The organism is Nodularia sp. LEGE 04288, assembly GCF_963896525.1.
GTDB lineage: Bacteria > Cyanobacteriota > Cyanobacteriia > Cyanobacteriales > Nostocaceae > Nodularia.
On the sequence record NZ_CAWQOY010000114.1, the window covers coordinates 1 to 53,318 of the forward strand.

Annotated in this window: 46 protein-coding genes and 2 pseudogenes; 17 read left to right on the forward strand and 31 right to left on the reverse strand. The window is 41.8% G+C overall.

What is annotated here, in order from left to right; translation table 11 throughout:
* Nucleotides 1-60 precede the first annotated feature (60 nt).
* From AACX33_RS13485 to topA, 5 genes are all read right to left on the reverse strand, one after another.
* Complete coding sequence (locus AACX33_RS13485; protein ID WP_227789083.1) at nucleotides 61-2,664, reverse strand: HD family phosphohydrolase; 2,604 nt, start codon at nucleotides 2,662-2,664, stop codon at nucleotides 61-63.
* 216 nt (nucleotides 2,665-2,880) lie between these two features.
* Nucleotides 2,881-3,843, reverse strand: a complete 963-nt coding sequence (locus AACX33_RS13490) for an ADP-ribosylglycohydrolase family protein (protein WP_194002249.1) — start codon at nucleotides 3,841-3,843, stop codon at nucleotides 2,881-2,883.
* Between the two features lie 23 nt (nucleotides 3,844-3,866).
* Nucleotides 3,867-4,325: a type II 3-dehydroquinate dehydratase gene (gene aroQ, locus AACX33_RS13495; RefSeq protein ID WP_227789084.1), complete on the reverse strand. Its 459-nt coding sequence runs from the start codon at nucleotides 4,323-4,325 to the stop codon at nucleotides 3,867-3,869.
* A 14-nt stretch (nucleotides 4,326-4,339) separates the two neighbouring features.
* Entirely contained in the window at nucleotides 4,340-4,477 is a 138-nt protein-coding gene (locus tag AACX33_RS13500; RefSeq protein ID WP_194002251.1) for a hypothetical protein, read from the reverse strand.
* Nucleotides 4,478-4,763: 286 nt separating this feature from the next.
* On the reverse strand, nucleotides 4,764-7,415 hold the full coding sequence (gene topA / locus AACX33_RS13505; RefSeq protein WP_194002253.1) for a type I DNA topoisomerase: 2,652 nt from the start codon (nucleotides 7,413-7,415) through the stop codon (nucleotides 4,764-4,766).
* Between the two features lie 579 nt (nucleotides 7,416-7,994).
* Here topA and AACX33_RS13510 point away from each other — a divergent pair.
* Together AACX33_RS13510 and AACX33_RS13515 are read left to right on the forward strand one after the other, a co-directional pair.
* Nucleotides 7,995-8,282 (forward strand): RNA recognition motif domain-containing protein, encoded by a 288-nt coding sequence (locus AACX33_RS13510; protein WP_194002255.1) that lies wholly within the window; start codon nucleotides 7,995-7,997, stop codon nucleotides 8,280-8,282.
* A 349-nt stretch (nucleotides 8,283-8,631) separates the two neighbouring features.
* Entirely contained in the window at nucleotides 8,632-10,194 is a 1,563-nt protein-coding gene (locus AACX33_RS13515) for an NAD(P)H-quinone oxidoreductase subunit N (protein WP_194002257.1), read from the forward strand.
* 12 nt (nucleotides 10,195-10,206) lie between these two features.
* Here the strand turns inward: AACX33_RS13515 and AACX33_RS13520 are convergent, their stop codons facing one another.
* The 4 genes from AACX33_RS13520 to AACX33_RS13535 all read right to left on the reverse strand — a co-directional run bounded on the left by AACX33_RS13520 (nucleotide 10,207) and on the right by AACX33_RS13535 (nucleotide 14,830).
* Nucleotides 10,207-11,586, reverse strand: coding sequence for a PAS domain-containing sensor histidine kinase (locus AACX33_RS13520; protein WP_194002259.1), 1,380 nt, complete (start codon nucleotides 11,584-11,586; stop codon nucleotides 10,207-10,209).
* A gap of 86 nt (nucleotides 11,587-11,672) precedes the next feature.
* On the reverse strand, nucleotides 11,673-12,218 hold the full coding sequence (locus AACX33_RS13525) for a methanogen output domain 1-containing protein (RefSeq protein WP_194002261.1): 546 nt from the start codon (nucleotides 12,216-12,218) through the stop codon (nucleotides 11,673-11,675).
* An 83-nt stretch (nucleotides 12,219-12,301) separates the two neighbouring features.
* Nucleotides 12,302-13,624, reverse strand: coding sequence for a hybrid sensor histidine kinase/response regulator (locus tag AACX33_RS13530; RefSeq protein WP_194002263.1), 1,323 nt, complete (start codon nucleotides 13,622-13,624; stop codon nucleotides 12,302-12,304).
* 603 nt (nucleotides 13,625-14,227) lie between these two features.
* Nucleotides 14,228-14,830 carry a response regulator gene (locus AACX33_RS13535; RefSeq protein WP_194002265.1) on the reverse strand — a complete coding sequence of 201 codons (603 nt, stop codon included), beginning with the start codon at nucleotides 14,828-14,830 and terminating at the stop codon, nucleotides 14,228-14,230.
* A gap of 396 nt (nucleotides 14,831-15,226) precedes the next feature.
* On the opposite strand from AACX33_RS13535, the gene lipA reads away from it, so the two are divergent.
* Both lipA and AACX33_RS13545 read left to right on the forward strand, forming a co-directional pair.
* The gene (gene lipA, locus AACX33_RS13540) at nucleotides 15,227-16,126 is read left to right on the forward strand and encodes a lipoyl synthase (RefSeq protein ID WP_194002405.1); all 900 of its coding nucleotides are present in this window, start codon (nucleotides 15,227-15,229) and stop codon (nucleotides 16,124-16,126) included.
* Nucleotides 16,127-16,449: 323 nt separating this feature from the next.
* Nucleotides 16,450-16,584, forward strand: a complete 135-nt coding sequence (locus AACX33_RS13545) for a photosystem I protein PsaX (protein WP_194002267.1) — start codon at nucleotides 16,450-16,452, stop codon at nucleotides 16,582-16,584.
* A gap of 21 nt (nucleotides 16,585-16,605) precedes the next feature.
* Here AACX33_RS13545 and AACX33_RS13550 read toward each other — a convergent pair whose 3' ends face one another.
* A complete protein-coding gene (locus AACX33_RS13550) occupies nucleotides 16,606-17,472 on the reverse strand; it encodes a branched-chain amino acid ABC transporter permease (RefSeq protein WP_194002269.1) in 867 nt (288 codons plus the stop codon).
* 179 nt (nucleotides 17,473-17,651) lie between these two features.
* Between AACX33_RS13550 and hrmK the strand changes: the two genes are divergently transcribed.
* Nucleotides 17,652-19,493 carry a hybrid histidine kinase/response regulator HrmK gene (gene hrmK, locus AACX33_RS13555; RefSeq protein ID WP_194002271.1) on the forward strand — a complete coding sequence of 614 codons (1,842 nt, stop codon included), beginning with the start codon at nucleotides 17,652-17,654 and terminating at the stop codon, nucleotides 19,491-19,493.
* A 188-nt stretch (nucleotides 19,494-19,681) separates the two neighbouring features.
* Nucleotides 19,682-20,509 (forward strand): ATP-dependent sacrificial sulfur transferase LarE, encoded by an 828-nt coding sequence (larE, locus tag AACX33_RS13560; RefSeq protein ID WP_194002407.1) that lies wholly within the window; start codon nucleotides 19,682-19,684, stop codon nucleotides 20,507-20,509.
* Nucleotides 20,510-20,586: 77 nt separating this feature from the next.
* Here larE and AACX33_RS13565 read toward each other — a convergent pair whose 3' ends face one another.
* Nucleotides 20,587-21,549 carry an SGNH/GDSL hydrolase family protein gene (locus AACX33_RS13565; protein WP_194002409.1) on the reverse strand — a complete coding sequence of 321 codons (963 nt, stop codon included), beginning with the start codon at nucleotides 21,547-21,549 and terminating at the stop codon, nucleotides 20,587-20,589.
* A 236-nt stretch (nucleotides 21,550-21,785) separates the two neighbouring features.
* Here AACX33_RS13565 and AACX33_RS13570 point away from each other — a divergent pair, with 236 nt between their 5' ends.
* The gene (locus tag AACX33_RS13570) at nucleotides 21,786-21,998 is read left to right on the forward strand and encodes a hypothetical protein (protein ID WP_194002273.1); all 213 of its coding nucleotides are present in this window, start codon (nucleotides 21,786-21,788) and stop codon (nucleotides 21,996-21,998) included.
* A gap of 53 nt (nucleotides 21,999-22,051) precedes the next feature.
* On the opposite strand, the gene AACX33_RS13575 is transcribed toward AACX33_RS13570, so the two are convergent.
* From AACX33_RS13575 to AACX33_RS13585, 3 genes and pseudogenes are all read right to left on the reverse strand, one after another.
* Nucleotides 22,052-22,957, reverse strand: a complete 906-nt coding sequence (locus AACX33_RS13575; protein WP_194002275.1) for a DNA-methyltransferase — start codon at nucleotides 22,955-22,957, stop codon at nucleotides 22,052-22,054.
* 185 nt (nucleotides 22,958-23,142) lie between these two features.
* A pseudogene (gene cynS / locus AACX33_RS13580) lies at nucleotides 23,143-23,398 on the reverse strand (cyanase); the annotation flags it as partial.
* 181 nt (nucleotides 23,399-23,579) lie between these two features.
* Nucleotides 23,580-23,761: pseudogene (locus AACX33_RS13585) on the reverse strand (cyanase); the annotation flags it as partial.
* Nucleotides 23,762-24,078: 317 nt separating this feature from the next.
* Here AACX33_RS13585 and AACX33_RS13590 point away from each other — a divergent pair.
* Together AACX33_RS13590 and AACX33_RS13595 are read left to right on the forward strand one after the other, a co-directional pair.
* Nucleotides 24,079-24,627 carry a CAP domain-containing protein gene (locus AACX33_RS13590; protein ID WP_194002277.1) on the forward strand — a complete coding sequence of 183 codons (549 nt, stop codon included), beginning with the start codon at nucleotides 24,079-24,081 and terminating at the stop codon, nucleotides 24,625-24,627.
* Between the two features lie 89 nt (nucleotides 24,628-24,716).
* A complete protein-coding gene (locus AACX33_RS13595) occupies nucleotides 24,717-25,346 on the forward strand; it encodes a ribonuclease H-like domain-containing protein (RefSeq protein WP_194002279.1) in 630 nt (209 codons plus the stop codon).
* 40 nt (nucleotides 25,347-25,386) lie between these two features.
* Here the strand turns inward: AACX33_RS13595 and AACX33_RS13600 are convergent, their stop codons facing one another.
* The gene (locus AACX33_RS13600) at nucleotides 25,387-25,842 is read right to left on the reverse strand and encodes a rhodanese-like domain-containing protein (RefSeq protein WP_194002281.1); all 456 of its coding nucleotides are present in this window, start codon (nucleotides 25,840-25,842) and stop codon (nucleotides 25,387-25,389) included.
* A gap of 465 nt (nucleotides 25,843-26,307) precedes the next feature.
* Here AACX33_RS13600 and AACX33_RS13605 point away from each other — a divergent pair, with 465 nt between their 5' ends.
* Nucleotides 26,308-27,024, forward strand: coding sequence for a response regulator transcription factor (locus AACX33_RS13605; protein WP_194002283.1), 717 nt, complete (start codon nucleotides 26,308-26,310; stop codon nucleotides 27,022-27,024).
* 24 nt (nucleotides 27,025-27,048) lie between these two features.
* Here the strand turns inward: AACX33_RS13605 and AACX33_RS13610 are convergent, their stop codons facing one another.
* The 6 genes from AACX33_RS13610 to AACX33_RS13635 all read right to left on the reverse strand — a co-directional run bounded on the left by AACX33_RS13610 (nucleotide 27,049) and on the right by AACX33_RS13635 (nucleotide 33,132).
* A complete protein-coding gene (locus AACX33_RS13610) occupies nucleotides 27,049-28,170 on the reverse strand; it encodes a sensor histidine kinase KdpD (protein ID WP_194002285.1) in 1,122 nt (373 codons plus the stop codon).
* Nucleotides 28,167-28,736 carry a K(+)-transporting ATPase subunit C gene (gene kdpC / locus AACX33_RS13615; protein WP_194002287.1) on the reverse strand — a complete coding sequence of 190 codons (570 nt, stop codon included), beginning with the start codon at nucleotides 28,734-28,736 and terminating at the stop codon, nucleotides 28,167-28,169. The genes AACX33_RS13610 and kdpC overlap by 4 nt, the downstream gene beginning before the upstream one ends.
* Nucleotides 28,736-28,924 carry a potassium-transporting ATPase subunit F gene (locus tag AACX33_RS13620; RefSeq protein ID WP_194002289.1) on the reverse strand — a complete coding sequence of 63 codons (189 nt, stop codon included), beginning with the start codon at nucleotides 28,922-28,924 and terminating at the stop codon, nucleotides 28,736-28,738. Before AACX33_RS13620 ends, kdpC begins: the two co-directional genes overlap by 1 nt.
* Before the next feature lie 32 nt (nucleotides 28,925-28,956).
* Nucleotides 28,957-31,023: a potassium-transporting ATPase subunit KdpB gene (kdpB, locus tag AACX33_RS13625; RefSeq protein ID WP_194002291.1), complete on the reverse strand. Its 2,067-nt coding sequence runs from the start codon at nucleotides 31,021-31,023 to the stop codon at nucleotides 28,957-28,959.
* A gap of 90 nt (nucleotides 31,024-31,113) precedes the next feature.
* Nucleotides 31,114-32,799 (reverse strand): potassium-transporting ATPase subunit KdpA, encoded by a 1,686-nt coding sequence (gene kdpA, locus AACX33_RS13630; protein ID WP_194002293.1) that lies wholly within the window; start codon nucleotides 32,797-32,799, stop codon nucleotides 31,114-31,116.
* A 3-nt stretch (nucleotides 32,800-32,802) separates the two neighbouring features.
* Nucleotides 32,803-33,132, reverse strand: a complete 330-nt coding sequence (locus AACX33_RS13635; RefSeq protein WP_227789087.1) for a TrkA C-terminal domain-containing protein — start codon at nucleotides 33,130-33,132, stop codon at nucleotides 32,803-32,805.
* Between the two features lie 289 nt (nucleotides 33,133-33,421).
* Here AACX33_RS13635 and AACX33_RS13640 point away from each other — a divergent pair, with 289 nt between their 5' ends.
* Both AACX33_RS13640 and AACX33_RS13645 read left to right on the forward strand, forming a co-directional pair.
* Nucleotides 33,422-34,525 carry a sensor histidine kinase gene (locus tag AACX33_RS13640; RefSeq protein WP_194002295.1) on the forward strand — a complete coding sequence of 368 codons (1,104 nt, stop codon included), beginning with the start codon at nucleotides 33,422-33,424 and terminating at the stop codon, nucleotides 34,523-34,525.
* A gap of 1 nt (nucleotide 34,526) precedes the next feature.
* A complete protein-coding gene (locus AACX33_RS13645) occupies nucleotides 34,527-35,204 on the forward strand; it encodes a response regulator transcription factor (RefSeq protein WP_194002297.1) in 678 nt (225 codons plus the stop codon).
* Nucleotides 35,205-35,312: 108 nt separating this feature from the next.
* Here AACX33_RS13645 and AACX33_RS13650 read toward each other — a convergent pair whose 3' ends face one another.
* From AACX33_RS13650 to pdxA, 7 genes are all read right to left on the reverse strand, one after another.
* On the reverse strand, nucleotides 35,313-36,626 hold the full coding sequence (locus AACX33_RS13650; RefSeq protein WP_194002299.1) for a CO2 hydration protein: 1,314 nt from the start codon (nucleotides 36,624-36,626) through the stop codon (nucleotides 35,313-35,315).
* A gap of 118 nt (nucleotides 36,627-36,744) precedes the next feature.
* On the reverse strand, nucleotides 36,745-38,247 hold the full coding sequence (locus AACX33_RS13655; RefSeq protein WP_194002301.1) for an NADH-quinone oxidoreductase subunit M: 1,503 nt from the start codon (nucleotides 38,245-38,247) through the stop codon (nucleotides 36,745-36,747).
* Nucleotides 38,248-38,390: 143 nt separating this feature from the next.
* Nucleotides 38,391-40,250, reverse strand: coding sequence for an NAD(P)H-quinone oxidoreductase subunit F (locus AACX33_RS13660; RefSeq protein WP_194002303.1), 1,860 nt, complete (start codon nucleotides 40,248-40,250; stop codon nucleotides 38,391-38,393).
* A gap of 411 nt (nucleotides 40,251-40,661) precedes the next feature.
* Nucleotides 40,662-42,392 (reverse strand): diflavin flavoprotein, encoded by a 1,731-nt coding sequence (locus AACX33_RS13665; RefSeq protein ID WP_194002305.1) that lies wholly within the window; start codon nucleotides 42,390-42,392, stop codon nucleotides 40,662-40,664.
* Between the two features lie 252 nt (nucleotides 42,393-42,644).
* Nucleotides 42,645-43,154, reverse strand: a complete 510-nt coding sequence (locus AACX33_RS13670) for a phosphate-starvation-inducible PsiE family protein (RefSeq protein WP_194002307.1) — start codon at nucleotides 43,152-43,154, stop codon at nucleotides 42,645-42,647.
* Nucleotides 43,155-43,219: 65 nt separating this feature from the next.
* Nucleotides 43,220-44,947 (reverse strand): diflavin flavoprotein, encoded by a 1,728-nt coding sequence (locus AACX33_RS13675; RefSeq protein ID WP_194002309.1) that lies wholly within the window; start codon nucleotides 44,945-44,947, stop codon nucleotides 43,220-43,222.
* A 316-nt stretch (nucleotides 44,948-45,263) separates the two neighbouring features.
* On the reverse strand, nucleotides 45,264-46,346 hold the full coding sequence (gene pdxA, locus AACX33_RS13680; protein ID WP_194002311.1) for a 4-hydroxythreonine-4-phosphate dehydrogenase PdxA: 1,083 nt from the start codon (nucleotides 46,344-46,346) through the stop codon (nucleotides 45,264-45,266).
* Between the two features lie 363 nt (nucleotides 46,347-46,709).
* Between pdxA and petM the strand changes: the two genes are divergently transcribed.
* The 5 genes from petM (at nucleotide 46,710) to AACX33_RS13705 (ending at nucleotide 50,625) form a co-directional block, all read left to right on the forward strand.
* Complete coding sequence (gene petM / locus AACX33_RS13685; RefSeq protein WP_006199111.1) at nucleotides 46,710-46,814, forward strand: cytochrome b6-f complex subunit PetM; 105 nt, start codon at nucleotides 46,710-46,712, stop codon at nucleotides 46,812-46,814.
* 225 nt (nucleotides 46,815-47,039) lie between these two features.
* Nucleotides 47,040-48,044, forward strand: a complete 1,005-nt coding sequence (locus tag AACX33_RS13690) for an SDR family oxidoreductase (protein ID WP_194002313.1) — start codon at nucleotides 47,040-47,042, stop codon at nucleotides 48,042-48,044.
* A gap of 215 nt (nucleotides 48,045-48,259) precedes the next feature.
* On the forward strand, nucleotides 48,260-49,177 hold the full coding sequence (locus AACX33_RS13695) for an NAD(+) kinase (protein ID WP_194002315.1): 918 nt from the start codon (nucleotides 48,260-48,262) through the stop codon (nucleotides 49,175-49,177).
* A 356-nt stretch (nucleotides 49,178-49,533) separates the two neighbouring features.
* Nucleotides 49,534-50,220 (forward strand): response regulator transcription factor NblR, encoded by a 687-nt coding sequence (nblR, locus tag AACX33_RS13700; protein ID WP_194002413.1) that lies wholly within the window; start codon nucleotides 49,534-49,536, stop codon nucleotides 50,218-50,220.
* A gap of 39 nt (nucleotides 50,221-50,259) precedes the next feature.
* Complete coding sequence (locus AACX33_RS13705; protein ID WP_194002317.1) at nucleotides 50,260-50,625, forward strand: DUF2237 family protein; 366 nt, start codon at nucleotides 50,260-50,262, stop codon at nucleotides 50,623-50,625.
* Between the two features lie 17 nt (nucleotides 50,626-50,642).
* On the opposite strand, the gene AACX33_RS13710 is transcribed toward AACX33_RS13705, so the two are convergent.
* The 3 genes from AACX33_RS13710 to msrA form a co-directional block, all read right to left on the reverse strand.
* A complete protein-coding gene (locus tag AACX33_RS13710; RefSeq protein ID WP_194002319.1) occupies nucleotides 50,643-52,040 on the reverse strand; it encodes an aromatic ring-hydroxylating dioxygenase subunit alpha in 1,398 nt (465 codons plus the stop codon).
* A gap of 262 nt (nucleotides 52,041-52,302) precedes the next feature.
* Nucleotides 52,303-52,578, reverse strand: coding sequence for a hypothetical protein (locus AACX33_RS13715; protein ID WP_194002321.1), 276 nt, complete (start codon nucleotides 52,576-52,578; stop codon nucleotides 52,303-52,305).
* Between the two features lie 136 nt (nucleotides 52,579-52,714).
* Entirely contained in the window at nucleotides 52,715-53,173 is a 459-nt protein-coding gene (gene msrA, locus AACX33_RS13720) for a peptide-methionine (S)-S-oxide reductase MsrA (RefSeq protein WP_194002323.1), read from the reverse strand.
* Nucleotides 53,174-53,318 lie beyond the last annotated feature (145 nt).

Below are 53,318 nucleotides of genomic sequence, written 5' to 3' on the forward strand. Positions count from 1 at the left end.
TAAGAGACAGGTGCAGGGGGGATTATGAATTCCCAATGACCAATGACCAATGACTAATGACTAATGACCATTCTTAGCTGCCTTTAATTTGGGATAAGCAATGCGCTTGTGGTGAAATTGCAGCCAAACATCGACAAAGATTTGGCTGATTTCTGACATTTCTTGCCGTGTCAGTCCTGAATCTGCCATTTGATTATCTTGCCATTTGGCACGGAGAATATTATTCAGCATGGTTAAGGCTTGTTCTGGAGTGGCATCTTTGAGCGATCGCAGTGCCGCTTCGCAGGAGTCTGCTAACATGACTATGCCGGTTTCCCGTGATTGGGGAATGGGGCCGTCATAGCGAAAATCTGCGTCATCTAGGATTAAATTGGGATTTTCCTGAGACATTTGTTGTGCTTGGTGATAGAAATAGGCAATCAACATTGTTCCTTGATGCTCAGGAATAAAAGCTTGTATCGCTGTGGGTAAAAGGTGCTTTTGCGCCATCACCAAACCCTCAGTGACGTGCTTTTTGATAATTGCGGCACTCTTCCAAGGATCTTTAATCTCTGTTTCATGTTTATTCGGCCCCCCCATTTGATTTTCAATAAAGCCCAGAGGGTCGTGCATTTTACCGATATCATGATACAAAGTTCCAGCCCTGACCAGTTCTACATTACATCCCAATTCTTTGGCAGCAGCTTCAGCCAGAGTGGCGACTAACAAAGTATGCTGAAAAGTACCAGGTGTTTCAGTGGCTAGTCGTTTTAATAAGGGGCGATTCGGATTGGCTAGTTCAGCTAATCGAATGGGGGTAACTAAATCGAATACTTTTTCCAGGTAAGGACTTAAGCCCAAGGCGATAATACTCCAGGCTAAACCAGATAAAGCAAATAATGCTGATCCTTGAAGTACAGCATACCAAGCTCCGCCAAATGCTGCACCGATGAGCAGCTTCATGACTAGGTACATACCACCCTGAGTTAAGGCGATCGCTACACCTAATAATGCCAACTCTTCGCGCGATCGCAATTTTTGCGCCATACTACTGCCTAATATTCCCGCCGCCCCACCAGCCAAAAGGGTAATTATGCTGATTTCTACGGTCATGGGTAGAATTAGCAGCAGCAGTCCCACAACAGTCACACCCAAAACAGGTGCATAGAAGCTACCTAACAATAAACCAAGGGCGCTCCAAGTCGTATATGGTACGCCAAAGGCTAGCACTCCTGGGGTACTGAGGGTCAGCAGCAGTATTAACAGGTAATCACGCTGCCGCAATTTGCACGACCTTTGTCTTCCCACCAGAACAAAAATGCCAATTGCCACAGTCACAATACTGGCTAATTTTGTCAATTGTAGCCAGTTATTTTCCCGGCGAATTAATTGATAATGCTCCAAGACATCAAAGTGCCATTGAGTAATATCCTCTCCCTTGGTGACAATCAGCTCTCCTTGCTGCACCTCCACCATCACAGGTGATACATCATCTGATGCTTGCTGTATTTGTTGTTTCGTTTGTTCTTCATCATTCTTGAGATTTGGTTGCAGCACAGACAACAACAATTTGCTGACCAAGGGTTCAGCATTTTTTGGCACAAATTCCTGTACTTGTAAATTCACCGCATTCAGTAGAATACTTGAGGGTAATCCTGGGGGAATCCCTTGAGTCAGAATCCTTTCCGCACTCTGGCGAATTCCTGTTTGTGCTTGGAGCCATTCATTATCTGATAATTTCAGAAAGGCAGTTTCGCTGTAAAATTTCTTGAAATTGGCCTTCTCTGGCTGTAAAAGTTGGATTCTTGCTTGGGTGTATGCTTGGCGGACTTGCGAGGTTTGGACTATGAGTGAATCCAAGTTTTGCTCTGAAGTTGTGGCGCGATAAGCTTTGAGTTCCGCTACTGCTTGAGTAAAGTCAGTGTTTTGGGAAATATTAACGGGTTTTTCCTCTATTGGAGACAGAAACAGAGGTAGATTACCTGAATTGAGCAGATGAGACAAAGATTGGTGTTCTGAAATCGGTAAACCCGTAGATGATGGAAATAAAGGCAGATATTGGGACGTGGGAAATTTTTGTGCTATGCCACCTGGCTGTCTATTTCCGAGATTACTTCTGTTTCTGTCCAATAACAAGCCTGATTTGTCTTGGCTAGTATATTTTAAAGTGATCAGTAGCGTTTTCCATTCCGAGGCAGAACATGAGCGCAGATAATGCTGCGTAGGAACAGACAAAACTGTTGTATCAAAAAAAGGAAAAACTCCGGCAATAGTGCGAATTTTATTGCCTTCATCCAGAAGTTGCTGTAAATTTTTGTTGATTCTTTCAGTCCTTGGGACATCCACCATCAACACTGGAACGGAACTTCTACTAGCGGCTTGGCGTTGGGCTTCTGTTTCTTCTTGATCCTCAATGCTAGCAGTATAGGGTGCTTTCATCGTTTCGGGTGCAGGAGTACCAACTGCCAACTGGGGTTGATTGTATAGTTTATGCCCCATAACTCCTGTAAGAGATACTACAGCGATCGCCAAAACCACAGAGGAACGCTTTTCATGCACCCAGCCGAGACATACTGCATCAATCCCGCGGCGAATTCTGACCGTTTTTGCCATTGTTCTGAGTGCTATTTCTGGTTTTTGCTGTTCGCTGTTGTCAAAAGACTTAAAAAATCGCTGCTTTTTCATATTTCTGGCTGCTTACTTTGATCACTCAAAACAAGACAATCCTCAAAAAAGCCCAAGGGGTGATGGACACGATGAGAACATCGGTAATGGGATCTGGTTGAAGCCGATTGCACACAATAGCTACCTACAGACTAAGGTTATACTTGGAGAGTACAAAACTACTAATTTTTTGATTTATTCGTTGGTATTTTGCGCCTACAGATTGAACGGTGACCATTAAGATGAACGCGATTGGATAACGCGAGGGGATGCAAAGACACAAAGCTGAGACTGTTGTTGATATCTCACACATCCCTCCTCTGGGGACTCCTTCAGATGTAGGGCGGGATCATACACTCCTGACCATACAGCAACAAGTGCATCAGCTAATTCTAGCACCTGGGAAAAATTTGTTAGTTCCCAAGTGGCTAAATTGGTTGGACTGGATAAAACCCGCCATTTTACGGGAATACCCGCAGTACTGTTGTACGCTCCGGATAATGCACCAGTAATTACATTAATGGTTTGCGAATCTAAATTTCCGGTTTCTCTTCGCCAGGTATTATCTTTGTGAGTAGCCCGTAAAACCGCCAGACGCAGGTCTTCCAAGGTGCTGAGAAAGCAGTAAAATGCCATAGCAATAGCATTACTCGGCTCTTCTTCTCTACTGAATTCGGCTTGTGCGGTTTCTAGCCCAACTCCTTTATCTAACAAATCATTAAGTTTTAGGAGTTTTTGTGGTAAAAGTGTCGATGTTTCGCCGATAAAGGCGATGATTTCTGGTATGAGGGTGTGGGGATGAAGTTTTTCTGTGAAACATTGAGCGATCGCATATCCTACTGCTAGTGTGCCATCCCTGATAATTGGGTCATCTCCCCATATTTGCAACACATCCAGCAACTTTTGTCGCAGGTTAGCCGTATTCTCATGAAAAAAAAGTGTCACTGGTAACGTGACAATCATCGCTTTTGGTAAAACACCATCAGTTATATCTAAATGAAAATATTTTCGTTGATGACGCTCTAGCCAATTATCTATATCTAATTTGCCTAACTCGATTAAGCTTTGGGTACCCAGAACTGCTATTTGGCTGACATCAGAGCAAAAAGAATACTGCTGATGAGCATTTTTGGCTAAAACTTCACCCAGTAATGCCCCTAATAACGTACCTTTAAACCGATTAATCAGTGGATAGCGCATACTCAGAAAAAATAAATCTTAACTTATTTATTTCTTAAATGATGCACTAGAGCCTGTAAGCCCAATAAATAACTTTGCACACCAAAACCGCTGATTTGTCCGATGGCTACGGGCGCGATGAAAGAATGGTGGCGGAACTCTTCCCGGCGATAAATGTTGCTCAAATGTACTTCTACTGTAGGTAGGTTAACACCAGCGATCGCATCCCGCAAAGCCACACTCGTGTGGGTGTAAGCCCCGGCATTAATCAAAATTCCCTGATGTTTTCCTAATGCCTCATGAATAGTATCTACCAAAACCCCCTCATGATTTGACTGCACGGAAATTACTTTCGCCTGAAACTTCAAAGCTTCTTCTTCTAACAAGCGATTAATTTCAGCCAGCCCCAAGGAACCATAAATTCCTGGTTCTCGCTGTCCTAGTAAATTCAAATTTGGCCCGTGCAGCACTAAAATGCTGATCAGTGGTGAAGATGAGTTCAATTTCTTTTGGCTGCTTAACGACGACGCGATCGCTCATGTACAGGAATCGGAATTAATTCCGGTTCTGGCTCGCATTCTGGCCCTAATAAGCCTTCAATGAGCTTGCGTGCCAACGCCTTCAGCTTTTCTAGCACTTTATCTATATAGTCCATTGAACTGACCGCTCCTGAGATACTACCTCAATATTTTGACTAACAGTTACGCAGAACTCGCGTACTTTTGCACCTCTTGTTTGAGAACAGGCTGATACAAACTTCCTCATTCTGGAAGTGAGCTACTTCGAGAATTTGGAGTTGTGATTCCCCTTACTTTTTAGAGTATCACATTACAAACCTACAAAATGGCATCTCACTAATGATCGGTGTTCTTCCTCAAAAGCCAAAAGTCCATAGTTAGCAAGTTTTACTACAACTATGGACTGTTGATTCTTGACCTTAACTAACCTTCAGCATCATTTTTTTTAGCGCTGGTCTTCGATGATTTAGCAGTTGACTTGGCTCGAGAAGTTGTCGATTTACTCGTCTTGCGAGTAGTTTTTTTAGTGGATGCTTTGGTTGCTAATAATTCTAACGCTGTAGATAGTGTGACATCTTCTACCGATTCACCTTCTGGGATGCTGACATTAACTTTGCCGTGCTTAATATAAGGGCCATAGGGACCATCATAAATATTCACTGGCGTACCTTCTTCCGGGTGCATACCCAATTCGCGTAAAGCTGCCTTAGACTTGCTACTGCTGGAGCCACGTCCCTTTTTCGGTTCGGCTAATAACTCCAATGCCCGTTCCAGCGAAACTGTCAGCACATTATCAGCAGCTTTGAGAGAGCGATAGTCTTTGCCTTCTTTACCCTGGTCGTGAACGACATAAGGGCCAAAACGCCCCAAACTAGCTTGAATTTTCTTACCTGTGTCCGGATGTACTCCCAATGTCCGGGGTAGAGCCAAAAGACCCACAGCCATCTCTAAGGTGACATTTTCTGGCGTGACACCTTTAGGTAAAGAAGTTTGTTTGGGTTTGGGATTTTCTTCGGTTTTGTCACCCAACTGCACATAGGGGCCGTAAGTACCAATTTTGAGATAAATTGGTTCACCAGTTTCAGGATGCCGACCTACTTGGTCAGGCCCCACTGTTTTTTGCCGCAGCAGGACTTCTACTTGTTTCGGGTCGAGGTCAGATGGTGTGAGGTCTTTGGGAATTGAGGCAGTAATCACAGTGCCATCATTGTCAACTTCGATGTAGGGGCCATATTTGCCAATGCGGACTTTGGCATCTAAATTTTCCAGTAATACCGTTCTGGCTTGACTGGCATCGATTTGACTTTCCTGTTCTTTGACTAAAGTTTCTAAACCTTTGTCTCCCAGATAAAATTCCTGTAAATAGGGTAACCACTTAGCTTCACCTGTGGCAATGTCATCCAGGGTTTGTTCCATCTTGGAAGTGAAACTGGGGTCTACAACATCCGGGAAATGCTTTTCTAAGAGGTTGGTGACGGCGAAAGCAGTGAAGGTAGGAATCAGGGCATTACTCACCAATTGGGCGTAACCCTTATCAATGATTGTGCCGATGATGCTGGCGTAGGTACTAGGGCGACCAATGCCTTCACTTTCTAGAGTTTTCACTAGAGTAGCTTCGGTATATCTTGCTGGTGGTTGGGTTTCGTGACCCACGGCTTCTAAATCAGTACAATCAGGATGATCACCCACTTTTAAACTGGGCAAAATAACTTCCTGATCTTCTAAAGCGGCATCTGGATCATCTGAACCTTCCACATAAGCGCGCAAGAATCCCGGAAAATCAATCCGCTTACCAGAAGCACGAAAGCCAGCGTCTTCAACTTGCAGCTGGACGCTAATTTGGGTTTGGCGACAGTCAGCCATTTGACTAGCGACAGTCCGCTTCCAAATCAAGTCATAAAGCGCGAGTTCCCGACCACCTAAACCAGTTTCTTGGGGAGTCCGGAAAGTACTACCAGCCGGACGAATAGCTTCGTGGGCTTCTTGTGCGCCTTTCGATTTGGTGGTGTATTGCCGAGGTTCGGGGCTGAGGTAGTTTTTCCCATAAAGTTGTTCTACACAGCTACGAGCTGCTGTCAGCGCCTGATCGGATAAATGTACCGAATCTGTCCGCATATAGGTGATATACCCTTGCTCATACAAATTCTGGGCAGTTCGCATTGTGTCTCTGGCAGAAAGACGCAGTTTGCGGTTGGATTCTTGTTGCAGTGTCGAAGTAGTAAAGGGTGGCGCAGGTTTACGCGTGACTGGGCGTTCATCGATGCTGTTGACATTCCAGGTTTTTCCGGTCAAACGTTCCTGGAGAGCTAGAGCTTGCTCTTCGTTGAGCAACAAGACATTGCGACCTGCGGTAATTTGTCCTGTGGCTGCATCAAAATCGCTGCCAGTGGCTACTTTGGTTCCTCCTAGTGTGGTCAATTGGGCAGCAAAGGCAGTTTTTTCCTGCACCAAGCTAGCTTTTAAATCCCAATATGTACCTTCATGGAAGGCGCGGCGTTGGCGTTCCTTTTTGACTAAAAGTCGCACAGCTACAGATTGAACTCGCCCAGCAGATAATCCCCAGGCGATTTTTTTCCACAGCAGGGGAGACAGGGTATAGCCCACCAATCGATCCAAAATTCGCCGTGTTTCTTGGGCGCGAACTAACTGCTCATCAATATCGCGGCAGTTGTTCAAAGCTTTTTTGATAGCTTCTTGGGTAATTTCGTGAAACACCATTCGCTTAGTCGGAACTTTTGGCTTCAGCAACTGGTATAAATGCCAACTAATGCTTTCACCTTCCCGGTCTTCGTCAGTTGCCAGAATCAGTTCATCAACACCCTTGAGGGCATCTTTGAGCTGGGTAACAACTTTCTTTTTGTCTTTGGGGACAACATACACCGGTTCAAAGTCTGCGTCTATATTTACCCCCAGCTGCGCCCACCGTTCTGCTTTCACGGCGGCGGGAATTTCACTAGCTGATTGGGGTAGGTCACGGACATGACCCATAGACGCTTCCACCCGATAGTCTTTTGGCAGGTAGTTGCGAATGGTACGAGCTTTGGTCGGAGATTCAACGATGACGAGGGTTGACATGGAAATTTCAAGAAAAAGAGTAGCTGTTCAGCTAAACAGTCAAATTGGGGTGATTTGGGTGAAATCTCAAGATTAAACGTCACGCTTAGGGTTGTGATTTCATCCTCACACAAGCTGCCCGCTAGGGCGAAAAGACGCTATAATCAGGGCGCAGTTTTTCCTAGAGGATAGGTTAGAGGAATCCTGGATGTGAATTGTCAGCTATTTCAATCTTTAACTTATCTAGGGCATAATTGGCGAATATAGTTTTCAAAATACCCCTGAAGTTCAATAACGTTAATACCTTACCTTAACTCCTTTAATTCAAATGGAGACAGTGAAGACAGGATCGAGGGCGGAGAAAATTAATCCATCGGAAAATTTAGCTCATCAGCTATAAAAATCGGAAATATATAAAAATTTAATGAACATTACCATATATATGCAAAAGAATGCAAATTATCAGCTTTTTATTGATAAAAGTTATGTTAGGATTTCTTTGGAGTAGTTAAATTCGGCGATACTGATCTTGTTTTTACTAATAAATACAAGCGGCTCTCCGGATAAACATCTCTGCATCAATGGATTTTGGAGAGTTTCATGTCAATTTACGTAGGCAACCTATCCTACAGCGTCACAGAAGACGACCTCACTCAAGTATTTTCCGATTACGGCACTGTCAAGCGAGTTCAATTACCCACAGATAGGGAAACGGGGCGCGCACGAGGTTTTGGTTTCGTAGAAATGGAATCAGAAGCCGCAGAAGAGGCTGCGATTGAGGCTCTAGATGGTGCCGAATGGATGGGTCGTGCAATGAAAGTTAATAAAGCGAAACCACGGGAAGAGAAAGGTAGCCGCTCTGGTGGTGGATACTCACAACGCTATTAACAGTCAGGTAAATGCTGTTTAGTGCATTTGCCAATCAAAAATAATTCTAAAATTAGCAGTTCAGTAATTCACTGAGCTGCTTACTTGTTGGTCATTGGTCATTGGTCATTGGTCATTGGTCATTGGTCATTGGTCATTGGTCATTAGTCATTAGTCATTAGTCATTAGTCATTGGTCATTAGTCATTGGTCATTGGGAAATAACTATCTTCCCCCCTGCACCCTGCCTCTGATCTTCCCCCCTGCCTCTGATCTTCTCCCCAAAAAGATAAATGCAACTTTGGTGAATAACAATAGATAGAATAAACTCAGCTAGCCTTAATGTCTAATCGTCAAAACCTATATATCTCATGGATTTTGCTAATCTTACATCCCAGTTGAATGCTGGAACGATTTTGCCAGAGGGGATTGTAATTGTCACCCTCTTAGGGGTTTTGATTGTTGATTTGATTTTGGGACGTACATCTTCACGCTGGATTGGATATCTGGCGATCGCAGGTTTAGTCGCTGCGATTGGCGCACTCTATCTTCAATGGGATGCGACTAATCCCATCTCCTTTACCGGTAGCTTTATTGGTGATGACCTCAGTATTGTCTTTCGCGGGATTATCGCGTTGTCTGCTGCTGTCACAATCTTGATGTCAATTCGCTACATTGAGCAGAGTGGCACTGCTTTAGCCGAATTCATCGCCATTTTGCTGACTGCAACTTTGGGAGGAATGTTTTTATCCGGTGCTAGTGAGTTAGTGATGATTTTTATCTCACTAGAAACTCTCAGTATCTCCTCTTACTTGCTCACAGGTTATACCAAGCGTGACCCCCGCTCTAACGAAGCTGCGCTAAAATACCTGTTGATTGGAGCTTCCAGTACGGCAATATTTTTATACGGCGTTTCGCTGCTGTACGGTCTATCAGGTGGACAAACAGAATTAGATGCGATCGCTAATGGTATTGCCGCAGCTAATATTGGTCAATCGTTAGGTTTGGTAATTGCTCTCATTTTCGTGATTGCAGGTATCGGCTTTAAAATCTCCGCTGCACCCTTTCACCAGTGGACACCAGACGTTTACGAAGGCGCTCCCACCCCAGTGATTGCCTTTTTATCTGTCGGTTCCAAAGCAGCTGGGTTTGCCCTAGCCATTCGCTTACTGACAACAGTCTTCCCCCTCGTTGCTGACGAATGGAGATTTATTTTCACTGCCCTTGCAGTTCTCAGTATGGTATTGGGTAACGTAGTCGCCCTCGCCCAAACCAGCATGAAACGGATGTTAGCTTATTCATCCATTGCTCAAGCTGGATTTGTGATGATTGGCATGATTGCCGGCACTGAAGCAGGTTACGCCAGTATGATATTTTACCTGATGGTCTACCTGTTCATGAACCTGTGCGGGTTTACCTGCATCATTCTCTTCTCTCTACGTACAGGAACCGACCAAATTGCCGAATACTCTGGCTTGTATCAAAAAGACCCACTCCTGACACTAGGCTTGAGTATCTCCCTACTTTCATTAGGTGGTATTCCGCCATTAGCTGGGTTTTTTGGGAAAATTTACTTGTTCTGGGCTGGTTGGCAAGCTGGGCTTTACTGGTTAGTTTTGCTGGGCTTAGTTACCAGTGTAGTCTCCATCTACTACTACATTCGTGTAGTCAAAATGATGGTAGTCAAAGAACCCCAAGAAATGTCCGAGGTTGTCAAGAATTATCCAGAAATCCGGTGGAATTTACCTGGATTTAGACCTTTGCAAGTGGGATTAATCGTAACTTTAATTGCCACTACCATTGCCGGGGTTTTGTCCAATCCACTATTTACACTGGCGAACAATTCTATCTCTAACACTGCAATGCTGCAAGCAAAACTGATTGAGAGAACTCAAGTCAGTGCAATTTCCATACAGCAACCAGAAGAGTTGTAAATTGTACTCTTCTTAACTCATTTCTGAAGCTGTAGGGGTGCAAATTTTTGCACCCCTACTAACAGGAATCTTAATGACAAATTCTGCACCTTGTCCGGGAGTAGAGCAAAAACTCAGTTTTCCGCCATGTTTTTCCACTATTTGATAGCTGACAAATAATCCTAAACCTGTTCCTTTCCCTATCGGTTTAGTTGTGAAAAAAGGGTCAAATAATTTTGAGTTGATTTTTTCATCTATTCCTATTCCATTGTCGGTAATAGTTATACGCACCCACATTTGATCGATTAGTTGAGTTTGAATTTCAATTTCGGGGTCATCTGATAACATCCCATTCACTGCTGACTCTTCTAGGGCATCAATGGCATTAGCAAGAATATTCATCAATACCTGATTTAGTTGAGAAGGATAGCAGGTGATCTGAGGAAGTTTTCCGTATTTTCGGTTGACTTTGATTTCTGGATATTGATTTATAGCTTGCAATCGGTGTTGCAGAATCATTAAGGCACTGTCAATTCCTTCATGAATATTAACTTGTTTGAATTCGGCTTCATCCAATCTGGAGAAGTTGCGTAGAGATTTGACAATTTCCCGAATCCTCTGTGTTCCTACCTTCATAGATTGGAAGAGTTTAGTCATATCTGGAATGAGAAAATTTAAATCTATCTCTTCTATTTGCGCTTGAATTTCTGGAGAAATATTTAAACAGTGCTGTTGATAAAGTTGTAATAATTTGAGCAAAGTTTCAGTAGATTTCTCGGCGTAATGAAGGTTACCATTAATAAAATTTATGGGATTATTAATTTCATGGGCAACACCAGCAACCATTTGACCTAAACTTGACATTTTCTCAGCTTGAATGAGTTGAGTCTGGGTAATTTGCAGTTTATTTAGTGTTTCTTGAACAGCCTTTGTCCGTTCCTCAACGCGGATTTCTAGCTCTTCATTCGCTTTTAAGAGTGCAGCTTCTGCCTGTTTTCGCCTCTGGATTTCTTTGGCTAATTCATCTATCTTATTGTTTAGTAAAACGAAATTCTTGCTGGCTGTAGCCCTACTTTCCAAACGGAGAAAAATTAAAGCCGGAGATTCAGGAGACCAAGGTTGAATAACTGCTCCCTGGCTACGACATATTAAAGTTTTTCCATGATTGTGGCGTAAAGTCAAAGTGCCAATAACCATATCTCTGCTGCTTGCACAAGCTTGCAGGTATTTTTTAATATCATTAGAAGATTCAAATACAACATCAAAGAGCATTTTTTCTTCAATTTCTTGACGGCGTAAACCTAGCATATTTGCCATCGGTTGATTGGCAACTAGCAATTTACCCTCACTATTTACCAAGAGTACAGGTTCTGGCAAAACTCTCGCAAGTTCAAGAAATTGTTCAGGAGTCATGAAGCTTCCAATTTTAGTGTTTGACTATACTTAGTGAAGCTGCACTCAGCTAGCACTTTATAGTTGGCATAGTGCCGAAAAGTGAATCAAGATTCAGCTTCTAGTCCCCCAAAGTATTCTCTACCTTCTGTTTCTTCTGCCTCGGCTGTGAATTTTAAGTAAAGAGTAACTCTGCATTCAGAAGCGCCCTTCGCTATGGTTTCTTGCAGTTCCACTTTGGCGTATCCTAGATTATTGGCGGCGATGGTTCCAAAGACATTTGAAGTCATCATACACATTGCCGGACGGTCAAGGACTTTTTCGGCAAATGGACAAATACGGTTGCCAAAGACAATTTTTTGCTCATTCTGCTCAATTATGTAAAAATCACCTTGGATGCGTTTTTTTAAATCAACCAAGACATCAGCCACTTGCTCGCGGGAAAGCTTTGATATTTCCAAGGCAGATTTATAATCTTGGTTAATCTGCCTACCCATCCGTTCACCAACTACGCTAATAAATCCAGAAGCTTCTTTTAAGCCAACTATATCCTGTAAAGTGCCAGATAATTCTCTAATCAATACACGTAAAAACACGTCACGTTCTAAAGGTAATTTCAGTGTATTTACTGACTGACTAATAGTCTTATTCATAAATTTTGCATGATCATGTTACAGTTATGTTTCCCAAAAAAATCTTCAAAGTAACTATTTATTTTTTCAGAACAAGATATTTTTTATAAATTTTTATGTTGCGGACTATCATAAATGGGAATGGTGATGATGAACTCTGAACCTTTTCCTCGTGTTGAATTGACTTCCAGAGTTCCCTGGTGCTTCTCCACAATAATTTGACGGGCAATTGATAATCCTAAACCAGTACCCTGTCCGACAGGTTTAGTTGTAAATAAATATTCAAATATTTTCTGCTGGACATCATCTGACATTCCCACTCCATTATCCTTGATCCGAATTAAGACATGATGGGAATCTTCAGTCAGCCTAGTTTGAATTTTTATTTGATTGGGATTAGCTTCAATTTCACCATAGCTCCGCCCTATATTAGATTCTTCTAAAGCATCAATAGCATTAGCTAATAAATTCATAAAAACTTGATTGATTTGACCGCTAAAGCATTTGATTTGTGGTAAAATATCGTAGTCTCTAATTACTTGAATATCAGGGCGATTTTTCGAGACTTTCAAGCGGTGTTTAAGAATCATGATTGTACTATCAATACCTTCATGAATATTACAAGAAACTTTGCGATCGCTATCTTCGCGAGAAAAGGTGCGTAAACTGCTGCTGATGTCGCAGATGCGTTGAACACTGTCTTTCATGGAAGCAATTAAGTTAGGTAAATCGGTTCGCAGATAATCTAAGTCTATGGCGGCGATTTCCGCTTGAATTTCTGTAACCGGGTGAGGATAGTGTTGCTGATATAGGTCAATCAGCTTGCTCATGTCTTGAAAATATGCTGAAGCATGGGTAAGATTGCCATAAATACAACCAACTGGATTATTAATTTCGTGAGCAATTCCTGCTACTAATTGACCCAGAGCAGACATTTTTTCTTTCTGTACAAGTTGGAGTTGAGACTTTTGGAGGTCTTCTAAGGCTTGGGAAAGTGCGGCTGTCCTTTGTGTGACTCTTTGTTCTAAGGTTTTGGTAAGATGCCGTAATTGCAAATGAGTGTTAATTCTCGCTAATATTTCTGCCTTTTGAAAAGGTTTGGTGATGTAATCAACCGCTCCTAAAGCAAAACATTTAACTTTAGTATCTGTATCAGAAATTCCTGTCATAAAAATTACAGGTATATCACGAGTTGTTAAATTGTCTTTCAACTTTTTACAGGTTTCTAACCCGTCTAGTTTAGGCATCATGACATCTAATAAAATCAAATCAGGTAATCTATCTTGAACCTGTTTAAGGGCTATTTCTCCATCCATAGCGGTAACAACTTCAAAGCCTGAATTAGTAAGTACCTCAGAGACAACTTCTAGATTTGTATTTGTATCATCTACGATTAAAATTAAATCTTTTTTTCGGATATGAGACATTTTTATTTCTCAGTTTTGATAAATTTTAGAATTATTTATTCTGTCTAATTATGCTGCAATGCTGTTGAATTATTTTGTCGGATTTTTCGAGTAAATCCCTATTATTGGATGTAGGCTAATTACCTGAATGTGACACATGAGTGAATATTCCTTCTCTGCTGTTCTTCTAAGAGATTCACTGGCACGGTAGGACAGACTTGGCGATCGCTTCATTAGTTTTCCCAAAAATGTCTTGATTCTTACTAATCTGTGCCACATTTAACTTGTATAACATGGGTGGGTAAGACTTGGCGTGAGCTTAAATCTAATTTAAATATGCAAACTAGATATTTTTCAGTTTATGGCGATGAAATAACAATACGCAATACATAAATTACATATGAAATCTTGGATTATTTACAAAATCAGACTTTTGCCATAAAAAAGCCTGCCTTTACCCTGAAATTGAGTCTTTTGGCAGGACTGAGCGATATATCAATGCTCTACTGATTTTGAGGAGGCACATTATCCATTCACAGGGTGGCTGACAGCAGGATATTAGTCCCAAGATTTGAGTATTTGTTTTCGAGACTAGGCATTAAGGACGGTGGGATGGTGCAAATATTACTTAATTTTTTGTTTAATAAAAGTCACCACCTGACCTAGCTGTTTCTTTAAGCCATCGATTTCTGCTTGCATTTTGATCATTTTTTCATTCAGCGCATTTATTTCTGCTGAGTTAGATGAGTGATTATCTGAAGGTACTACGATGGTATTTGCGATCCGGGAAGCAGCTACCGGAATATTTTTGGTGGCCACAGCCGCTACTGGAATTATTTCTGCGCGAGGCTTTTTAGCTTTGGCCATCGCTGACTTAATCGCAGTAATTAGTTGCTTTTGGTCAAAAGGCTTTCCCAAAAATTCAAAGTATTCAAAAGGTTCTGTCAGTTTTTGCGTCACCTCTTCCTTACGACCAGACATGATCACCAAGGGAATTTTTCTTAACTCAGGCTGTGCTTGAACTTGCTGAAAAACTTCCCAACCACTCATTTTCGGTAGCAGAAAGTCCAACATGATTAAACTGAGCTTTTCCTGACGGATGAAATTGTATCCTTCCACACCATCTTTTGCTTCTAATACCTCGAAATTGCCAGGAGGTAACATTTCTCGTACTTTTAACCTGACAACGGTAGTGTCATCGATAACTAAAATTTTGTTGCTTACCACGACTTATTGCTCTAACAGAAATTTTAAATGTAAATAGCGATTTTGCTGATTGACATTACTCAGTGCTGAGTGCTGAGTGAAGCACAAAGGAAGGAAGGATTGAAGTCCTCAAGTACAAGCGCCGCCCGTTGTGGGCGGTCTTTTAACTCAGCACCCTAACCCTAATAGCACTTTCGACTCAGCACACTTTATTTTGAGGGTGTTCTCACTATATACAAATTTTTTGTTCATTGGGGGATAGTATATTTCGCTATAAATTGCAAAAATGGCAGTAGTTTAAAAAACTAGTGCTAATTTTTTTTAAAATTTGTGTCATGGTGATACTTAGGGCTTGAACCTTGCGCTAGTGCATTGGAAATTAGCCCTACAGTACTTTTGGATATTGCTTGGATGTCTATGACTTCGCCACAACCAGCCCAACTCAAGTCGGAAATTACGGCAATGCCTAGCTGGTTACGTCGCCCCATTGGCAAAGCTAGTGAACTTTCTACTGTACAACGCATTATTAAGCAACGTCAAATTCACACTATTTGTGAAGAAGGACGATGCCCCAACCGAGGGGAGTGCTATGCTCAAAAAACTGCGACTTTTTTACTATTAGGGCCAGTCTGCACACGCTCTTGTGCTTTTTGTCAAGTAGATAAAGGTCATGCACCAATGCCTATTGACTCAGAGGAACCGCGCAAAGTAGCAGAAGCTGTGCAGCTTTTGGGATTGCGTTATGTGGTTCTAACTTCTGTAGCCCGTGATGATTTGCCTGATCAGGGAGCGGGGCAGTTTGTGAAGACAATAGAGACTATTCGCCTGTTAAATCCAGAGATTCAAATCGAAGTGCTGACACCAGATTTTTGGGGTGGTGTGGGTGCTGGAGAGTCAGGTCAACGGCAAAGGATAGCCACAATTGTCACAGCCAAGCCTGCTTGTTTTAATCACAATGTGGAAACAGTGCGGCGGTTAACAGGCCCCGTGCGTCGGGGAGCCAAGTATGACCGCTCTCTAAGAGTCCTGGCCGTAGTTAAAGAAATTGATCCGACTATTCCTACCAAATCAGGTTTGATGCTGGGACACGGCGAAACGAGGGAGGAATTAATGGAAACTATGGCGGATTTAAGGGCGGTGGGGTGCGATCGCCTGACTATCGGCCAGTATATGCGTCCTTCCTTAGAACATTTACCAGTTCAAAGATACTGGACACCAGAAGAATTTGATGATCTAGGTAGCGTAGCATGGCAAATGGGATTCAACCATGTCCGTTCAGGACCATTGGTTCGTAGTTCCTACCATGCTGGAGAGTAGTAGAGGCAGGGGAGAAGATAAGAGGAACGGGTGCAGGGGGCAGGGGAGAAGAGGAACGGTTGTTAAGTAACCGGAAGGAAGTGTAAAGTAATTTCCAACGATTGCTTCACAATCAAGCAAACACCCTCTGAGTTGTTAAGTAACCGGAAGTGTAAAGTAATTTTCAACTCCCCCCTGCTCCCTGCTCCCTGCTCCCCTGCCTCTTTCCCCCTGCCCCTCTGCCTCTTCTCATTCCCCAATACACAAATATTTTTAAAGAAATTGGGTTTTTGGTACACCTGTTTGGTATTTCTTAGAAAGTCAAGAATCAAGGAGAACGACCGATGGCTAGAGTTAAAAATTCCCCAGTTCCAGCAACAGGAGCTAAACCTCCGTACACTTTTCGCGCTGGTTGGGCATTGCTGTTATTAGCTGTTAACTTTTTGGTTGCAGCTTATTATTTCCACATCATTGAGTAATTAGAGGTGGAGTGGTGCTGCTCAAATCGTGCCTTTGAATAAACCTTTGGGGCGAATGAGCAGCACCAAAATCATCATCAGCAGGGCTATACCTTGTTTATACTCAGAACCTATCCACAGGGTGCTGAGTTCTTGGGCGACACCAATAATTAAAGCGGCGGCGATCGCACCGTAGGGATTACCAATACCCCCTAAAATGACGGAAGCGAATAAGGGCAAAATCAAAAACCATCCCATATTCGGGCGTACAGCTGTAATCAATCCATACATACTGCCACCTAAAGAGGTGAATGTGCCGGCAATAATCCAAGTCCACAGGATGACTTGTTCCACATTGATCCCAGATACTCTAGCTAAATCTAAATCGTCAGCCACGGCTCGCATCGCTTTGCCAATTTTGGTGTTTTGCAGGAGATAGTGCAGTGCCAAAATTGCTAGCACGGCTAACCCCAATACCAACAATTGATTTTGCGCTACCCGGATACCAAAAATATTCAAAGCAGTGGCTACGGGTAAATTGTAATTTTGGTTCTGGCCGCCCCAAACAAAGATAATGCCATTGCGGAGGAATAAGGCCAGTCCAATAGAGATAATAATCAGCGTCGTGGAAGTGGCACGCATTGACCGCATTCTTGACCACAATAATTTTTCTGCCAGCAGCATTGCGGCTACTGTTCCCATAGCTGCCAAAATCATCGATAGCCAAATATTTATGCCAGCAGAATTTACTAACAGGGTCAAATAGGCTCCCATAGTGAGAAAATCACCGTGAGCAAAATTAGATAACCGTAAAATGCCGTAGGTAAGGGTAAGTCCGACTGCTGCTAGTGCAATAATGCTTCCGACTGCAATTCCATTGACGATTAGTTGAGCAATTTGTGTATCCATTTGTTCTAAATACTAAAAAAATATTAAAAGGTTGATTTTATACAATAATTTTTGTTTTACTAGTGACAATCGACACTATAAGTTATAAGTTATAAACAAAAGGAAATTGTGAGTTAATATACATAAATTCTTGTGATTTTTTTGTGCCAAGCCAAACTTGTTCAACGGTCTAGTTGACCATGCAGCAATATTCAAGCTTACCAGAACAAAACTCATCAGTAGATGAAACGCCAAAACTTTTGACAACAATGCAGCAACTTCGTGCCGAGTTGTGGCTGGAACGCAGCTTGAACCAGTTGCAAAGTCGCCTTAATGATTGCCTACTTTCAGTTTGTAGTAACGTCTCACCGCAGGGAACCACAGAAGCGGAAATTTTCCAAACGATGGTGAACGAGCTGGGCATTGCTTTGAATAGTATGACGGTAGCGATCGCTCTTTTTCAACCGCGAGCCAAAATTGCTCAAGTTTGTTATGTTTCTTGTTTTTCCTCGCCATGTCCACAACTGATATTTATCGAGAGGAAAGATCAAAAATTACAATTGCAATTGCAAGCAGTCATAGCAGTTGAAGATTTACAGCAGCTGGAAAGCCAACAACCAAATCATGTGCGGCGCTTAACTGATGATATTGGGGGTGTGATTGGTTGGCTAATCATCTCTAAAAACCCCTCAGAGTCTCATGCTAAATCACTCACAGCATCCCAATGGCAACTGAGATCGCAATTGCTGGCACGATCGATTAAACAGTGTGTGGGGACACTGGCACAACTGAGAAAAATACAATCTTTGCAACAACACTCGCAACAGCTAGGTAGTTCTAATGAAAAACTAGAGCGTACCAATGAACTGAAAAACCAGTTTCTGGCTAATACCAGTCACGAAATCCGCACACCGTTAAGTTCGATTATCGGTTTCAGCCAACTCCTCTTAGCTCAAGGCTATGATCCCACGAGAGAACACCACCAAGAGTATTTAAAGATCATTCAGTCTAGTGGTAAGCATTTACTCACGCTGATCAATGATATTTTAGACCTCTCTAAAATTGAAGCCAACCAGCTGGAAGTGGAATGGGAAAATATAAATGTGCCAGAAATATGTCGCAATGTTTTAGCACTCGTCAAAGAGAAAGCCGCTAATAAGGGTTTACAACTGCGCCTCAAGCTAGACCCCAATGTCACAACTCTAGTTGCTGATCCTCTGAGACTGAAGCAGATGCTGTTGAATTTGCTGTTTAATGCCCTCAAGTTTACCAAGACAGGCTCTGTTGGTTTAGAAGTTTTGCCCAAAGGTGAATTTGTACATTTTATAGTTTGGGATACTGGAATTGGGATTTCCCCAGAAAACCAAGCGCGACTATTTCAACCCTATTTTCAAATTGCCAATACTGTAGTTAATCGCAATGAAGGTACTGGTTTGGGGTTAACCGTGACTCGGAAGTTGGTGGAAATTCATGGTGGTTGGATGGAAGTGGGATCGGAAGTTGATCACGGTTCGCGTTTTACGATTGTCCTTCCTTTGAAGCCTGTTGGAGAACTGGGTAAACGTGAGGGAGAAGTAGAGGCTATAGAGGTTTCTCGCCAAGGGAGAGACCAGGAGGATGAGCAAGCACAATCGACAGTGATTACCTCTAGTTCTGATCAAGATATTCTGTTGGTGGAAAATGATTTACCCAATGCTGACATGATCCGAATTTATCTCGGTACATTGGGATATCAGGTGACTTGGGTGAAGGATGCTACCCAAATGTGGTCGGCGCTGACACAGTTAAAGCCAATAGTAATTTTAATGGATATCTACCTGCCAGATGGAAATGGTTTAAAGCTGGTGCAGCAGCTACGAGAAGAAAAGCAGTATCAGATGATTCCAATCATTGTTCAAACAGCAATGGCCATGAAAGGCGATCGCGAAATTTGTTTAGCGGCTGGAGTTGATGATTATATTTCTAAACCAATTGATTTATCTGTTTTAGGTAATCTAGTAGGTAAGTATATTAAATCACCAAAAATCGGAGTGGTTCGCTGATAATGGTTCAGCGGTCAATCAATTTTGGATTAATTCCGCCCTGAAGGGGGGGCTTGTACCGAAAATTCCCAATCCAAAATCTAAAATTTGTCAATCAATGACTGGCGAACGCATCCTCAAAATCATCAGGTTTATATCTAAGATAGGATTGGTGGGGTGCTATGGGATCTGCCTCAGATGAGGAAATCATGTTGACAGAAAAACTGGAGCGATTAAAAGTTTTATTTAGCGAAATGGAGCAGGCTTTGATTGCCTACTCTGGAGGGATTGACAGCACTTTGGTAGCCAAGATTGCTTATGATGTCTTAGGCGATCGCGCTTTGGCTGTGACAGCTGTTTCGCCTTCGCTGTTACCAGAAGAATTAGAAGACGCGAAAATTCAAGCCGCAACTATGGGGATTCCCCATAAAATTGTCCAAACTCACGAAATGGACAATCCCAATTACACTTCTAACCCGGTCAACCGTTGTTATTTTTGCAAAAGTGAATTGCATGATACTCTCAAACCCTTAGCTTTGCAGCTAGGTTATCCCTATGTAGTGGATGGAGTGAATGCTGATGATTTACACGATTATCGCCCAGGAATTCAAGCGGCTCAAGAAAGAGGGGCGCGATCGCCTTTAGCAGAAATTGGGGTGACTAAAGCTGAAGTCCGTCAACTTTCACAACAACTCGGTTTACCTTGGTGGGATAAACCCGCCCAACCTTGTCTGAGTTCTCGCTTTCCTTACGGTGAAGAGATTACCGTCGCCAAATTGCAAAGAGTCGGTAGGGCAGAAATTTATCTGCGAAAGCTGGGTTGGCAGAATTTGCGCGTGCGTTCGGAAGGAGATACAGCCCGGATTGAATTGTTACCAGCACAGATCAAAGATTTTGTCTTGAGTACGGATTTACAAACAGTAGTCTCTGCATTTCAAGATTTGGGATTCATCTACGTCACCCTCGATTTAGAAGGTTATCGCAGTGGTAAGTTGAATCAAGTTCTCAAATTCTCACCAATGATTCCGAGTACCTAAAGCAAAAACGGCGTTGCTGAATATCGGGATGAATTATGCACTGCTTTGGTCGAAGACTGGATTTCTCGACGACCAAATTAATTTTGTAACTGAGTGAATTCTAGCTGTTGTAGTGCCGAACGCCAAACATCATAGCCATCCTGAGACAGATGTAAACCATCTGTGGTTAATTCTGCACGCAAATTGCCTTGAAAATCGGTAAACCAAGGATAAATATTCAGATAATCAGCTTTTTCTTCTTGAGCAATCACAGCTAGTTGTGCATTAATCTGAACAATTCGGCTATTAGAAATAGTCGGTAGGCGAGTAGGCAAAATTGATTGTACGATGATTTGAGTATTGGGGTGAGACTGGCGCAACCTGCGGATAATCCGCCGATGATTACGCAAAATTTCTTCGTTAGTATCGCCGTTGCGTAAATCGTTAATCCCAGCCATGATGTAAATTACATTCGGTCGCGTGGCGGAAAATGCCCGCAATCTGCGGAAAATACCACCAGAAGTATCTCCAGATATCCCCTGATTCAGCCACAATTTACCAGTAGGTAGTTTTTCTCTAGGAAACCACATACTCAAGGAATCACCAACTAAGATACCTAAATAACTTGCACCTTGTCCTTGGCTGATGGCTTTAGCTTCTAAAGCTAATAAATTTTTCCAGTCTTCATAAGTGAGTTGAGGCTTCTTTGCTGACTCCCGTAATAATTGGGAAGGATTACCATCTATACGTGTATAAATCTGACCGGCTTTTAGAGATGCCAACCTTTGGTAGTACAGTTGATGACCAGATATTAATGGCAGGTGAGATGGACGGGAACTGGGATTAAGTAATGACTCCCGTAATCGTTGATTGCTGAACTCTGCTAAGGATATGTCCAGGTTAGTAATGTTGTTTTCATCTGCTGTTACCTGAGAACCTTGTTTTGAGTCCCACAGGAATTTATGCGTTTCTGGCAGGATGCTCGACATCTGTGGTAGTGCCGATGCTGGTATTGCCAATCCTGTTAACAAGCCTACTGCCAACAGATAAGGATACCTCATCGCTTTATTTTTTCTCATGTTTACTGCTTTTCCCTATGACAGTATTAACCACCTACATTCAGGAAAATTTTAGTTATATTTAGCTATTATTTTTATTTAGCCTGTATTGTATAGTTCTGTAAAGCAGGTTCACCATTTCTTTAAGACTTAATTTTTCAGTGTTATTTGAGCAGAGTTTTTTGGTGAATATATACAAGAAACTTCTGGGAAGTGCTAAGATTTAGGCGAAGTAATTAATGTTTCGTTCTTATTCTGTGGCTAGAGCTAGTACAGCAATTGGTGTCAGTCCAATTATTAAGGAGAGTGTGCAGAAACAGGCACATTCGACACGTTTAACCCTAAAAGAGGTTATTCTTATGGGAATGTTAGCTATTGACAAGCTAGATGATCAAAGCCGTCAAGAGTTAGCGGATCAAGTTCATCAAATGCAAGTGAATGGTGAGATTTGAGCGACTAGTTATAAATTTTAACTTTTCCCTCCTAACTCTGGAATTTCACCTGACTATTGACCGAATCGATAACGACTTCCCACAACATAATCCTCATTAATTTCAAAAGAAATCCATTGGCGTTGCCAAGTTTCAGCCACAAAACCTGTTGTATTGGAACCTGCAAATGGATCTAAGACTATATCACCTTGATCGGTTAAAAATTTGATGAAAAATTCCGCAAAACCTGCTGGAAATCTGGCTGGGTGGGGTTTAATCCCCTCGGCTTTACAGCGCCGTAGATAAGCGCTATTAGATTCAGTATTAGCAATTTCTAGCAAATTTGGCGGAATTGCACCCTGGTTATCTTTTTGGAATTTGTCAGAAATATCATGTCCACTGGGACGAATTTTAGCTTTATAGCCATTTTTCAGTAGTTGTTTCATACTCTGGCTATATGGCTTTAAAACTTTTCTGTTGTCGGCTTTAGGATTTGGTGTTTTCGACAACCACCAAACTACATTTACAGAATCTTTCACACGGATTCGTCTAATTGTCACCCACTCAGCAGGGGTAGGTAATCGGGCTGGATTGTAGTGATAGAATTCTTGAGCGAGAAAAAAGCCGACTTCTTTACACAATCTCACTAAAAGTTCGTATTGGTAGATACTCCGCACAGGATTACCACGCAGGTAAGCGCCGCCTAAATCTAAAATAAATGAGCCATTATCTGTGAGAACTCTTTTAAACTCTTGGGCGAAGGGTAGAAACCATTCAATATATTTTTCCGCGCTTTCGTTACCATATTCTTTTTGTCGTGTGAGAGCAAATGGTGGTGAAGTGAGGATGAGATTAATACTACTTTCATCAATGGATTTAATCAGTTTTAGGCTATCACCCAAATATGCTTTTCCTAATTTTTGGGTGTAATAAGGATTTAGAATGATCTCTTTTGGTGATTTTATGATTTCTTCTTGCAAGAGTTTTAATTAGTTAAAAATTATTTAAGCTTTATACAGCAAATTTAATCTGTATTCATCTGTGTAGCCTATGGCTAGCCACGACTTGTCTACATCTGTGGTTGATTAGTTACTAATTTATTTAGCCACACAAACATTAATCAATCAAAGATGGGTAAAAACCCACATTCAGTATCACTGAAAGTCTACCACTTTTTGTAGGTGAGAAATTTACCAGACATAATAACTTTAACGCGATCGCCTTTGGGGTCTGATTCTTTCTCTACATCTAAAGTAAAGTCAATGGCGCTCATAATACCATCGCCAAATTTATCTTGAATCACGGCTTTGATCGGCATTCCATACACCTGCATAATCTCGTAGAAACGATAAATCAGTGGATTCAGTGGGTACAACTAGCCCTAATCCTTTTAGAGGACATTCAGTTAACTTTTGAATATAGATATAGGACTACTATTTGATTTTTGAACAGACACGTAGCGACTGTCTTGATTGTCAAGCGATCGCCAACAAAAAATGAGGGCGAGGAGAGTACGGCACCAAAACTTAAATAATGGTGCGTTACGGACTTCATTCTAACGCACCCTACAATACTTAATTTTTTCATAAATAAAACCGGATTCCTATAGGATCTAATTCCAATGCTTCCACCAGGAACTTAGCTTCTTCTGGGCTAGCTTGACGGTAGAATACAGCAGCAATCCATACCTCGTCACGTCCGAGAATTTTTTCCAAATCGGCAAAACTCAATCCTTTTTTTGGTTTTGCGGCTAAAAGCTGTGGCGTAATTTCGGAAATAGACATACAAAAATTTCTCGAAGTCTGTAATGCTTGTGACTGTTTATTACTAAAGTCAATTTTATGCCCAGAAGGTTCAGTTAAGAAAATTGCAGGTTGGGTGGCATTTATCAACGCTTCCGCAGATTTTGAGCAAGTGAGCGCATCCGACTTGAGGCTGACTTATTTAAATATTCACCACAAGGATAGTTCACTTATTTTTTCTGTAAACAATTTGCCAAAATGCCTCAACTTGATCAAATTTGAATAGTATCCTGTTATGTATTCTGAGAACAAGAAGTTAGATTATAGGTCTAACAATTACACACATCACACGACTGTCCATGTTCCGACAACCTGCTTTTGGCATCGCTTTAAGTACGCTTGTCCTGGCGAGTGGATTAATGAATGCTCCCATAACAGGTAAATCCTCTACAGAACAAAGCACTCGTAATCAACCGTTGTTAATTCCTTCAAGTCAGGCGGCAATATTAACTACTACTTTTAAAACTAATGCCCTAGAAAAATCAGTTTTTGATGACATTAATCGGTATCGAGTTGCTCATAATCTGCCAAAGTTGACCCTAAATGCAAACATTACTCAACAGGCAAGGATTCATAGTCAAAATATGGCTAATGGTCAAGTTCCTTTTAGCCATGATGGATTTGAACAGCGAGTCACTGCTGTTCCCCTCCCTTACGACGATGCGTCAGAGAATGTCGCACTCAATCAGGGATATAGCAACCCTGCTAGGGAAGCTATTAGTGGTTGGTTGGCAAGTCCCGGACATTTGAAGAATATTCAAGGCGATTACGACCTTACTGGGATTGGTGTTGCTACCAATCGGCGAGGCGAAGTTTACCTCACTCAAATTTTCATTCGCACTAAATAGATAGATTTACTGAGTTTTTGCACAATATATAATGTAGTGTCTCATGTTATTTTTGTCTAAAAGACACTACATTTATTATTGATTGATTTATGACATTACAAGATTTTCAAGTAGGCGATCGCGATTTGAGTGACGCTGTTTTGGCTGAGTATTTAAAATCCGATGCGATCGCGATCGATACCGAAACGATGGGATTATTACCGCATCGCGATCGCTTGTGTCTGGTTCAGCTATGCAATCAGGAGGGACAAGTCACAGCAATTCGCATAGCCAAAGGACAAACTGAAGCCCCAAATTTAAAAACACTGTTTGAAGCGGTGAATATCGTGAAAGTTTTTCACTTCGCTCGTTTCGATGTTGCGACTTTGCGCCATAACCTGGGGATTCAGGTTCAGCCTGTGTTTTGTACCAAAATTGCTAGTAAGCTAGCTCGTACCTACACCAATCGTCACGGACTCAAGGAGGTAGTACTAGAGTTAGAACACATAGAATTAGATAAAAGCGCTCAAAGTTCCGATTGGGGTAACGCCGCTAATTTATCTGACATTCAACTCAATTATGCTGCCAATGATGTTCGTTACTTACTCAGCGTACAGCAGAAGCTGATGGAAATGCTCAAACGAGAAGAACGTTGGGAAATTGCTCAGGAATGCTTTCAAGTCTTACCAACTTTAGTTACTTTAGATTTGCTGCAATTTAAGGATATATTTGAACATTGAGTCCAAAGTCAATAGTGACTGGCAACTATTGACTGGACAACTACACATCTTTGTTGAGATTTTCTAAGTGATCTTGCATCCGAGAAACCACATTCAGATCATCTGCACCTGCGGGAGTTTTGGATTCAATAATTCCTTCTGTGGGGCCGCCAATTTCTTTCCAAGCAGCTAAACCACCTTTGAGTTGAGATACATGGTTAAAGTGAGCATTACGGAGGATTTTAGCGGCTTGAGCAGCTTCTTGATCATTGGCACCGTAGACATAAATATCACGATTTTTATCTAAAGATGACGTAGCTCGATCAACCAACTCATCTATCGGCATCGGCATCGCCCCCATAATATGACCTTCATTGTAGGTTAGGCGATCGCGCACATCGATGATTGTAAAAGCTGGTTCGCCCCATTCCAAACGAGACTTAACTGCATAAACGTCAGATTGTGCTTCTACTGGTGGCTGTGAGGGAATAATAGCGTCTAATGGATTAGTATTCATAACTTTTTTTGACTAGTTTCACTAACAGTAACCTAGCAAAATATATACACGATCATTATCTTTCGCAGGTATGAATATTTTCCACCTCTTTCTACAGCTAGATTAGCTTATTTGTCTTTGATTATTTAATAATATTTCTGATTGATTGCTGATTCAACGCCGAACCCTTTTTTTGCGCCTCTGATTTCTTCAGACTATCAGTCCTGGGCTTGTCATATTTTTATCTGCTATTCTGAGGATCTGGTACAGTTGCTGGTAGAAGCATTCTAGAATTTAGCAATAGCAATACTCACAATCACACTACCAAATCGCCAAGGCATACCAAATTTATACAGAAATCATACATTTGCCATACAATATAGTAGCTTCACTTTGAATAAAGAAACTCAGTACTCAGCCAAAATAGACGCAAATCAGAACTATTAAACAGAGGGTGCAAAAAAATAAAAAATAGGCTAAGACGTTATGGTGACGCTTCCTGCTACAAATCCTAAGATTCTTGTTGTAGATGACGATTTCGGTATCCGCAATCTCATACATCGCTTTTTAAGTCGAAAATATCACATAGAGTCAGCGGCAGATGGTAAAACAGCTCTATCTTTGTTTGATACATTCAATCCCACTTTAGTAATTCTGGATTGGAATTTGCCAGATATCAATGGCTATCAATTGTGTCAAGAAATGCAGAGTCGCACTAATGTTTTAGTGATGATACTGACTGGAAGAACTGCCGAATCGGATAAAATTAAAATTCTTTCAGTAGGTGCTGATGATTTTTTGACTAAGCCTTTTAGCCTAGCAGAAATTGAACTGAGAGTAGAAGCTCTTTTGAGACGCATTCGGTGTATTAACCCCTATCCCACACAGCGCCTTGTTTTCAAACACCTAGCAATTAATCCAGATGGCCGGGTGGTCACACTTAACGATCAGCCTCTGTCTTTAACAGCTCTGGAGTTTAATATTTTACATTTTTTAGCTAGTCATCCTGGTCAAGCTTGGAGTCGTACCCAGCTGATTCAAAAAATCTGGGGTTGCGAATATGTTGGCGATGGTAGAGTGGTTGATGTGCATATAGGACAACTTCGTAAAAAGTTGGAAATTGATACTACTGTTCCTGAGTTTATTAAAACTGTGCGCGGCTACGGTTACAAGTTTGAAATACCAGAAGCTACGATTATTTAGTAGTCTTTTTAACCCTTTGCTCACTTATTTCTCTGTGGATATTATATGTAAGTCTATGTGTTTATCTCGAATTAAATCTATGATTTGTTGAGTAAAAGAGGTTTTGAAAAAAAATTTCCATTGTGGCTGCTGGCTTTCACCAATAATAATTTGTGTAATGTGATTAGCTGCTGCTATGTTAGCAATTTCTTGAGCAACACTTTGGCTTTTAACATATAAAAATTCACCACCAAACTCTCGGCATAGTTTCTCGCAAGTATCGATGTGCAAACTTTCTTCTTTAGTCAGGAATTGTTCAGTATTTGCCACAAATACAGCATAGAGTCGCGCATTCATATAATTAGCGATGCGTGCGCCTCGACGTAATAATTGCACTGAATCAGGATAAGTAGAGACACACACTAAAACTCTTTCGTGAATATTACAATTTTGTCCGACTAAGTTAGAAGTATTTGCTGTTTCCTCAACTGTATCTGCAACTTCTCTTAATGCTAGTTCTCTTAAAGCGATGAGATTACGACGCTGAAAAAAGTTTTTTAGGGATTGTTCGATTTTTTCAGGGGCGTAAATTTTGCCTTCTTTTAGGCGTTCTTCTAAAGTTTCTGGGGTAACGTCAATCACAACAACAGCATCAGCTTCATCTAGTAAGTAATCAGGAATGCGCTCTCGCACTACGACCCCTGTAATTCTGGCTACAAGGTCGTTTAAACTTTCTAAATGTTGAATATTCACAGTGGAATAAACATCAATTCCGGCTGCTAAAATTACCTCTACGTCCTGATAGCGTTTTTCTCGTGGAGAACCAGGAACGTTAGTATGAGCGAGTTCATCCACTAACACCAATTGGGGTAAACGTTGCAAAATTGCATCTGTATCCATTTCCTCTAGGGTGACGTTTTGATGGATAATGGCTTTGCGCTTAACTACCTCTAATCCATCAGCTTTCATGGCTGTTTCTTTGCGTCCATGAGTTTCTAACATCCCGATAACTACATCAATACCATCTTGTTTGAGTTGATGTGCTTCTTCGAGCATTTTATAAGTTTTGCCGACACCGGGAGCCATACCAATAAAAATTTTATGCTTCCCACGTCGATGAGGACGAATATAAGAACTGTCGGGGGAGGGGGTATGAGAATGAATCATAAAGCATCTAAAGCTAGATTTAACTGGAGAACATTAACTCCAGGTTCACCGAATATACCCAGAAATCTACCTTCGGTGTTGAGAGATATCAGGTTTTGAATTTGTTGGGTATCCACATTACGGACAGCAGCAATCCGTGATACTTGTGCTTGGGCGGATTCAGGACTGATATGTGGATCTAAACCAGAGCCAGAGGTATAAACTAAGTCAGCCGTGGGTTGAATATTGGCTTGTTGTAGCCGTGTGACTTCTCCTTGAATGCGTTCGAGAAGTTCGGGGTTACTGGGTGCTAGGTTACTGGCTCCTGACTGTCCTGTGGTAGCGATTTCGGGGCTGGTGCTGTAGTCAATAACACTAGGGCGACTCCAAAAATAGCGATCGCTTGCAAAGGGTTGACCAATTAAGGCTGAACCGACTACTGTGCCTTGATTGTTGGTGATTAAGCTCCCGTTGGCATGGAAGGGAAAGGCTATCTGTCCACAAATCAGCATGAATAAGGGATAGAGGAAGGCTGTTAATATCCACAAGGCTAATGTGGAACGAATGGCTTTAGTAATTTGGCTCATTAGAATTTCTCTGGTTGAAAAATGACAAGGAATAAATAAGTGCTTACGCCTATAGTGGCGATTCCTAAAAGTCCAATGGCGTAAGATGCAGCGCGTGATATTTCGTCAGGGGTGGCTGCATATACGGCTTGTGCTAGGAATACGTTGAGGGAAAGGGTGAGGAAGAGAAAGAGGGATAATTTTTTCATAATTTAAACGCAAAGGAGCGCGGAGTTTTTGATTAGGCTAGTCCTATGGTTGTAATTAAAACGTCTATGATTTTGATGGCTATGAAGGGTGCTATTACGCCGCCAAATCCGTAGATGAAAATGTTCCGTTGTAAAAGTTGGTCTGCGGTTAATGGTCGAAATTTTACGCCAGTTAGTGCTAGGGGGATAAGTGCGGGAATGATTAAGGCGTTGTAAATTAGGGCTGATAAAACTGCTGATTGGGTACTTGCTAAACCCATTATATTGAGAGCGCCAACGCCAATTCCTGAGAAGATGGCGGGGAGGATGGCGAAGTATTTGGCGATGTCGTTGGCTATGGAAAAAGTGGTGAGTGCGCCACGGGTAATTAGTAGTTGTTTACCAATGGTGACGATATCAATTAACTTGGTGGGATCGGAATCTAGGTCTACCATGTTAGCAGCTTCTTTGGCTGCTTGAGTACCTGTATTCATTGCCACACCTACGTTTGCTTGGGCTAGGGCTGGGGCATCGTTGGTCCCATCTCCAGTCATGGCTACGAGTTTTCCTTGGGCTTGTTCAGCTTTTATGACTTCGATTTTGTCTTCAGGTGTGGCTTCGGCAATAAAGTCATCAACTCCGGCTTCTGCGGCAATTACAGATGCGGTAATCCGGTTATCTCCGGTGAGCATGATGGTTTTAATTCCCATGCGGCGCATTTGGTCAAACCGTTCTCGAATCCCCGGTTTAATAATATCTTTGAGATAAATTACACCGTAAATATCATCATTTTTGCAAAGTGCTAAGGGAGTACCACCTAAGCGAGAAATTCGCTCAAAAGCAGTATCCAGTTCCGGCGTTAATTTTCCCTGGCGAGAACGGACAAAGCCTTTAATGGCATCTACTGCACCTTTACGAATTTCTACCCCATTGGATAAGTCAGTACCACTCATGCGGGTTTTGGCAGAAAATTCAATACCTTCTGCTTGCTTGGTATCAAAATCTAATTTTGCGCCTAATTTCTCTGCGAGCTTGACAATTGATTTGCCTTCTGGGGTTTCATCAAATACACTCGATGCCAGGGCAACTTGCGCTACATCTGCTATTGCATGACCGTTGATGGGAATAAATTCTTCTGCCAAGCGGTTTCCCAAGGTAATCGTACCTGTTTTATCTAAAATCAGGGTGTTGATATCTCCGCAGGCTTCTACCGCCCTTCCAGAGGTGGCAATGACATTAAATTGGGCGACTCTATCCATGCCTGCAATGCCAATGGCGCTTAATAATCCGCCGATGGTGGTGGGAATGAGGGCTACTAGTAAGGCGATGAGTACGGCAATACTTATGGGTGAGTTGACGTAGACTGACACTGTTGGTAGTGTGGCAATTACAACTAAAAATACCTGGGTGAGAACTGCCAGCAATACTGTCAGGGCAATTTCATTGGGTGTTTTGCTGCGGGAAGCACCTTCTACTAAACTAATCATTCGGTCAAGAAAGCCTTGTCCTGGGTCGTTAGTCACCCGAATTATCAGTTCGTCGGAGGTAATACGTGTTCCTCCGGTGACTGAACTGGCAATGTCTGAACCCGGTTCTTTTAATACTGGTGCTGATTCTCCTGTAATTGCTGATTCATCCACGGAAGCCACACCTTTAATTACTTCACCGTCGGCGGGGATGATATCACCAGCAGTTACTTTGATTGTGTCACCGCGCCGTAAGGCTGTGGAACTTAGTTCTTGGAGGGAACCATCAGGGAGAATTTTTTTGGCTTGAGCATCGGATTTGGCCGATCGCAAGGCATCTGCTTGAGCTTTCCCTCGTCCTTCGGCTACGGCTTCGGCAAAGTTGGCAAAGACAAGGGTTGAGAATAATATTAGGGTGATCAGTCCGTTGAATAATCGCGGATTTTCTCCTGGTGTGGGGCCAAATATGTTCGGTGCAATTGTCATCAGCGCTGTGACGATTGTACCTAGCCAAACTACGAACATGACTGGATTTTTTATCATGTTACGTGGGGATAGTTTGGCAAATGCTTGTTGAAATGCTCGTGTGTAGAGTCCGCTTGGTTTGGTTTGGGGTTTATGTTTGCGTTTTTTTCGCGGTTTTGTTGTTTGCATTTTGGGTTGATGAGTTGGATTTTTTTTCGGGCTACGCCCCGCTTCGCTAACACGCAAAGGCGCAAAGGCGCAAAGAAGGAAGAAAGATTTTTATCTTCCTGTGGCTAGTTGGAATGCTTCTGCTAGGGGGCCTAAGACTAAGGCGGGGAGGAAGGTGAGTGCGCCCAGGATTAAAATTACTCCGCTTGTCACTCCTGTGAAGAGTCTGGTGTCTGTTCTTAAAGTACCTGTGGTCATAGGAACAGGTTGTTTACGAGACATACTATCTGCCAAAAGTAGCAGTGCAATAATTGGTATATAACGCCCCGCCAAAATACTGGCTGCGGCGCTGAGGTTCCACCAAAGTGTGTCATCACCTAATCCTTCAAATCCTGAACCGTTGTTGGCGGCGGCGGATGCGTATTCGTAAACTACTTGGGAAACTCCATGAAATCCTGGGTTGCTAATACCTGAGAGGGTGTCAGGAAAGGCAAAGACTATTGCCCAGGGAATCAGGATGGCGAAAGGATGAACTAATAAGACGACGCTGGCGAGGACGATTTCTTTTTTCTCGATTTTGCGTCCTAAAAATTCTGGTGTTCTTCCTACCATTAAGCCGGTGAGGAATACTGCCAAAATTAAGTAGATGTATAGAAAAGCTGTGCCGGTTCCTTGTCCTCCCCAAATGATTTGCAGGAACATATTAAAGAGTGTGGCAAATCCGCCTGGAGGCATTAATGAGTCGTGCATTCCGTTGACAGCGCCGCACATTGTGGCTGTGGTCATGACTGCCCAGAGTGCTGTTTGCGCCCAACCAAATCTGACTTCTTTTCCTTCTAGGTTGGGTTGTTGTTCTCCTAAGAGGGGATTAATGAGGGGATTTCCTTGAAATTCGCCTACTACTGTAATTCCTATTAAGAAGACGAAAATTATAAATACCATCCAAAATACTAACCATGCTTGTTTACGATTATTAGTAAAGACACCGTAGGTATAAATTAGGGATGCGGGGATGGCAATCATCGCCCACATTTCTAATAGGTTAGAAAAGCCATTGGGATTTTCAAAGGGATGTGCTGAGTTAATTCCAAAGAAGCCACCTCCGTTTTCTCCCAGTTGTTTGATAATTTCAAAATGCGCTACTGGTCCACGGGCAATTACTTGAGTTGCGCCTTCTAAGGTGGTTACTGTGGCTGGACCTGCTAAGGTTTCTGGTACACCTGCTAATAGTAAAAGCAATCCGCCAACTATTGATATTGGTAATAATATCCGTGTGATTGATTTGGTGAGGTCGGTGTAAAAGTTACCTAGTGGTCTGCCAGTTAAACCCCGAATAAAGGCGATCGCAACTGCTAAACCCGTTGCAGCTGAAGTGAACATAAAGAAACCGAGGGCGAAGACTTGGCTAGCATAGCTATAAGTTGTTTCACCCGAATAATGCTGTTGGTTGGTGTTGGTGAGAAAGGAAATGGCAGTATGCAGTCCTAAATCCCAAGTTGGTGCGCCTAACTCTGTGGGATTTAATGGCAACCATCCCTGAAACATGAGTATGAAGTAGACTAAAATCCCCATTACTAGATTGCTATACAGCAATTCTTGGGCATATTGCCAGCCTGTTAAATTTTGTTGGGGACGGACTCCACTAATGGCAAATATTATTCTTTCTAAGGGATTAATTATGGGGTCGAGTAGTGTTTGTTCTCCCATGAACACCCGCGCCATGTATTTTCCTAGTAAGGGAGTTGTGGCAATGACAATTAGTAAGGTTAAAGTAATTTGTATCCATCCTTGTAACATGAATTAAAAAGGCTCCCGATAGGTTATTTTGGAATGATTAATTAAACATTCTTGGGATGAGTAGTGAACCGGATGCTTTTTATTCAGGGCAAGTTTTAGCTCTGGAACTGAGGCTGTACTTATAGCCACAGCTAGGATGTAATCTTCACACCAAATAGTGGTTTCGGTACTTGCTAGGATAATTTGGTTATCTCGGATGATTCCCAAAGCAAAGCATTTTTCGGGCAGTTTCAAGCTGGTTAAGGAAATGCCACAATGACAGCTATTGTTCGTGATTTTTGTACTTATTAAACCTAATGCCATGTCAGCATTTATCTGATTTATAGAGAACATAATTTTGGTTCTCTCAAGTTGTAACAATTTTGATCATCAATTAATTTCTCTATTAAAGCAAGTATTAGAAGGGTATAAAACGGGGTATATTTTTCTATATATAGTGTTTATTTAAACGTTTATGATGTTTAGGAAAGTGTTTATTTTTAGCTAAATGCTCTAAACAATTCTCTTAATAGGTCAAATATAATAAAATAAATAAAATAGGGATGCTATATCATTTTGCGCGTCATCGCACTCACAGAAAACTAACAATTGGACATTTAATTAGTAATACGTAATTTATTGGATGAGACATTTTATAACTAAAGGTTTTAATCAAGAATCGCGTTGGGGCAGATATTTAATCATCGCTGGCTTATATATATTTGTGATTGTGCTGGAGTTTTCTACACCGATTCCTTACGTTTTTGGGTATCTGTACACAGGTCCGATTTTATTGACAAATGCTTGGTTGGGAAGGCGTGCAACTTTTAAAGTTACCATTGCGGCTGTGTTTTTAACTATGTTGAATCTTGTATTGCCAGGAGGTAAAATGATTAAGGCTTCGACAATTGCTAGTAGAGCGATCGCAGCAATGGCGTTGATTGTCACAGGTATGTTGAGCGATCGCCTGCGCCGTTCTGAAGATGCGATCGCCTTAACTCGTGCCAAACTAGAAGCACAAGCAGAATTAGTCAGAGTCCGAGAAGATTTTGCTTCAACACTTACCCACGACCTGAAAACGCCGTTATTAGGTGCAATTGAAACTCTCAAAGCCTTTGAAGCTGAAAAATTTGGCCCTGTATTACCAGCACAGCAAAAAGTTTTAGCCACAATGGCGCGTAGTCATCAAACTTCACTGCAATTGTTACAAACTTTATTAGATATCTATCGTAATGATACTGAAGGCTTAGAACTTAACTTAGCACCTGTAGATTTAGCTCTGCTGACAGAAGAAGCGGCTGGTACTCTCACCGAGTTAGCCGCAAATCGGCGTGTATATCTCTGTGTTAATTATGGTGAATCCGATTGGCGACAATCTTTGTGGGTGGAAGGTGATGCTTTACAATTAGAACGAGTCTTAATCAATCTTTTAGTGAATGCAATTAACCATACGCCCCGCAATGGCCGTGTGGAAGTTGTGTTAGAATCGCAATCTGCCTATCAAGTTGTAAAAATTTTGGATACAGGTGCGGGTATGCAGCCCGAAGAGTTTTCCCATTTATTTGAACGATTTTATCAAGGACATAGCCAACGCCAAACCAAAGGCTCAGGATTAGGACTTTATCTATCTCGCCAAATTATTACAGCCCACGGCGGTATAATCTGGGCAGAGAACATATTACCCGTTGGAGCTATGTTTGCTTTTAAGCTTCCTGTATACCCGTTCCAGTCCTCTCTAACTGTGTGAGATGCTGTCTACCCCCATCAAAATTCTCCTAGTTGAGGATGATGAACTATTTCGTTTAGGCTTGCGCGTGCGATTGCAAGAAGAGATTGGGTTAGAGATTGTAGCTGAAGCTGAAGATGGTGAAACTGCGATTGAGTTAGTTAGTCAACACACTTTGGATGTAGTGCTGTTGGATGTGGGATTACCAGGAATTGGCGGACTTGAGGCGTGTAAACAAATCAAACAGCAAAATCCTCTTTTACCAATCTTAGTTTTAACTTCCCATTCCCAAAAAACCCTGATTTCGCGGTTGATTGCGTCTGGCGCTCAAGGTTATTGTCTCAAAGGAATTGCTGCGGAAAAATTAGTATTAGCACTGCGTTCTGTGGCTATGGGTGCATCTTGGTGGGATGAAACCGCAACACAGGAAATTCGTTCTACTTTTGCTTCTGAACCGGATGGGGAAAATCTCTCCAAAGCAGCCAATCCTCTGACTCAGCGTGAACAAGAAATTTTGTCATTTTTGGCAGCCGGAAAAACTAACCAAGAAATTGCTTTGGCATTATATATTACTACTGGAACGGTGAGAGTTCATGTTCATGCTATTTTACATAAATTAGAAGTAAGCGATCGCTCTCAAGCTGTAATTGTGGCTATGCAAAAACACTTAATTAAAAGTAACTTAATCATCCAAGATTGACACTGGCAGTTTTAAAGATAGCACTTGCCAATAATATTATAAATGTTGTGGGGTGGGCATCCTGCCCGCCCTCCACTACCTGACTCAGAAAAATGAACTGGATCAATTTTAGCGATAATCCTGGCTTTGAATATCACCTAAACGGGCAGCATTACGCATACCGTAATCAGTCCGAGTAAAGCGATTTAACTGCGCCTCATAAAAGTCTCTATTGGCTTGTAAATGCTCAGGATCAGGGTCATCTAAAGGATGATGTAATGCTGTGCGTAATGCTTGAATTACCGCAGATGTAACATTGTACATTGACCGTTGAAAAGTAATTCCCAACTGAATCAACATATCATCTTCGCCTCGGCAATGTTTTTTGTAATCTTCAATCAGATAATCTGGCAAGAAATGCAGCATATCTTGCATTAATAATGTTGGGGGAATACCTGCTGTTCCCACCGGAAATACATCAGCATAGAGAATACCATAGTGGAAATCTTCTTGCTTATTTGGTACTTGACCCGCTTGAGCATTATAAGATTTTGTTCCCCTAAAAGGTGCTGTCCGATAAAAAACAGCTTCTACATAAGGTAACGCAGCTTCATACAACCAGACAAAACCTTCAGATTTGGGAACGATTTCGTAGCATTCACCACGGATATAAACATGATGGTAAATTGGACGACTTGCGACTGCAAAAATGCCATTTACCAGAAAATTCATCGCTTCTGGGACAGTGGTAATTTTTCCTTCGTCATATAAATCTGACATTTCAAAAAATACCGGAGCCATGACTTCCCAGAATAGCCCCAAATTAGAATAGTAAGACATTTGGCGACACTGTTCTAAAAACATATCTGGGAACAGTTTATAAAGCCCCAACATTACGGGGTTTCCTTGGAAATAAGCTTTGATAGCTTTATCAGCGTTGGCTATATATTCTGGACTATCTAAATAAGGGTCAAATTTCCCACCCATTCCCCTGTGCCAAAACATAGCCCGCATACAAGCTTCAGCAAATTCCATATTGATGCGGTCATGGAATAAGTGATGCAATAACTTAGGCATTTTCAAGGTTTCACCCTTTTCCATAAATGCCAAAAGTTCAGGATGTGCAGTTGCTTCACCGCGCCAAACTCTTAATTCTGCATCATCACCAGCATAATGATTATGCAATTCCAAATACTCCTTCGGCAAGAAGTATTTAAAAAAGGGCAAAGGATTTAAAAATTCTCGTTCGGCGATATAAAGCAAATTACGCCAGTAAAAATCCATCGGTACAGCATAAGCTTTATAAATGCCGATAATTTGTTTTAAATTTTCAGGTGTATCTGGTAACATCGAACCACCTGCTTCTAGCCGATGAATGATATCAGCAAATTCATGTTGAGAAGGAGGTAATTTACTAGTAGATTTTTCTGGAGTTTGTACCATTGCTATTGCCTCTAAATTTTGATTTTAAATTTAATTTCTCCCTTGGCGCTCTACAGCCCTTGCGGGCATCGCTGCGCGCGGGCGACTTGGCGGTTCGCTCATTTTCATATCCTGCTAATTACTTCACAGTAACTTGAGCAACCACAGTTTTTTCCATAGGAGTAATTGTCGCCACCATAGCTGTAGTTGTAGTTTCACTCCAACGCACTAACCAAGTCGGTTGTACACCCAAAAAGATAATTAGAACCGCCAAAACTATAGCCGGAATCTTTTCCGCCCAGACAACCTTGGGGTAGTAAGCTAAATTATTATCCAACTTGCCAAAACAGGTGCGGTTGAGGAGAATAACGAAATACACTGCTGTTAAGCCGCTAGATGCTACACATAATAGTGTGGGTAAGGGAAAGGCTGAGAAACTACCTTGAAATACAATAAATTCCGCCACAAATCCTGTTAAACCGGGAATTCCCGCACTAGCCATCCCACTGAGAACCAGTAGGGCGCTAATAAAAGGTAAACCGCGAATAGGACTCATTAAGCCGTTGAGTTTATCTAATTCACGTGTACCAACTTTGGATTCTATGACTCCCACTAGGTGGAAGAGAATTGCCAAAATTAAACCGTGGCTGAACATTTGAGCAATTGCACCCACTAGTGCTAAAGCTGTGCTAGAGGCGCTAGCTAGCAATACATAACCCATGTGACCGATGGAACTGTATGCTACCATGCGCTTGATGTCTGTTTGCGCGATCGCAATTACCGCCCCATAAATTGCACTAACAGCCCCCCAAATAGCTAAAGTTGGTGCAACCACAGTCCAAGCTTCGGGAAACATTCCCATCCCAAAGCGTAACAGTCCATAGGTTCCCAACTTCGCCAACACGCCACCTAATAAAATCGCAATGGGTGCGGAAGCTTCAACATAAGCATCAGGTAGCCAAGTATGGAAGGGAACGAGAGGTATTTTAATTCCAAAGCCGATAATAATTCCTATCAGGAGGACGAGTTGTAAACCTGCGGAAATATTTTGGGTAGATACAGCATCGAAGGCAAAACTGTTTGCACCAGTGAGGAATACCAGACCTAAGAAGGTGGCTAAAATGAAAGCACCGGAAACAGCAGTATAAATTAAGAACTTGATGCCAGCATAAGCCCGTTTTTCTCCTCCCCAAATTGAAATTAATAAGTAGAAGGGAATTAATTCTAGTTCGTAGAATAAGAAGAATAACAACAAGTTTTCTGCTAAAAATGCCCCAGCAACGCCACCACTAATAAATAAAATTAGGGCGTAAAAAAGTCGTGGGCGTTCAGTTTCTTTATCACTGCTGTAAATAGCAATCCAGGTGAGTAAACTATTAAGTATCAACATCAAAATTGATAACCCATCAACCCCTAGTTGATAAGTCAAACCCAAGGTTTCATTCCACGGTAAATATTCTTCAAATTGCATCCCTGGAGTGCTGATATCGAATTTCAGCAAAATAAACAGATTCCAGCATAAAACTATGCCTGCTACGATTAAAGATACTAAGCGAATGCGACTAGCTGGAACGAGTTTACTGGGTAAAAACCCGATAATTACAGCGCTGAGAATTGGTATCCAAATCAGAAAACTCAACATATTAATTTGGGAATTGGTGATGGACTAGAATTTATGCAAAATTATGAGGGAACGAACCGCAGAGACGCAGTTCGCGCAGCGTCTCGTAGAGAGGACACAGAGGAATGAGAGTTTTGGAGAGTTGTTGCGTGATTGGTGCAGTCTTAAAACATTAAATCTAAAAACTGTATTTTCCAGAATGGCCAAGTTATCCAGGCACATAAAACGCCTACTCCTAAAAGTACGGTGAAGGCATAAGTTTGGGTCTGTCCAGTGGTACTATATTTTAAACCTTCGCCACCTAATAGGGAAAATAACCCGACTAAATTCACGATGCCATCAACTATGAAGCGGTCAACCATATCAGCAAATTTGGAAAGTTGGGCAACGCCGAAAATGATGGTGACGCGATAAAGTTTGGGGGTGTAAAAATCGTAAGCAAATAAGTCTTGTAAGGGTTTCCAAGGAAGGCGGATTGGTTTGGGAATATTGCCTAAATAAATGACGGCGCTAATGCTACAACCAAAAATACTTGACCAAATGAGTAATAGTACGACATCTTTATTCAAACTTGCCCAATCAGGTAATATTGATAAGCTTTGTAACACTAAAGGCAAATGCAACACCAAGCCAAATAAAATCATCATGGGCATGATCATCGGCCAGTGAACTTCAGGCGATCGCTCACTCATTTGTTTAGCTTTACCACCGAAAATTAAGCCAAATTCTCTGGTTAAACTGAATGCTGTTAAGGCGTTGACTAAAATAATCACTCCCACTAACCAAGGGGAAGTTTCCCACAGTCCATCAGCTAATTTTACCAAAGCCCAAAAGCTACCTAATGGGGGAAAAGCAATTAATCCTAATGTCCCCACCATGAAAGCTAACCCAGAAATGGGGCGACGTGTCCACAGTCCTCCCAGTTGAGTGACATCTTGGGTGATGCTATTCCAAACAATACCGCCGGTACTCATGACCAATAATGCTGAAGCTAAAGCATGGGTAAGTACTAACAATAGTGCTGTTTCTTCTTGTTGTGTGCCTACAGCAATAAATACTAAGCCCATGTAAGCACTAACAGAATAAGATAAGCAGCGTTTCATGTCAATTTGTGCGATCGCAATTAAAGATGCACCGACAGCAGTCACCACACCGATAGCGATAATAAACGATGAAACCACAGGTGATAAAGTTAATACAGGTTGCAGTTTAATTAATACCCATGCACCACTCGCAACTACTACCGAGTTCCGCAAAATTGTACTGGGAACAGGGCCTTCCATCGCTTCATCTAACCACAAATGCAAAGGAAATTGAGCGCATTTACCCATCGGCCCCGCAACTAATGCTAAACCTACTAATGTAATCACAGTGGGATCTACTTGAGCATTATTTGCCCATGCAGCTAATTCTGTATAATCCCAAGTACCTGATAAAGTCCATAAACCCAAGACTCCCATTAGTAAGAATAAGTCTCCTACCCGCTTGGTTAAGAAAGCATCTCTAGCACCAGTGACTACCAAAGGTTGACTAAACCATAAGCCGACTAATAGATATGTTCCTAATGTTAGGACTTCCAAAATTACATAGCTGAAAAACAGATTATTGCACAAACATAAAGCACATAATCCCGCTTCAAATAATCCCAATAAAGAATAGAAGCGTCCCCAACCCCAATCCATTTCCATGTAACCCAGGGCAAAAATTTGCGCTAAGAAATTTAAGCCAGTTACTATCACCATTGCGCCCACGCTAACCGAAGAGATTTCTAAGGAAATTGTGAGGTTTAAACCTGCGGTAGATAGCCAAGGAATAAATATTTCTTGGGGTGGTTGATTCCAGGTACATTGGAAAGCTAAGACACTATGAACTAATGCCAAAAATGTCATGATTAAATTGACATAACCGGCTGGTCTTGATCCTGTTTTGCGAATGATTCCCGGCGACCAGGGAATTGCTAAAAGTCCACCTGTTAAGGCATAGAAAGGAACTAGCCAAACAGTCTCCAGGAGAAACTGAGCCATAAAATTAACCTCTGTATTGATAGCACAAATTATCAATTCTGGGAGCAAAGTTAGCTTGGCTCTCAGTTAGCTAATGATTCTAGATAAGGGAATTTTATTTTTGCTTAATATTATGTTTATCTTACCGTTATATTTCCCAAAAAGGAAATATCTAACAAAATAAATCGATAATGTCTACTGTAATTAATTCTTATATAATCATTTTTTGGGTCTGACCATAGAGTATAGTCTATGGATTAGGTTTGAGTTCATCTAGCACAACTGATAGAATTTTATCCGTACACAAGGGCGGGCAAGACTTGTACTGAGCTTAGTCGAAGTATGCCCACCCCACAAGAGTTTCACTATTGCTCTTTGTATTTCATCTACCTGCAACCTGCTGTATATCTCTTGACTGATAACTGATAACTGTTAATAATGGCTACCTGATTTGCGATGTTCAACGGCAGTCACGCCATCGTGTTCTAACACTTCGCCTTGCTCGACTATGGCATAAATTATGCATCTATCACCACATTCAAGTAGGTTGGTGACGGTACATTCTAGATAAGCTAATGCTTCAGTTAAGACTAAACAACCATTATCAGCAGTTTTTGTCTCCAGATTGGTAAAGGGATTTTCTCCTAATGTGCTTTGACGGAAAAAATAACGTCGTAAATTTCTACCTTCTTTAAGGATATTCAGCACAAATCTATCTCCAGGTTGATGCATTAAGTCTGCATTCTGTTCTTGAGCAACAGCAATCATAATTCCTGGTGGATTAAATGTGGCTTGAGATACCGATGAAGTTAAAATACCTTTATGGTTTTCTAAATCACGAGTTGTAACTACACACAAAGAACCAATAATTCTGCCTACAGCTTGTTCGGTACGGTCGATTTTGGCTTCTGGAACGACTTGGCGAGGAGTACGTAGTTTCTTTGTTTTCTTTAAAGTTTGGGCAAAAGTCGCACCTGCGGCTTGACATTGTGCGAGAATTTCTTGTGTAGGGCTAAAGCGTACCCGAATTGTGTCAAAGCCTAAACGGTAGTTAGCATCTTTGAGTTTACCTTCAATTAAATCTATGGCTTCGCCACTCCAACCGTAGGAACCAAACACCCCAGCTAACTTAGTTTTCGCCGCCGTTGAGAGGACTATACCTAAAGCGGTTTGAATTTGGGTGGGTGCATGACCGCCTAAAGTGGGAGAACCGATAATAAATCCATCGCTAGCGTCGATTATTCGGGTAATATCTGCGGGGTCTGCGAGTTCACAGTTGATGGATTCGACATTGACATCATTTTCAATCAAACCTTGAGCGATCGCATGAGCTAAAATTGCTGTACTGCCATAAGCAGAAGTATAAAGTAAAGCGACGCTTAAATCTTGAGATTTTTGTGCTTGACACCATTGACGGTAATCATAGGTAAAACGACTCAGACTATAACGCACCACTGGACCATGACCAGGAGCATAACATCTAGCTGGCAACAGCGCCAATTTATCTAAAGTTGCTTCAACTTGTTTGGCTTGGGGTGCATGGAGACAGTCGAAGTAATAATGGCGTTCCGCGTCTAATGTTTTCCAGTCTTCATCAAATAAGGTATCTTCGCAAATATGCGCGCCAAAAAATTTGTCTGTGTACAGAATCTTGCTTACAGGGTCGTAGCTACAAAGACCATCAGGCCAACGGGGAGTAGGAACTGTGATAAATGTCAAGTGATGTCCTTGTCCTAAATCCAAAGAATCTTCAAAACGCACAGCTTGAATGCGTGATTCCCACTCAGGAAAATCGGTTTTCAAAGCATTCGCAGCCGGACGGGAGCAAATTAAGGTAGCTTGGGGTGCTAGGGAAAGCAACTTTTCGAGGGTAACTCGACGGTTGGGGTTGACGTGACCGAGAATAATGTAATCAAGAGTAATGAAATCAAGACGTTGTGCTAGTTCTTCTAAGTAAATAGCCGTGAAAGATTCCCCAGGAGGGTCAATTAAAGCTATTTTGTCAGCCTGAATCAGATAAGAATTGGCTGTAGTTCCCTTTTGACGGGAATACTCAATTTCAAATTTTAGACGATCCCAAGTACGCGATCGCAACATTAGCGTTTGTTCACCAATATTTGCCACTTGTACATCTCTGGGGCGACTAAATGTAGCAACTGTCATAATCATCTCCTGTAAATGGGGGGGATTAATACACTTTGATTTTTGGTACCATTTCTGTGTAAAGCTACGCTAAAATTCTTTCTTTCTTTGTGTCCTTTGCGTCTTTTGCGGTATGCGCTGCGCGAACGTTTCTCATATAATTATTCGGCGCATCCTCATAAATAATTGGTATGACTTTTTATTTTTGACTTTGAATTTTGAATTTTGAATTTTGAATTCGGAGCGCAGCGACGTGACTTCCGCCCTGCGGTGCTATTCCCTAATTCCTAATTCTTGTTTATGGCGATTTCGATAGTGTTGGGATATTTTTTGTTCTGGGTCAATACCGTCAAAGGTAGGAGGTAACCAAACTCGCAGAATTAACAGGATTCCCAACACTAATAAGAAGGCGCAAGTCGCTAAAACTTGACTCCAATTTGTTTCTAGTACACCTTTAACAATCACTTCTCTTAATGCGGAGACAATGGAAACTTCCACAGCTACGCCAATAGATATGCGTTGTTCTTGGAGGTAAATAATTAGCAGCCGAAATAACTCAACTAAAATGAGCAAAAACAAGATATCGGCAGTAACAACATGGAAATCTAAAGGAGGAAGCAGGGAAAGAAACATATCCCATACCTCAATAGCCATGAAGCTAAATAAACCAATACATAAGGAAATCACAATCACATCTTGAATGAATTCCAACGTGCGGACGATGCGACCACGATTAATTTCGTAAACAGAGATTTTGCCGTTTTCTAAAACAGGTTTGTACATACTATTGGGGATGGGGTTTCAATCTAAAATCCAAAATCCAAAATCTAAAATTCCTAGTCATTGATTTAGTAATGATTGCCGATTTTGCGGTGATGAACGGTGGTCAGTCCGTTGACATCGGCGACTCTGCCGATTTTGACAGTGCTGTAAATCACCCAATGGTCGCCACAATCCATGCGGCTGGTGATTTCACATTCCATATAGGCTAAAGAGTCTGCGAGGATGGGGGAATTATTAATTGCTGGATAAGTTTTTACTCCTTCAAAACGGTCTGCACCGGGAGCAAAACGCTTGAGAAAATGTTTCATTAATCCTTGATAGTTATCTTCTCCGAGGACATTTAAAACGAAGCGATCGCCTCGTTGCATTAAAGATTCAATTGCGCGTTCTTTAGAAACAGCAACGGCTACTCCTAAAGGATTTAAACTTGCTTGTATCACCCAAGAAGCTAACATTGCACTTTGAACTTCACCTTTTTTGGTGGTGATAATATATAACCCAGTGCTAATTCTTCCTAAAGCTTTTTCTAAATCTGTGTTGATGGATTTATTTTTTTTGATGGTGCGATCGCGGGTCAACCATTGACCCATATCTGTACCCGCTTCTTCACACAGTTTTTCTGTGCTTTCTGTTGGAGTTTCTTTAATTAAAATGGGGGGAAATGCTTCAACTAATCCTAACTCTTGAAACTTATTCCGTAAGGGATAAACAGGTTCATCTTCTCCACCCCCAGACTCTAACAAACCTATTGTCTGCTTCTGATGCACAGCCGCTAAGATAGTATTTAAAGCAGCTTGAGCCGTAACTGAATATTGCGATGGCATAGCAATCACTATCCCAGAAGCTTGAGATACTAATTCTCTAACTTCTTGTGGTTCAGCACTATTAATATCTATAAATTCTACAGCCACACCTGTTTTAGTACATCCATTCCCTAAACTATAGGCTAAATGTTCGCTATAGGCGTAATCTTCAGCATAAAACAAAGCCACTAATATCTCTGTTTTAGCTTGCTCTAAACTCCAGGTTAAATACTTGTTTAACCATTGGTGAATATGATATTGTAAGAGGGGTCCATGACCTGTAGCAACTGTCTTGATTTCTAAGTTGGCAATACGTTTGAAAGCTGCTAAGACAGAGCGCGCATTCGGTCCCATGAGACAATCATAGTAATATTTAAAATCATCTTCGATGGCGGAGAAATTCTCATCATAAGTATGGTCATCACAATAGTGCATTCCAAACACATCGCAGGTGTAGAGAATACCTGTTTTATGATCGTATGTTAAAATTGTATCCGGCCAGTGTAAGTTAGGTGCAGATATAAATTCTAAGTTGTGACCATTACCTAAATCTAAACGCTCTCCGCTTTTTACCACCAGCGATTTAAATGGCTGGTGAACCATATTTTCTAGAAACTGAATGGCTACCTTAGAACCAACAACCGTAATCTCAGGAGCTAACTGTAAAATATCCTTAACTAAACCACTATGGTCTGGTTCCGTGTGGCTAACAATCAAATAATCTATTTTATTTGGATCAATTAAACCTGTAACTATCTCAAGATAGAGTTCCTCAAATTTGCTATGTGAAGTGTCAACTAAAGCAGTTTTTTCACCCGCAATTAAAAATGAGTTATATGTTGTTCCATTTCGCAAAACAAATTCCACATCAAAACGCTCTCGATCCCAATCAAGACAACGAATAGCAGTGGTTGTAGGGGCAATTTCTACCGTTTGAACTGTCAAACGTCCGACATTAATAGCTTGAGTGTTTTCTGTCAGGATGACCATTTATTTTCACCTACAAAAATCTAGAAACTTCAATATACTTTTATATTGAACTAAAAACTCTAATTAGTAAAATGTTAATTTCTCAAGTTACTCATTAGTAATATTTATAGTTTATTCACATTAAAGCAGCATTGAATTTTATCAATACTAATCATTAGTTTGATGCTGGATTATCAATTTAGGCGTTGCTCAAACAAAGTATGAATTTAAATGTAGAGACGTTCCATGGAATGTCTCTACAGGGGTTTTGACTCTGTGTACTCTGCGCCTCTGCGGTTCAGTAAATCCATGATAGAAAGCGCTGAAAAAACCAAGGTTACTTTCTACTACCAACCCTCAGCCTTTGACAAACTAACTCAGTCGCCAACTCTATCGCCGCTTTCATACTTGTCGCATCAGCAATTCCCTGACCGGCAATATCAAATGCTGTACCATGATCTGGTGAAGTCCGCACAAAAGGTAAACCAATAGAAGTGTTAACGGCGCGGTCAAAAGCCATCAACTTCACTGGAATTAAGCCTTGGTCGTGATAAAGTGCCAAATACGCATCGGCAGGATTTTGAATAGCAGCATTACCATACCAAGCTTGACCAGGTTTCACCCACATTGTATCTGGTGGTATGGGTCCATCTAGCTGAAAATTGGGGCGTTTTTGCCGTTCTTGTTCTAACCAGGGAATTAACCAATCTTGTTCTTCTGTTCCCAGTTGTCCCTGTTCGCCACTGTGGGGATTTAAACCTGCGATCGCAATTCTCCCATTTTTTAACCCAAAGTCTGCTGCTAGACACTCCACCAGTAAATCTAATTTTCTCGTTAACAACTCCGGTGTTAATGTAGTGGATACTTGACAAAGAGGAATATGTGTGGTAGCAAGTAGAGTTCGGAGTATCCAACCAGTATAAGGCGATCGCGCCACAAATAACATCCCGAAGCGGTCAACCCCAGATTTTTCAGCTAAAAGTTCCGTTTGCCCTGGATAATTGTAACCTGCCAACTTCCAAGCAGATTTAGCAATGGGGCCTGTGACAATACCATCAAACTTACCGGAAAGTGTGCAGGCGATCGCAGATTCCATATAGGCAAAACTCGCCGCACCACTAGCCGCATTACCCCTACCTATAATAATATTGTCGGCAACTTCCCTATCTAATGGCACATCCATAACTTGTAACTCGTCTGGATTTGCTAAATCTGTGGCATTCAGCCTTTCATAAACCTGGATCAGCAAATCCTTACTACCTACAACCGTCACGTCGCAGTTTTGACTAATAATTGCATCCGCCAAAGCTTTTAAAATTACTTCAGGACCAATTCCCGCCGGATCTCCCAGTGTCAGCGCCAAACATGGGCGATTTTTTTTCTGTAAATTTACTGCCTGATATTCATGACTTTGATACATAAGATTATTAAAAAATGATGTAATTAAGTGACTGCCATCAGCCAAAATTAGAGATTGATCATCAAACTGGTTTAGAATTATTTACACAGGTCTAATTAAACAGTAGCCTTTGTAGAGCTTCTGGTAGAGCTAGTTTACCTAAAACTACATCAGGCAATTGGTAGACATAAAATTAAACTGCTTACACTACTAGGTTTAAGCAAAAAGAAAATGTGAGCATTTGTGAGCATTTTTGAATTGGACTGGTGAAAATTAGATTTGAGTCATCACTTCAATCTTGTGAAACAGTCCCAAAACCGGAAATCTCAGGGGAAACCTGGAGATTGAACTCTCATCAACCATTCTTAAAGGAGTATCACACCAATGGGCGGCGAAATTTTAAATGCAGCACTATTGTCTTTCGGCTTAATCTTCGTGGGTTGGGCTTTAGGTGCTTTGTTACTGAAAATTCAGGGCGCAGAAGAATAATCCTCACAGAAGAGGCAGGGATTGAAGAGGCAGGGGAGCAGGGAGCAGGGAGCGGGGGTGAGTTAGAAATTACTTTACATTCCCGGTTGGTGCTTCACAACCTTTCCTCTTCTCCCCTGCCTACCTGCCATCCTCAAAGTTTATTAAAATAGCGTAAACTTTTGTTTAGAGAGCTAATTCTGTTAAGATTCATTTCATAAAAGTTAAAAATTTATTACTACCCTCATGACTTTATTAATCGTCGGTGCCACTGGCACCTTAGGAAGACAAGTGGCTCGTCGTGCTATCGATGAGGGGCATAAAGTACGCTGTCTAGTGCGGAGTACCAAAAGAGCTGCATTTCTCAAAGAATGGGGTGCGGAATTAGTGCGGGGAGATTTGTGTAACCCCGAAAGCCTCACAGGAGCGCTGTCAGGTGTCACCGCAGTCATTGATGCTGCCACATCTCGCGCTACAGATTCACTGACTATTAAACAAGTAGATTGGGATGGACAGGTAGCATTAATTCAAGCTGCCAAAGCTGCGGGTGTAGAACGTTTTATATTCTTTTCTATTCTTGATGCCGATAAGTATCCAGAAGTACCACTAATGGAAATTAAGCGGTGTACAGAAGTATTTTTAGCTGAGTCGGGGATAAATTACACAATTTTACGCTTGGCTGGCTTTATGCAAGGCTTAATCGGTCAATATGGGATTCCCATTTTGGAAAATCAACCGGTTTGGGTAACTGGTAATTCTTCGCCCGTGGCTTATATGGACACTCAGGACATCGCTAAATTTGCGATTCGCAGTTTGAGTGTGCCAGAAACAGAGAAAAAAGCTTTCCCGGTAGTGGGTACTCGTGCTTGGAGTGCTGAGGAAATCATTGGTCTGTGTGAGCGTTTATCTGGTAAAGAAGCCAGAATCACACGAATGCCAATTAACTTGCTGCGGACTATCCGCCGTGTCATCCGCTTCTTTCAGTGGGGGTGGAATGTTGCCGACAGATTGGAGTTTACAGAAGTATTAGCCAGTGGTAAACCGTTAAATGCCCCAATGGATGAGGTATATCAAGTTTTTGGCTTAGACCAAGGACAAACCACTACTCTGGAAACCTACCTGCAAGAGTATTTCAGTCGGATTATGAAGAAGCTGAAAGAGCTAGACTACGAGAAGAATAAATCGAAAAACAAAAAACAGAAGCCCAAAAAAACTCCGTTTAAACAATCTTCCAAAGTCAATAGTCAATAGAATTATTAGTCATTAGTCATTAGTCATTAGTCATTGGTCATTGGTCATTGGTCATTGGGAAGTTACCGTCTTCTCCCCCCTGCACCCTGCACCCTGCACCCCTGCCTCTTCTCCAGGGGTTTGAGCTAATTTTTTTGGAGACTAATGACTACATTGCCCAAAGTATGTCACGATGACAGAAGTAAAAAGCATCTTTTAATCTTGGATATTTGAGTGTGCCGAAAGCAGGCATTATTTACAATGACGTTAAACCGATAGCGGGTCGCATCGCTATCGAATTGGAAGAAAAGCTCACCTCTGCTGGTTGGGATGTAATTGTCACCACAAGCATTGGTGGTATATTGGGCTACTCTAACCCAGATAGTTATGTGTGCCACACGCCCATTGAAGGACTGACTCCCCCTGGTTTTGACTCAGAAATGAAGTTCGCGGTGGTATTGGGGGGAGATGGCACTGTTTTAGCAGCTTCGCGTCAAGTCGCTCCGGCTGGTATTCCACTGTTAACGGTGAATACTGGTCACATGGGATTTTTGACGGAAACTTATCTCAATCAACTGCCTCAAGCTATAGAGCAGGCGATGGCGGGTGAGTTTGAAATTGAAGAACAAGCCATGCTGACTGTGAAAGTGTTTCGCGGTGAGTCCGTGCTGTGGGAAGCCCTCTGCTTAAACGAAATGGTTTTACATCGAGAACCATTAACTTCGATGTGCCATTTTGAAATTGCCGTAGGGCGACACGCACCAGTGGATATTGCTGCCGATGGTGTCATAGTTTCTACTCCCACAGGTTCAACAGCTTATTCATTAAGTGCCGGTGGGCCTGTGATAACTCCTGGTGTACCCGTCTTGCAGTTAGTACCCATTTGCCCCCACTCCCTAGCTTCCAGGGCATTGGTATTTCCAGATACAGAAATAGTCAATATTTACCCAGTCAATATTCCGCGGCTGATCATGGTAGTCGATGGTAATGGGGGATGTTATATTTTCCCAGAGGATCGAGTATATTTAGAGCGATCGCCCTACAAAGTCCGATTCATTCGTCTGCAACCACGGGAATTTTTCCGGATTTTGCGCGAAAAGCTCGGTTGGGGTCTACCGCATATCGCCAAACCAACATCAGTAGAGTTACCCTAGCACCGCAAGGCGGAAGTCAAAAGTCAAAAGTCAAAAGTCAAAAGTCTTGATTTTGGAACTTGGAAATTTTTGAACTGGTATAGCTATTTACGCCTTGCGATAATAGTACAAATAAATCAGCTTCGTTAAATATAGCGATCGCTGTCTACTTCCACAGTCAAATTCTCAAACAATATATGGAATTAGGAATCAGGGATAAAAATTGCATCTGATTACTCAATGGCTGATACCTGAATGTGTGACAACACTCAGCATCTCCATGAGAACAACTCGCAATTCAATATCTAGCTGATTTATGGACTTTCTTCGGAACGTCTAGATAATCTCAAATCCCCAATCCAAGATTCCAAATTATGATGACAACTGCTCACAGTCCCTGTGTTCTGGTGATTGAAACCGATGAAAGTTTAGCAAATCAGCTGTCCTTTGATTTGCGAGAAGCCGGTTATGAAGCGATTTTGGCTAATGATGCAGCTAGCGGTTTACAATACTGCCGCGATCGCCAACCTGCTTTAATTGTTGTAGACCGGATGCTCTCAGGAGAATCAGGACTCTCGTTGTGTAAAAATATCAGAAGTGCTGGGATGTGCGCCCCTGTTCTGGTACTCATGGCCAGAGATACAGTTGATGACCGGGTAGCTTGTTTAGAAGCTGGGGCGGATGATTACGTCCTCAAACCTTATCGCCCAGAAGACTTTTTGAAGTTAATTCGCCTTTATTTAAAACCTGACGTTGATACCAGCGAACAGTTACGCTTTGGGGATTTGATTTTAGATGTCGCCACCCGTCGCGCCATACATAACGGGCGAACAATTGACTTGACCATGAAAGAATTTGAATTATTAAAATTCTTAATGGAACACCCCCGTGAAGTATTAACCCGCGAACAAATTTTGGAAAATGTTTGGGGTTACGACTTTATGGGTGAGTCGAATGTCATAGAAGTGTACATTCGCTACTTACGCCTCAAAATTGAAGATGAAAGTCACAAGCGCCTAATTCAAACAGTTCGTGGTGTAGGCTACGTGTTACGCGAGTCGTGAAGTTAAGATGAGAATTATCCCAAAAATTAGGAATTAAATATGGCAGATGCAAAAAACGTACTAGGGACAGACCTGGAGAGTTGCTGTACATCTCCCATGACTGGCTATTACCGCGACGGGTTTTGTAACACAGGTGGTCAAGATTTTGGGATGCACGTTGTTTGCGCCCAAGTCACAGCAGAATTTTTAGAATATACCAAATTGCAGGGAAATGACCTCAGCACACCAGTTCCCGAATTTAATTTTCCCGGATTACGGCCAGGCGATCGCTGGTGTTTATGTGCAGCGCGTTGGCAAGAAGCTTTAGAAGCTGGTGTCGCGCCTCCAGTTGTCCTTGCAGCGACTCATGCTAGAGCCATCGAAGCCTGTTCTCTAGAAGATTTGCAAAAACACGCCGTCAGGTAGGGAGTAGGGATTGGGTATCAATCCGGCAAGTTACGCGGTGGTACAGTTCTCCCCTCGTAGAATTGCTTCTCCAGTTTAGTTAGTCCTAACCATGCGGCTCCAAAGGCTAGAGGTGTGATAGTCTCAAGGGCAACGGCTACAACTGACGTAGTATCGAAATATAACCCCAGCAGTGGAATACTTGCTAAAGCCAATACGGCGATAATTCCACACCAAAATCTCAGGCGTTTAATATTAGCGATCGCACCTCGACAACTGGCACAATGGACAGTATGAGAATGATACCTCTCTAGCAAATGCTCTTTAGGTATTGCTGGCGGGAAATTTTCACCCGGAAAAGGTTCAGCCTTGTATTGGTTCACCCATTGACGCAATTCAAACACAAAACTATCAGCTTTAGTCGCTAGATAAAACGCCTTAGTAAAATTAGGGCTACCCCCCTTCGCTGCTAAATAACGTTCCTGATAGTGCAGAAAAATTTGGTCATCTTCTAAAACACCATTTTGTCCAATATGAACGTACCAGCGTGGTCTGAGCTTAATCAATAACCCCGGTAGTTTCGAGGGAAACTTAAAAGGAAAACGAGCAAATAAACGACACTCGCCTTTACGGATAGGTGTAGCATAAACACTTGTGATCACTCTGCCACGCTCAGAGTTAATATCATGCCACATTAAAGCCGGGGCGACGAAGGTTGTCGATAGTTTTCCCGTCTGGTCTGGTCGTAAACCGTGCTGCCAAATGCCCTTGAATCCTTGTTTTCCCGATTCAACTACCTCCAGTCCCAAAGGTGCTGCATTCTTCCTATTACCCACCGTTGTATGATGTGTGAAGGCTACATGACTGGGGTCGAGGATATTTTCCAGCAGTGTCAGGGCATCATAGGGGACATCTCGAAAAGTATTAATTACCACCCAAACCTCAGAAGATTCTTGCAGGGGTTCAATCACCGGAACTTTGGTGTTTATCGCATTTTCAGGTTTGCCGGCGAACACAAACAATAGTCCCTGGCGTTCCGTGGTGGGTAAAGATGTCGCACAAGCACGTTTAGAAATCTCTGCTGTTCCACCTGCAACTTGTTGGGGAATGCGTTGACAATGACCATCTCCAGAGAAAGACCAACCGTGGTAAGGACACTCTAACAGCCCATCTTCGTTAATTCTACCTTCTGAAAGCGGTGCTAAACGGTGAGGACATTGGTCTACAAAAGCTTCCCAAGATTGATTTTGCTTATCCCACCAAATGACAATATCTTTGCCCAACAGCGTAAACGGGGTGGGTTTCGATTTATCTAAATCTTCGAGGTAGTGGACAGGATACCATGCTTCTTGCCAATCAAAGCAATCCGGATCATTACCACCGGGAAAGATTTCTTCTACAGAATTATTGCCTAAATTAGGCTCTATATCCAGCATTTTCTTAAGTTACTAATTTAAATCAAAAGTTATAATAAAATTTATTTTTGTAGGTTGCTTTTCTTTCTCAACCCAACCCACTTTAATTATAAGTGATTAAATGTCATTTCTAGGCTGGAGCCGAGGAACTAGGAAAAATAGTAGGGTGGGTTAGCGCAGCGTAACCCACCATTATCCTTAAGTTTATCGTGGGTTATAGACTAGCGTCCTAACCAACCCTACAAATTGGATATTTCTTATTTATCAGCCCCTAAACGAGAAATTATGGAAGTCTAGTCCCGGTTTTCCAAGCTGTTTCTGCTAACTTATCAATGAAATCAAACAAAGGTTTAGAAGCATAAAAAGGTTTGATTCCTAAATCTTCAACTTTATACTTTTTCTCAAGCATCACATTGGGGGGTAAAGAGTCAATTTCTAACTCTTGTGCTGTGACATTTTTAATCCAAAATTCATTAGAGAAAAAAGGTGGATTGTCAAACAAGGCTGCGTGAAGTTTTCCGTTTTTTATGAAGAATTTGATTTCGTGAACGTAAGCCATATATTTGTTAGGGAAGTAATAAAAACACCCAAATGGATTAGATATGGCTGATTGTAACCTGCCTATTCACAAATTTATCTGTATTTATTTGTATTCAACTTTGGTTAATTAATTCTTTTCCCACCTCAGCACTCAATTAACGTAGCCCCTTCTTCTCAAAATACTGCTGATGTTCTGCTGTGGCTAAATAATATTCACTCGCAGGTTTAATTTGGGTGACAATATTTTGCTCAAATTTTCCCGACATCTGAAGTTTAGCCTTTGATTGCTGCGCTCTTTCTGACTGCTGCGCGTTGTGGCAAAATATCACAGACCTGTATTGTTCTCCTTTATCTGCGCCTTGGCGGTTGAGAGTCGTCGGGTCATGGATATTCCAAAAAACCGCCAACAAATCATCATAACTTACAGATTCTGGGTCATACTCCACCTGCACGACTTCCGCATGACCTGTAATTCTCGATAAGACATCTAAATAACACGGGTTAGGAAAATGTCCACCCATGTAACCTACTGAGGTTGATTTTACTCCCTCCACCTTGCGAAATGCTGCCTCAACTCCCCAAAAACAGCCAGCACCAAAGGTTGCTTTTTCCATAGCAGTTTGTAATATGAATTCTTTGAAAATACTAACGTGCTGGCTGAGGATGTTTTAAACAAGGATAGGGACTTACTCGAAATAAAGATGCATAAAAAGAACCCCTCCCTAACCCTTCCCGCAAGCGAGGCTACCGTGTACACAC

What these genes read in the sequence shown, in the direction of transcription:
- AACX33_RS13485 (WP_227789083.1), bottom strand. Translation starts at nt 2,664, where the DNA reads ATGAAAAAGCAGCGATTTTTTAAGTCTTTTGACAACAGCGAACAGCAA.
- AACX33_RS13490 (WP_194002249.1), bottom strand. Translation starts at nt 3,843, where the DNA reads ATGCGCTATCCACTGATTAATCGGTTTAAAGGTACGTTATTAGGGGCA.
- AACX33_RS13500 (WP_194002251.1), bottom strand. Translation starts at nt 4,477, where the DNA reads ATGGACTATATAGATAAAGTGCTAGAAAAGCTGAAGGCGTTGGCACGC.
- topA (WP_194002253.1), bottom strand. Translation starts at nt 7,415, where the DNA reads ATGTCAACCCTCGTCATCGTTGAATCTCCGACCAAAGCTCGTACCATT.
- AACX33_RS13510 (WP_194002255.1), top strand. Translation starts at nt 7,995, where the DNA reads ATGTCAATTTACGTAGGCAACCTATCCTACAGCGTCACAGAAGACGAC.
- AACX33_RS13515 (WP_194002257.1), top strand. Translation starts at nt 8,632, where the DNA reads ATGGATTTTGCTAATCTTACATCCCAGTTGAATGCTGGAACGATTTTG.
- AACX33_RS13520 (WP_194002259.1), bottom strand. Translation starts at nt 11,586, where the DNA reads ATGACTCCTGAACAATTTCTTGAACTTGCGAGAGTTTTGCCAGAACCT.
- AACX33_RS13525 (WP_194002261.1), bottom strand. Translation starts at nt 12,218, where the DNA reads ATGAATAAGACTATTAGTCAGTCAGTAAATACACTGAAATTACCTTTA.
- AACX33_RS13530 (WP_194002263.1), bottom strand. Translation starts at nt 13,624, where the DNA reads ATGTCTCATATCCGAAAAAAAGATTTAATTTTAATCGTAGATGATACA.
- lipA (WP_194002405.1), top strand. Translation starts at nt 15,227, where the DNA reads ATGACTTCGCCACAACCAGCCCAACTCAAGTCGGAAATTACGGCAATG.
- AACX33_RS13545 (WP_194002267.1), top strand. Translation starts at nt 16,450, where the DNA reads ATGGCTAGAGTTAAAAATTCCCCAGTTCCAGCAACAGGAGCTAAACCT.
- AACX33_RS13550 (WP_194002269.1), bottom strand. Translation starts at nt 17,472, where the DNA reads ATGGATACACAAATTGCTCAACTAATCGTCAATGGAATTGCAGTCGGA.
- hrmK (WP_194002271.1), top strand. Translation starts at nt 17,652, where the DNA reads ATGCAGCAATATTCAAGCTTACCAGAACAAAACTCATCAGTAGATGAA.
- larE (WP_194002407.1), top strand. Translation starts at nt 19,682, where the DNA reads ATGTTGACAGAAAAACTGGAGCGATTAAAAGTTTTATTTAGCGAAATG.
- AACX33_RS13565 (WP_194002409.1), bottom strand. Translation starts at nt 21,549, where the DNA reads ATGAGGTATCCTTATCTGTTGGCAGTAGGCTTGTTAACAGGATTGGCA.
- AACX33_RS13570 (WP_194002273.1), top strand. Translation starts at nt 21,786, where the DNA reads ATGTTTCGTTCTTATTCTGTGGCTAGAGCTAGTACAGCAATTGGTGTC.
- AACX33_RS13590 (WP_194002277.1), top strand. Translation starts at nt 24,079, where the DNA reads ATGTTCCGACAACCTGCTTTTGGCATCGCTTTAAGTACGCTTGTCCTG.
- AACX33_RS13595 (WP_194002279.1), top strand. Translation starts at nt 24,717, where the DNA reads ATGACATTACAAGATTTTCAAGTAGGCGATCGCGATTTGAGTGACGCT.
- AACX33_RS13600 (WP_194002281.1), bottom strand. Translation starts at nt 25,842, where the DNA reads ATGAATACTAATCCATTAGACGCTATTATTCCCTCACAGCCACCAGTA.
- AACX33_RS13605 (WP_194002283.1), top strand. Translation starts at nt 26,308, where the DNA reads ATGGTGACGCTTCCTGCTACAAATCCTAAGATTCTTGTTGTAGATGAC.
- AACX33_RS13610 (WP_194002285.1), bottom strand. Translation starts at nt 28,170, where the DNA reads ATGATTCATTCTCATACCCCCTCCCCCGACAGTTCTTATATTCGTCCT.
- kdpC (WP_194002287.1), bottom strand. Translation starts at nt 28,736, where the DNA reads ATGAGCCAAATTACTAAAGCCATTCGTTCCACATTAGCCTTGTGGATA.
- AACX33_RS13620 (WP_194002289.1), bottom strand. Translation starts at nt 28,924, where the DNA reads ATGAAAAAATTATCCCTCTTTCTCTTCCTCACCCTTTCCCTCAACGTA.
- kdpB (WP_194002291.1), bottom strand. Translation starts at nt 31,023, where the DNA reads ATGCAAACAACAAAACCGCGAAAAAAACGCAAACATAAACCCCAAACC.
- kdpA (WP_194002293.1), bottom strand. Translation starts at nt 32,799, where the DNA reads ATGTTACAAGGATGGATACAAATTACTTTAACCTTACTAATTGTCATT.
- AACX33_RS13635 (WP_227789087.1), bottom strand. Translation starts at nt 33,132, where the DNA reads ATGTTCTCTATAAATCAGATAAATGCTGACATGGCATTAGGTTTAATA.
- AACX33_RS13640 (WP_194002295.1), top strand. Translation starts at nt 33,422, where the DNA reads ATGAGACATTTTATAACTAAAGGTTTTAATCAAGAATCGCGTTGGGGC.
- AACX33_RS13645 (WP_194002297.1), top strand. Translation starts at nt 34,527, where the DNA reads ATGCTGTCTACCCCCATCAAAATTCTCCTAGTTGAGGATGATGAACTA.
- AACX33_RS13650 (WP_194002299.1), bottom strand. Translation starts at nt 36,626, where the DNA reads ATGGTACAAACTCCAGAAAAATCTACTAGTAAATTACCTCCTTCTCAA.
- AACX33_RS13655 (WP_194002301.1), bottom strand. Translation starts at nt 38,247, where the DNA reads ATGTTGAGTTTTCTGATTTGGATACCAATTCTCAGCGCTGTAATTATC.
- AACX33_RS13660 (WP_194002303.1), bottom strand. Translation starts at nt 40,250, where the DNA reads ATGGCTCAGTTTCTCCTGGAGACTGTTTGGCTAGTTCCTTTCTATGCC.
- AACX33_RS13665 (WP_194002305.1), bottom strand. Translation starts at nt 42,392, where the DNA reads ATGACAGTTGCTACATTTAGTCGCCCCAGAGATGTACAAGTGGCAAAT.
- AACX33_RS13670 (WP_194002307.1), bottom strand. Translation starts at nt 43,154, where the DNA reads ATGTACAAACCTGTTTTAGAAAACGGCAAAATCTCTGTTTACGAAATT.
- AACX33_RS13675 (WP_194002309.1), bottom strand. Translation starts at nt 44,947, where the DNA reads ATGGTCATCCTGACAGAAAACACTCAAGCTATTAATGTCGGACGTTTG.
- pdxA (WP_194002311.1), bottom strand. Translation starts at nt 46,346, where the DNA reads ATGTATCAAAGTCATGAATATCAGGCAGTAAATTTACAGAAAAAAAAT.
- petM (WP_006199111.1), top strand. Translation starts at nt 46,710, where the DNA reads ATGGGCGGCGAAATTTTAAATGCAGCACTATTGTCTTTCGGCTTAATC.
- AACX33_RS13690 (WP_194002313.1), top strand. Translation starts at nt 47,040, where the DNA reads ATGACTTTATTAATCGTCGGTGCCACTGGCACCTTAGGAAGACAAGTG.
- nblR (WP_194002413.1), top strand. Translation starts at nt 49,534, where the DNA reads ATGACAACTGCTCACAGTCCCTGTGTTCTGGTGATTGAAACCGATGAA.
- AACX33_RS13705 (WP_194002317.1), top strand. Translation starts at nt 50,260, where the DNA reads ATGGCAGATGCAAAAAACGTACTAGGGACAGACCTGGAGAGTTGCTGT.
- AACX33_RS13710 (WP_194002319.1), bottom strand. Translation starts at nt 52,040, where the DNA reads ATGCTGGATATAGAGCCTAATTTAGGCAATAATTCTGTAGAAGAAATC.
- AACX33_RS13715 (WP_194002321.1), bottom strand. Translation starts at nt 52,578, where the DNA reads ATGGCTTACGTTCACGAAATCAAATTCTTCATAAAAAACGGAAAACTT.
- msrA (WP_194002323.1), bottom strand. Translation starts at nt 53,173, where the DNA reads ATGGAAAAAGCAACCTTTGGTGCTGGCTGTTTTTGGGGAGTTGAGGCA.